At 70.9% G+C, this 54,547-nt stretch carries 55 protein-coding genes and 4 tRNA genes (1 of these 59 cut by a window edge); 24 read left to right on the top strand and 35 right to left on the bottom strand.

All coding sequences use genetic code 11. The annotated features are described in order from the left end of the window. From tig to DEJ02_RS13900, 3 genes are all read right to left on the bottom strand, one after another. Nucleotides 1–1,111: the 5' portion of a trigger factor gene (gene tig, locus DEJ02_RS13910; RefSeq protein ID WP_027464695.1), read on the bottom strand. The gene continues 197 nt to the left of window position 1, outside the view; 1,111 of the gene's 1,308 nt are visible here — the first part of the coding sequence; it begins with the start codon at nucleotides 1,109–1,111; its stop codon lies off the left edge, out of view. Nucleotides 1,112–1,164: 53 nt separating this feature from the next. Continuing rightward, a tRNA-Pro gene (locus DEJ02_RS13905) sits at nucleotides 1,165–1,241 on the bottom strand. 94 nt (nucleotides 1,242–1,335) lie between these two features. Continuing rightward, nucleotides 1,336–1,611: a hypothetical protein gene (locus DEJ02_RS13900; protein WP_111033467.1), complete on the bottom strand. Its 276-nt coding sequence runs from the start codon at nucleotides 1,609–1,611 to the stop codon at nucleotides 1,336–1,338. A gap of 54 nt (nucleotides 1,612–1,665) precedes the next feature. Between DEJ02_RS13900 and DEJ02_RS13895 the strand changes: the two genes are divergently transcribed. Beyond that, nucleotides 1,666–1,736: transfer RNA gene (locus DEJ02_RS13895), tRNA-Gly, on the top strand. Between the two features lie 127 nt (nucleotides 1,737–1,863). On the opposite strand, the gene DEJ02_RS13890 is transcribed toward DEJ02_RS13895, so the two are convergent. The 8 genes from DEJ02_RS13890 to DEJ02_RS13855 all read right to left on the bottom strand — a co-directional run bounded on the left by DEJ02_RS13890 (nucleotide 1,864) and on the right by DEJ02_RS13855 (nucleotide 11,678). Then, a complete protein-coding gene (locus tag DEJ02_RS13890) occupies nucleotides 1,864–2,196 on the bottom strand; it encodes a hypothetical protein (protein ID WP_111033466.1) in 333 nt (110 codons plus the stop codon). Nucleotides 2,197–2,545: 349 nt separating this feature from the next. Beyond that, on the bottom strand, nucleotides 2,546–2,836 hold the full coding sequence (locus DEJ02_RS13885) for a DUF1905 domain-containing protein (protein WP_111033465.1): 291 nt from the start codon (nucleotides 2,834–2,836) through the stop codon (nucleotides 2,546–2,548). 225 nt (nucleotides 2,837–3,061) lie between these two features. Then, nucleotides 3,062–4,039, bottom strand: a complete 978-nt coding sequence (locus DEJ02_RS13880; RefSeq protein ID WP_111033464.1) for an endo-beta-N-acetylglucosaminidase H — start codon at nucleotides 4,037–4,039, stop codon at nucleotides 3,062–3,064. A 52-nt stretch (nucleotides 4,040–4,091) separates the two neighbouring features. Continuing rightward, nucleotides 4,092–7,124, bottom strand: a complete 3,033-nt coding sequence (locus DEJ02_RS13875; RefSeq protein ID WP_111033463.1) for a glycoside hydrolase family 38 C-terminal domain-containing protein — start codon at nucleotides 7,122–7,124, stop codon at nucleotides 4,092–4,094. 14 nt (nucleotides 7,125–7,138) lie between these two features. Then, entirely contained in the window at nucleotides 7,139–8,509 is a 1,371-nt protein-coding gene (locus DEJ02_RS13870) for a cellulase family glycosylhydrolase (protein ID WP_111033462.1), read from the bottom strand. After that, entirely contained in the window at nucleotides 8,509–9,495 is a 987-nt protein-coding gene (locus DEJ02_RS13865; protein WP_204166197.1) for a carbohydrate ABC transporter permease, read from the bottom strand. Before DEJ02_RS13865 ends, DEJ02_RS13870 begins: the two co-directional genes overlap by 1 nt. Then, nucleotides 9,492–10,370, bottom strand: coding sequence for a carbohydrate ABC transporter permease (locus DEJ02_RS13860; protein ID WP_017886011.1), 879 nt, complete (start codon nucleotides 10,368–10,370; stop codon nucleotides 9,492–9,494). Before DEJ02_RS13860 ends, DEJ02_RS13865 begins: the two co-directional genes overlap by 4 nt. Nucleotides 10,371–10,403: 33 nt before the next feature. Further along, nucleotides 10,404–11,678 (bottom strand): sugar ABC transporter substrate-binding protein, encoded by a 1,275-nt coding sequence (locus DEJ02_RS13855; RefSeq protein WP_111033461.1) that lies wholly within the window; start codon nucleotides 11,676–11,678, stop codon nucleotides 10,404–10,406. A 118-nt stretch (nucleotides 11,679–11,796) separates the two neighbouring features. Here DEJ02_RS13855 and DEJ02_RS13850 point away from each other — a divergent pair, with 118 nt between their 5' ends. Further along, nucleotides 11,797–12,828, top strand: coding sequence for a LacI family DNA-binding transcriptional regulator (locus DEJ02_RS13850; protein ID WP_111033460.1), 1,032 nt, complete (start codon nucleotides 11,797–11,799; stop codon nucleotides 12,826–12,828). 227 nt (nucleotides 12,829–13,055) lie between these two features. Here the strand turns inward: DEJ02_RS13850 and DEJ02_RS13845 are convergent, their stop codons facing one another. Then, the gene (locus DEJ02_RS13845) at nucleotides 13,056–13,886 is read right to left on the bottom strand and encodes an AraC family transcriptional regulator (protein WP_111033459.1); all 831 of its coding nucleotides are present in this window, start codon (nucleotides 13,884–13,886) and stop codon (nucleotides 13,056–13,058) included. A 132-nt stretch (nucleotides 13,887–14,018) separates the two neighbouring features. On the opposite strand from DEJ02_RS13845, the gene DEJ02_RS13840 reads away from it, so the two are divergent. From DEJ02_RS13840 to DEJ02_RS13830, 3 genes are read left to right on the top strand one after another with little or no spacing between them, the layout of a single operon-like run. Then, entirely contained in the window at nucleotides 14,019–15,587 is a 1,569-nt protein-coding gene (locus tag DEJ02_RS13840; RefSeq protein ID WP_111033458.1) for a sensor histidine kinase, read from the top strand. 39 nt (nucleotides 15,588–15,626) lie between these two features. Next, complete coding sequence (locus DEJ02_RS13835; RefSeq protein WP_027464682.1) at nucleotides 15,627–16,289, top strand: response regulator transcription factor; 663 nt, start codon at nucleotides 15,627–15,629, stop codon at nucleotides 16,287–16,289. Between the two features lie 13 nt (nucleotides 16,290–16,302). After that, entirely contained in the window at nucleotides 16,303–17,160 is an 858-nt protein-coding gene (locus tag DEJ02_RS13830) for a DMT family transporter (RefSeq protein ID WP_111033457.1), read from the top strand. A 67-nt stretch (nucleotides 17,161–17,227) separates the two neighbouring features. Here DEJ02_RS13830 and DEJ02_RS18520 read toward each other — a convergent pair whose 3' ends face one another. Together DEJ02_RS18520 and DEJ02_RS13825 are read right to left on the bottom strand one after the other, a co-directional pair. Further along, entirely contained in the window at nucleotides 17,228–17,380 is a 153-nt protein-coding gene (locus DEJ02_RS18520) for a hypothetical protein (protein ID WP_017886018.1), read from the bottom strand. Between the two features lie 101 nt (nucleotides 17,381–17,481). After that, entirely contained in the window at nucleotides 17,482–17,811 is a 330-nt protein-coding gene (locus DEJ02_RS13825; RefSeq protein WP_035807629.1) for a hypothetical protein, read from the bottom strand. A 146-nt stretch (nucleotides 17,812–17,957) separates the two neighbouring features. On the opposite strand from DEJ02_RS13825, the gene DEJ02_RS13820 reads away from it, so the two are divergent. Further along, nucleotides 17,958–18,539, top strand: a complete 582-nt coding sequence (locus DEJ02_RS13820; RefSeq protein ID WP_146249292.1) for a hypothetical protein — start codon at nucleotides 17,958–17,960, stop codon at nucleotides 18,537–18,539. 18 nt (nucleotides 18,540–18,557) lie between these two features. Here the strand turns inward: DEJ02_RS13820 and DEJ02_RS13815 are convergent, their stop codons facing one another. From DEJ02_RS13815 to DEJ02_RS13785, 7 genes are all read right to left on the bottom strand, one after another. After that, nucleotides 18,558–20,219 carry an ABC transporter ATP-binding protein gene (locus DEJ02_RS13815; RefSeq protein WP_111033455.1) on the bottom strand — a complete coding sequence of 554 codons (1,662 nt, stop codon included), beginning with the start codon at nucleotides 20,217–20,219 and terminating at the stop codon, nucleotides 18,558–18,560. Further along, nucleotides 20,216–20,797, bottom strand: coding sequence for a GbsR/MarR family transcriptional regulator (locus DEJ02_RS13810; protein WP_111033454.1), 582 nt, complete (start codon nucleotides 20,795–20,797; stop codon nucleotides 20,216–20,218). Before DEJ02_RS13810 ends, DEJ02_RS13815 begins: the two co-directional genes overlap by 4 nt. Next, entirely contained in the window at nucleotides 20,794–22,203 is a 1,410-nt protein-coding gene (locus DEJ02_RS13805; protein WP_258378739.1) for a serine hydrolase, read from the bottom strand. Before DEJ02_RS13805 ends, DEJ02_RS13810 begins: the two co-directional genes overlap by 4 nt. Before the next feature lie 84 nt (nucleotides 22,204–22,287). Beyond that, on the bottom strand, nucleotides 22,288–23,178 hold the full coding sequence (locus DEJ02_RS13800; RefSeq protein WP_110864890.1) for an ABC transporter permease: 891 nt from the start codon (nucleotides 23,176–23,178) through the stop codon (nucleotides 22,288–22,290). Next, nucleotides 23,175–24,116: an ABC transporter permease gene (locus DEJ02_RS13795; protein ID WP_027464675.1), complete on the bottom strand. Its 942-nt coding sequence runs from the start codon at nucleotides 24,114–24,116 to the stop codon at nucleotides 23,175–23,177. The genes DEJ02_RS13800 and DEJ02_RS13795 overlap by 4 nt, the downstream gene beginning before the upstream one ends. Beyond that, nucleotides 24,116–25,516, bottom strand: coding sequence for a M14 family zinc carboxypeptidase (locus tag DEJ02_RS13790; protein WP_111033453.1), 1,401 nt, complete (start codon nucleotides 25,514–25,516; stop codon nucleotides 24,116–24,118). The genes DEJ02_RS13795 and DEJ02_RS13790 overlap by 1 nt, the downstream gene beginning before the upstream one ends. Nucleotides 25,517–25,524: 8 nt before the next feature. Further along, on the bottom strand, nucleotides 25,525–27,111 hold the full coding sequence (locus DEJ02_RS13785) for an ABC transporter substrate-binding protein (protein ID WP_258378738.1): 1,587 nt from the start codon (nucleotides 27,109–27,111) through the stop codon (nucleotides 25,525–25,527). Nucleotides 27,112–27,290: 179 nt separating this feature from the next. Between DEJ02_RS13785 and DEJ02_RS13780 the strand changes: the two genes are divergently transcribed. Together DEJ02_RS13780 and DEJ02_RS13775 are read left to right on the top strand one after the other, a co-directional pair. Further along, nucleotides 27,291–27,950 carry an FMN-binding negative transcriptional regulator gene (locus tag DEJ02_RS13780; protein WP_111033451.1) on the top strand — a complete coding sequence of 220 codons (660 nt, stop codon included), beginning with the start codon at nucleotides 27,291–27,293 and terminating at the stop codon, nucleotides 27,948–27,950. After that, on the top strand, nucleotides 27,947–29,416 hold the full coding sequence (locus DEJ02_RS13775; RefSeq protein ID WP_111033450.1) for an amidohydrolase: 1,470 nt from the start codon (nucleotides 27,947–27,949) through the stop codon (nucleotides 29,414–29,416). Before DEJ02_RS13780 ends, DEJ02_RS13775 begins: the two co-directional genes overlap by 4 nt. Before the next feature lie 28 nt (nucleotides 29,417–29,444). Here the strand turns inward: DEJ02_RS13775 and DEJ02_RS13770 are convergent, their stop codons facing one another. Genes DEJ02_RS13770 through DEJ02_RS13760 form a run of 3 tightly spaced genes read right to left on the bottom strand, consistent with a single transcriptional unit; the run spans nucleotide 29,445 to nucleotide 31,587 of the window. Further along, on the bottom strand, nucleotides 29,445–30,374 hold the full coding sequence (locus tag DEJ02_RS13770) for an Fpg/Nei family DNA glycosylase (protein WP_071246661.1): 930 nt from the start codon (nucleotides 30,372–30,374) through the stop codon (nucleotides 29,445–29,447). Between the two features lie 36 nt (nucleotides 30,375–30,410). Further along, on the bottom strand, nucleotides 30,411–30,899 hold the full coding sequence (locus DEJ02_RS13765) for a ribose-5-phosphate isomerase (RefSeq protein WP_027464669.1): 489 nt from the start codon (nucleotides 30,897–30,899) through the stop codon (nucleotides 30,411–30,413). Nucleotides 30,900–30,945: 46 nt separating this feature from the next. Further along, on the bottom strand, nucleotides 30,946–31,587 hold the full coding sequence (locus tag DEJ02_RS13760) for a helix-turn-helix transcriptional regulator (protein WP_111033449.1): 642 nt from the start codon (nucleotides 31,585–31,587) through the stop codon (nucleotides 30,946–30,948). On the opposite strand from DEJ02_RS13760, the gene DEJ02_RS13755 reads away from it, so the two are divergent. Next, nucleotides 31,586–32,104 (top strand): GNAT family N-acetyltransferase, encoded by a 519-nt coding sequence (locus tag DEJ02_RS13755; RefSeq protein WP_111033448.1) that lies wholly within the window; start codon nucleotides 31,586–31,588, stop codon nucleotides 32,102–32,104. The genes DEJ02_RS13760 and DEJ02_RS13755 overlap by 2 nt on opposite strands. 121 nt (nucleotides 32,105–32,225) lie before the next feature. On the opposite strand, the gene DEJ02_RS13750 is transcribed toward DEJ02_RS13755, so the two are convergent. Beyond that, complete coding sequence (locus tag DEJ02_RS13750) at nucleotides 32,226–32,879, bottom strand: DsbA family protein (protein WP_375342367.1); 654 nt, start codon at nucleotides 32,877–32,879, stop codon at nucleotides 32,226–32,228. A 120-nt stretch (nucleotides 32,880–32,999) separates the two neighbouring features. Between DEJ02_RS13750 and pepN the strand changes: the two genes are divergently transcribed. From pepN to DEJ02_RS13735, 3 genes are all read left to right on the top strand, one after another. Then, nucleotides 33,000–35,579, top strand: coding sequence for an aminopeptidase N (gene pepN / locus DEJ02_RS13745; protein WP_111033447.1), 2,580 nt, complete (start codon nucleotides 33,000–33,002; stop codon nucleotides 35,577–35,579). A 73-nt stretch (nucleotides 35,580–35,652) separates the two neighbouring features. Further along, nucleotides 35,653–36,720, top strand: a complete 1,068-nt coding sequence (locus DEJ02_RS13740) for a mechanosensitive ion channel family protein (RefSeq protein WP_111033446.1) — start codon at nucleotides 35,653–35,655, stop codon at nucleotides 36,718–36,720. Between the two features lie 56 nt (nucleotides 36,721–36,776). Further along, entirely contained in the window at nucleotides 36,777–37,238 is a 462-nt protein-coding gene (locus DEJ02_RS13735; protein ID WP_241660472.1) for a globin, read from the top strand. Nucleotides 37,239–37,449: 211 nt separating this feature from the next. Here the strand turns inward: DEJ02_RS13735 and DEJ02_RS13730 are convergent, their stop codons facing one another. Both DEJ02_RS13730 and DEJ02_RS13725 read right to left on the bottom strand, forming a co-directional pair. Continuing rightward, the gene (locus tag DEJ02_RS13730) at nucleotides 37,450–38,292 is read right to left on the bottom strand and encodes an NAD-dependent epimerase/dehydratase family protein (protein WP_111024198.1); all 843 of its coding nucleotides are present in this window, start codon (nucleotides 38,290–38,292) and stop codon (nucleotides 37,450–37,452) included. A gap of 52 nt (nucleotides 38,293–38,344) precedes the next feature. Further along, nucleotides 38,345–39,046, bottom strand: a complete 702-nt coding sequence (locus DEJ02_RS13725; RefSeq protein ID WP_111033445.1) for a hypothetical protein — start codon at nucleotides 39,044–39,046, stop codon at nucleotides 38,345–38,347. A 91-nt stretch (nucleotides 39,047–39,137) separates the two neighbouring features. On the opposite strand from DEJ02_RS13725, the gene DEJ02_RS13720 reads away from it, so the two are divergent. After that, complete coding sequence (locus tag DEJ02_RS13720) at nucleotides 39,138–40,001, top strand: acyl-CoA thioesterase II (RefSeq protein ID WP_111030580.1); 864 nt, start codon at nucleotides 39,138–39,140, stop codon at nucleotides 39,999–40,001. Here DEJ02_RS13720 and DEJ02_RS13715 read toward each other — a convergent pair. Both DEJ02_RS13715 and ettA read right to left on the bottom strand, forming a co-directional pair. Then, nucleotides 39,988–40,440 (bottom strand): thioesterase family protein, encoded by a 453-nt coding sequence (locus DEJ02_RS13715; protein ID WP_071405517.1) that lies wholly within the window; start codon nucleotides 40,438–40,440, stop codon nucleotides 39,988–39,990. The two genes, DEJ02_RS13720 and DEJ02_RS13715, sit on opposite strands and share 14 nt — an antisense overlap. A gap of 32 nt (nucleotides 40,441–40,472) precedes the next feature. Then, the gene (ettA, locus tag DEJ02_RS13710; protein WP_111030561.1) at nucleotides 40,473–42,158 is read right to left on the bottom strand and encodes an energy-dependent translational throttle protein EttA; all 1,686 of its coding nucleotides are present in this window, start codon (nucleotides 42,156–42,158) and stop codon (nucleotides 40,473–40,475) included. 189 nt (nucleotides 42,159–42,347) lie between these two features. On the opposite strand from ettA, the gene DEJ02_RS13705 reads away from it, so the two are divergent. After that, a complete protein-coding gene (locus DEJ02_RS13705) occupies nucleotides 42,348–43,085 on the top strand; it encodes a hypothetical protein (RefSeq protein ID WP_111033444.1) in 738 nt (245 codons plus the stop codon). Nucleotides 43,086–43,157: 72 nt separating this feature from the next. Here the strand turns inward: DEJ02_RS13705 and DEJ02_RS13700 are convergent, their stop codons facing one another. The 3 genes from DEJ02_RS13700 to msrA form a co-directional block, all read right to left on the bottom strand. Next, complete coding sequence (locus DEJ02_RS13700) at nucleotides 43,158–43,859, bottom strand: single-stranded DNA-binding protein (protein ID WP_111033443.1); 702 nt, start codon at nucleotides 43,857–43,859, stop codon at nucleotides 43,158–43,160. Nucleotides 43,860–43,978: 119 nt separating this feature from the next. Beyond that, a complete protein-coding gene (locus DEJ02_RS13695) occupies nucleotides 43,979–44,182 on the bottom strand; it encodes a hypothetical protein (RefSeq protein WP_027464651.1) in 204 nt (67 codons plus the stop codon). A 37-nt stretch (nucleotides 44,183–44,219) separates the two neighbouring features. After that, complete coding sequence (gene msrA, locus DEJ02_RS13690; RefSeq protein ID WP_111033495.1) at nucleotides 44,220–44,747, bottom strand: peptide-methionine (S)-S-oxide reductase MsrA; 528 nt, start codon at nucleotides 44,745–44,747, stop codon at nucleotides 44,220–44,222. Between the two features lie 150 nt (nucleotides 44,748–44,897). Between msrA and DEJ02_RS13685 the strand changes: the two genes are divergently transcribed. Continuing rightward, nucleotides 44,898–45,164: a hypothetical protein gene (locus DEJ02_RS13685; RefSeq protein WP_017886047.1), complete on the top strand. Its 267-nt coding sequence runs from the start codon at nucleotides 44,898–44,900 to the stop codon at nucleotides 45,162–45,164. 89 nt (nucleotides 45,165–45,253) lie between these two features. After that, complete coding sequence (locus DEJ02_RS13680) at nucleotides 45,254–46,573, top strand: hypothetical protein (RefSeq protein ID WP_111033442.1); 1,320 nt, start codon at nucleotides 45,254–45,256, stop codon at nucleotides 46,571–46,573. Between the two features lie 62 nt (nucleotides 46,574–46,635). On the opposite strand, the gene DEJ02_RS13675 is transcribed toward DEJ02_RS13680, so the two are convergent. After that, a tRNA-Arg gene (locus tag DEJ02_RS13675) sits at nucleotides 46,636–46,708 on the bottom strand. A gap of 152 nt (nucleotides 46,709–46,860) precedes the next feature. On the opposite strand from DEJ02_RS13675, the gene DEJ02_RS13670 reads away from it, so the two are divergent. The 3 genes from DEJ02_RS13670 to DEJ02_RS13660 all read left to right on the top strand — a co-directional run bounded on the left by DEJ02_RS13670 (nucleotide 46,861) and on the right by DEJ02_RS13660 (nucleotide 49,995). Next, nucleotides 46,861–47,604 carry a cytidylyltransferase domain-containing protein gene (locus tag DEJ02_RS13670; RefSeq protein WP_111033441.1) on the top strand — a complete coding sequence of 248 codons (744 nt, stop codon included), beginning with the start codon at nucleotides 46,861–46,863 and terminating at the stop codon, nucleotides 47,602–47,604. Beyond that, nucleotides 47,601–48,473: an N-acetylneuraminate synthase family protein gene (locus tag DEJ02_RS13665; RefSeq protein WP_071405510.1), complete on the top strand. Its 873-nt coding sequence runs from the start codon at nucleotides 47,601–47,603 to the stop codon at nucleotides 48,471–48,473. The genes DEJ02_RS13670 and DEJ02_RS13665 overlap by 4 nt, the downstream gene beginning before the upstream one ends. A 67-nt stretch (nucleotides 48,474–48,540) precedes the next feature. Further along, nucleotides 48,541–49,995 carry a DUF6716 putative glycosyltransferase gene (locus tag DEJ02_RS13660; RefSeq protein ID WP_146249291.1) on the top strand — a complete coding sequence of 485 codons (1,455 nt, stop codon included), beginning with the start codon at nucleotides 48,541–48,543 and terminating at the stop codon, nucleotides 49,993–49,995. On the opposite strand, the gene DEJ02_RS13655 is transcribed toward DEJ02_RS13660, so the two are convergent. Both DEJ02_RS13655 and DEJ02_RS13650 read right to left on the bottom strand, forming a co-directional pair. Then, the gene (locus DEJ02_RS13655; RefSeq protein ID WP_027464648.1) at nucleotides 49,939–50,199 is read right to left on the bottom strand and encodes a thioredoxin family protein; all 261 of its coding nucleotides are present in this window, start codon (nucleotides 50,197–50,199) and stop codon (nucleotides 49,939–49,941) included. The two genes, DEJ02_RS13660 and DEJ02_RS13655, sit on opposite strands and share 57 nt — an antisense overlap. Before the next feature lie 29 nt (nucleotides 50,200–50,228). Then, nucleotides 50,229–50,519: a hypothetical protein gene (locus DEJ02_RS13650; protein WP_017886051.1), complete on the bottom strand. Its 291-nt coding sequence runs from the start codon at nucleotides 50,517–50,519 to the stop codon at nucleotides 50,229–50,231. 83 nt (nucleotides 50,520–50,602) lie between these two features. On the opposite strand from DEJ02_RS13650, the gene DEJ02_RS13645 reads away from it, so the two are divergent. From DEJ02_RS13645 to DEJ02_RS13625, 5 genes are all read left to right on the top strand, one after another. Continuing rightward, nucleotides 50,603–51,052, top strand: coding sequence for a MarR family winged helix-turn-helix transcriptional regulator (locus tag DEJ02_RS13645; protein WP_111024208.1), 450 nt, complete (start codon nucleotides 50,603–50,605; stop codon nucleotides 51,050–51,052). Further along, nucleotides 51,049–52,290: an MFS transporter gene (locus DEJ02_RS13640; protein ID WP_111033439.1), complete on the top strand. Its 1,242-nt coding sequence runs from the start codon at nucleotides 51,049–51,051 to the stop codon at nucleotides 52,288–52,290. The genes DEJ02_RS13645 and DEJ02_RS13640 overlap by 4 nt, the downstream gene beginning before the upstream one ends. A gap of 788 nt (nucleotides 52,291–53,078) precedes the next feature. Next, nucleotides 53,079–53,717, top strand: a complete 639-nt coding sequence (orn, locus tag DEJ02_RS13635) for an oligoribonuclease (protein WP_111033438.1) — start codon at nucleotides 53,079–53,081, stop codon at nucleotides 53,715–53,717. 75 nt (nucleotides 53,718–53,792) lie between these two features. Further along, nucleotides 53,793–53,868 (top strand) — tRNA-His (locus tag DEJ02_RS13630). A 152-nt stretch (nucleotides 53,869–54,020) separates the two neighbouring features. Further along, on the top strand, nucleotides 54,021–54,365 hold the full coding sequence (locus tag DEJ02_RS13625; protein ID WP_111033437.1) for a metallopeptidase family protein: 345 nt from the start codon (nucleotides 54,021–54,023) through the stop codon (nucleotides 54,363–54,365). Nucleotides 54,366–54,547 lie beyond the last annotated feature (182 nt).

Genomic DNA, 54,547 nt, shown 5'->3' with positions numbered 1-54,547 from the left:
CGTACTGCGCGGCGGCCTGGATGAGGTACTGGGTCAGTTCCTCCTGCGAGACCTGGATCTCTTCCTTCTCGGCGATCGCGTCGAGGAGGATCTGCGAGCGGAAGGCGGTCTCGCTGGACTCGGAGACCTCCTTGCGGTGCTCCTCGTCCTCGAGGCGGTTCTCCTGCTCGAGGTGACGGTGCACCTCGTCGGCGATGAGCTGCTCCGAGATCGGGATGTTGACGTCCTCGGTGAGCTTCTCGACGAGCTTGTCGCGAGCCGCGGCGCCCTGACCGAAGGTCTTGGACTTCGCGATCTGCTCCTTCAGGTCGGCCTTGAGCTCGTCGATGGTGTCGAACTGGCTGGCGATCTGGGCGAACTCGTCGTCGGCCTCGGGGAGCTCGCGCTCCTTGACGGCGGTGACGGTGACGGCGATCTGAGCGGTCTCGCCCTCGCGGTCGCCACCGACGAGCTTCGACTCGAAGGTCGTCGACTCACCGGCGGTCAGGGACTCGAGCGCCTCGTCGATGCCCTCGAGCAGGTCGCCGGAGCCGATCTCGTAGGAGACGCCGGTGGCCGAGTCGACCTCGTCGTCGCCGATGCTGGCGGTCAGGTCGATCTGCGCGAAGTCGCCGGTCTTCGCCGGACGGTCGACCGTCACGAGCGTGCCGAAGCGGGTCCGGAGGTTCTGCAGCTCCTCTTCGATCTCGTCGTCCGACACCTCGACGGCGTCGACGGTGAGCTCGTACGAGGAGTAGTCCGGCAGGTCGAACTCGGGGCGGACGTCGACCTCGAAGGTGAGGACGAGGTCGCCGGTGAAGTCCGCGACGTTCGGCAGCTCGGCGACGTCGGCCTCGGCACGGCCGAGGATGCGCAGCTCCTGCTCTTCGACCGCCTGGCGGTAGAAGTTGTCGATGGCGTCACCGACGGCGTGGTTCAGGACCTCGCCGCGGCCGACGCGCTGGTCGACGATCGCCGGCGGGACCTTGCCCTTGCGGAAGCCGGGGATGTTGATCTGCTCGGCGATGTGCTTGTAGGCGTGGTCGATGCTCGGCTTGAGATCGTCCGGCGTCACGTTCACGGTGAGCTTGACGCGGGTGTCGCTCACCTTGTCGACGGTGCTGGTGGCCAAGGGATGTTCTCCTGTTGGTTGACGTTCGTGTGGTCGGTGGTGCTCGGAGGACCTGGTCGGGGCGACAGGATTTGAACCTGCGACCTCCCGCTCCCAAAGCGGGCGCTCTACCAAGCTGAGCTACGCCCCGTTGCTTCGTGCCAGGGATCAGCCGCGCACGCCGAGGGGCGCATGCGACCCCGGTGAGTCTAGCGGTCCGACGGCGCGCTGTTCCCGGGGGTTGCTCAGTCGTCCTCCGCGGCGCGTCGCAGACCCTGCCGCCACCGGATCCCGACGGCCACCTGGACCCCGAGGGCAGCCACCGCGAGCAACAGTCCGATGACGATCCGCCAGACGTGCAGCAGTGCGTGCGCGGGTTGCGACTGCGGGTCACCGAACAGGTCGGGACGCAGGGACAGCACCGCGGCGGCGAGGACCACCAGCACGTACGAGACCACCCGCGACCAGCGGATGGTGCGCTCGGCACCGGCGTCCGGCTTCGGGATGACGCGCGTCGGCATGTCGGTGCTCGTTCGTCCGCTACGATGGTCGGGCTGCGCCTGGTGCGCAGGCGCGGGGATGTAGCTCAATGGTAGAGCCCCAGTCTTCCAAACTGGCTACGCGGGTTCGATTCCCGTCATCCCCTCTCTTCTTCCTTCTGCCCCGCGCTTCGTCGGCTGGTGCACGGTTGCACGCTCGGTGCGAGGTTGTTCCGGCGCACCGAGTGATCAACCTCGCACCACGAGCGAACGGTCACACGCTCCCGAGTCCCCCTAGAGCGCTCCGAGCGGCGCTTCTCCGACTTCCTGCCGCAGCATCCGGTAGTGCTGCTCCCAACCGGGAGTGCCGCGACCAGCAACGTGCAGCGCGGTCCGGACAGCACCGAGCGCACGGTCGAGCGCCCCGGACTCGTCGTCTGCGTCGACACCGATCGAGAAGGTGAGCGTGCCGGTCGACAGGTCAGCGGTCAGGTCTTGGTCGTGGACGTCGTCGAGGTCGAAGAGTGCTTCCGCGATGGCGTCGAAGTCCGCCGCGAGGGCTGCGCGCGGATCGTCCGCTGCCCCGAGTTGCGCCACGCACTCGAGCCGCACGAGGTAGTTCGTCATCACGTTCTCCTGTCCTCACAGCCCGTCCGCGCGAGCCGATACTTCAGATGCACAACGTACCAGGGGTTCGACGGCGTCAAGTGGACCGTGTGCAGGTGTTCCCCGCACGGGCAGTACGCCTTGTAGTACTTCCTCCCCTTCGCGAAGCGCCATCCCCGCGCCTCTGCCCCGCGCATGACCAGTTCGATGTCCTTCTTGGGATGTCGTGGTCGTTCGACCATCGCCACCTCCCCTCCACACCTTCGACGGTAGGGAGCAGGACCGCGACACCGGGGCCCACCGTCGATGACTGTGGGGAGGTATCGCGATCGACGGACCTGTGGAGGAGTGACGGTCGATGGCACGCGTGTCAGGGGTCGGCGAACTCCAGGGTGATCTCCGGGGAGTCGCCGAGTTCCACCCGGGCACGCTTCCGCTCCGCCGCACGCAACGGCACGAGGTACCCGCCGTCCTTCGGGAACAGCGACGTCGTCCACGTCACCGCGCCGATCGTCACGCGTGCCGGGATCACACCCCACCCGTAGGTGAGCACCGGCGCGAGGTCGGCGATGACCTCGGCGACGTCCGGCGGCACGACGACGAAGAAGAACGGTGACGGGCCGCGCCACTCGATCACCTCGCCGCGGAACTCGAGCTCCATGCGGCGATCGTACGGCCGCGGCATCGAGCGCGCCGGGCGGGTATTCGTTTTCGGTGGATGACGGTTCCGGTTCACGATCGCCGGGGTCTGCGAACCGGAACCGTCATTCGCGAGGAGGAACTGGTGCCTCCCCCGAACCAGCGGGACCCGGACGACGGACGCGCCCCGTGCCTCCAGGCCGGAGCCGGGGAGCACGGGGCGCGAGTCGCCGTCAGGACGCGAGCGTCAGCGGTACGATGCGGCCTGTCCGTACAGCACCTTCGTGAAGGAGGAGACGTAGGAGGACTCGTCGCCTCCCGGCAGGTTGTACGTCATGAAGACGCCGTAGCCGTCGGCCTTCGTGCGCTGTGCGAGCGACACCGCCGTCGCCTGCGGGGTGTTCTGGATGTCGACCGCGGCGGCGGAGACCTTCGACTTCGGCAGGCCCGGGATCGTCGGCGCCGTGTAGGTGCCGTAGTACGGGTTCCAGGCGTAGTCGAGCTTCCCGCCGATCGACGGGCTCGCGGTCTTCAGGGCATCGGAGGACGGGCCGATGTCGTAGAACGAGATGATCTTGCCCGGCATGTCCGCACGCAGGGCGCTGATGAGCCAGCCGATCGACTGCTGGTTCGGCTGCGGGGTGCCGTTCACGCCGTAGTCCGAGTATTCGTCGTCCAGGTCGACGCCGTCGAGTCCGTACTTCTTCACCGTCGCCGAGACCTGCGCCGCGAAGTCCCGTGCCGCGGCCTTCGTCGGGAAGTTCGCCAGGCCGGCGCCCTGGTGGTTGCCCAGCACCGAGAGCGTCACCTTGATGCCCTTGGCCTGCAGCGGGCGGATCTGCGTGGCGGCCTGGTCAAGGGTCCGCTGCACGTTCTCGTTGTTGTACAGGACCGCCTTGCCGTCCTCGTAGTTGATGTTCGCGGCGAAGATGATCGCCACGTCGAACGCGTTCGCGCCGTTCTCCAGCGTGTACCGCCCGACGTTGGCGAGCTCGTCGTTGTTCACCTCGACGTAGGCGATGCTCGTCGGCCCCGACTTGGTGGGCGCAGCGTGGTGCCCGTGACCATGACCGTGGCCGTGCCCACCGCCGTGGGACGAACCGTGTCCGTGCCCGTGGCTGGACCCGGACGAGGAGGGCGCCGCGGACGCTGCGGCGGGCACCAGTGGTGCCGCGAGCATGGCGACCAGTGCGGTCGCGATGCTGAACCTCGTGGACTGCTTCATGTGGTTCCTCCTTGGGTGGGACGGGCGGTCGGTCAGTCGGTCAGTCGGTCGGTCAGTTGCGCGGGAACCGGAAGGTGCGGACCTCGTAGGCGTCGACGGCGAACGAGGACGCGGCCGCGGCCGCGTCGGACGACGCCCCGGCGTCACCGAGCGGTTCCTCGAGCAGGGTCACCTCGGCGCCAGCACCGAAGGTCGCCGCATCGGCCGACACCGCGATGCCCCCGGTCCCCCGCTGCCCGGACGGCTCGTAGACGCGCACGACCAGGTCGCCCGACCGGTCGTCGGCGAGCTTGACGCTCGACAGCACGACGTCGCCGGAGACCTGCACCAGCGGGTCGAAGCCGTGCGCCCCGGTGATCGTCCGCGCGCCCGCGTTCATCCGCACGCCGGCCGACGTGGCTCCGAGCTGGTCGGTGCCGATGACGATGCCGTACCGGTGCGTCTGCACGCCCTGGTCGGTCTCGGGGTCCGGGAACCGCGGTGCGCGCAGCAGCGACAGTCGCACCGTGGTGGTGACGTGCCCGTCGACGGCGTCGCGCGTGGTGTCGAAGCCGTGGATCGAGTCGTTCACGAGCGCGACACCGAAGCCCGGCTCGGACACCAGCACGTAGCGGTGCATCGAGGTCTCGAACTTCGCGGCCTCCCACGAGGTGTTCGTGTGCGTCACCCGCTTCTGCGCGCCGAACTGCGTCTCGGCGACGGTGTGCTCGGCGCGGACGTCGAGCGGGAACGCCACCTTGAGGAACTTCTCGGTCTCGTGCCAGTCGGTCACCTGATCGAACTCCAGGGTGCGGGACCCCGGCGCCAGCACGATCTCCTGCGTCACCGTCGAGTCACCGAACGCCCGGGACACGACGACCCGTGCGACCCCGGACTCGTCGACCGAAGCAGTCAGCCCGGTGGTCGACACGAGGTCCTCGACGCGGTTGCGGTAGTACCGGTCGACGTCCCACGCGTCCCACATGTTCGGGAAGTCCTGGTGCAGCTGCAGCAGGTTCGCCGCCTGGCCGGCCACGATCGCCTCGCGCCCGCTCGCCAGGTCGACGGCGCTCGTCACGAGCCCCTGCGCGTCGACGACGACCCGCACCAGGTCGTTCGCCAGCACGTACCCGCCGTCCTGCTCGGTCAGGGACACGGCGGTCGCCGCCGCCACGTCGGTCGCCACGACGGCGCCCTGCGCGGGTGCACCGGCTTGGAGGAACGGGGCCGGGTTCACGACGACGGCAGAGTCCCCGGTACCGGCGAGCGCAGAGAGCGCCCGGTCGATGATCGCGGTCAGCGCCGCGGCCGTCTCGGCGTACCGCTCGACCGCTTCGCGGTGCACCCACGCGATCGAGGTGCCCGGCAGGATGTCGTGGAACTGCTGGAGCAGGACCTGCTGCCACAGGGCGTCGAGCTCGTCGTAGGGGTAGGCGAAGTCGGTGCGGGCGGCGGCGGTCGCGGCCCAGAGCTCGGCCTCGATGAGCAGCTGCTCGCACCGGCGGTTGCCCTGCTTCGTGCCGTGCTGCGACGTGAGCGTGGCCCGGTGCAGCTCGAGGTACAGCTCCCCCACCCACACGGGCGGATCGGTCAGTTCGGACTTCGCCCGGTCGAAGAACGTGTCCGGGTGCTCCCAGCGGACCTTCGCGCTCCCCTCGAGGTCCGCCAACCGTGCGGCGGTGCCGGTCATCTCGCGGGTGGTGCCACCGCCGCCGTCGCCCCAGCCGACCGGGGCGATCGAGCCGGTGGCGAGTCGGTTCTCGCGGAACTGGCGGGAGGCCTTCGCGACCTCGCTGCCGGACAGCCGCGAGTTGTAGGTGTCCATCGACGGGAAGTGCGAGAACACCCGCGACCCGTCGATGCCCTCCCACAGGAACGTGTGGTGCGGGAACTTGTTCACCTGGTTCCACGAGATCTTCTGCGTGAAGAACCACTCGAAGCCCGCACGACGCATGAGCTGCGGCAGCGCCGGCGAGTACCCGAAGCTGTCCGGCAGCCAGACGCCCTTGGGCCGGATGCCGAACTCGCGCTCGAAGAACCGCTGGCCTTGCGAGAACTGCCGGACGATGCTCTCGCCGGTCGGCATCACGGTGTCGGACTCGACCCACATGCCACCGATCGGCAGGAACCGGCCGGCCTGGACCGCGGCCTTGACGCGGGCGTAGACCTCGGGGCGGTGCTCCTTGATCCACGCGTACTGCTGCGCGCTCGACATGCCGTACAGGAAGTCGTCGGTCTGGTCGATGAGCTCGGTCATGGTCGACATGGTGCGGGCGACCTTGCGGATGGTCTCGCGCACGGGCCAGAGCCAGGCGGAGTCGATGTGGGCGTGCCCGACGGCCGAGATCGTGTGCGCGGAGGCCTCGGCGGGAGCGGCCAGCACCTCGGCGAGCGCCGCACGGGCGTCCCCGGAGGTCTCCGGGATGTGCTGCAGGTCGAGCGCGTCGAGGGCGTCGTCGAGGGCCTGCAGGATCCGCATGCGTCGGGGTCCGGCGGGCAGCTCGGCCTGCAGTTCGAGCAGGACGTCGATGTCGAGGGCGAGTTCGTGCACCTCGGACTCGAAGACGGCGAGCTCCATCCGGCGGGTGGCGTAGAGGCGCTTCGAGGACGAGGTCTGCACGTCGCCCTCCTGTGTCGGCAGGAAGGGGTGGTAGTCGAGCAGGACGGGGTTCGACGCGGCCTCGACGAACAGTTCCACGGTCTCGCCGCCCTCGGCCCGTTCGGTGACCAGGACCCACTGGTTGCGCGGGTTGATCGACTTCACGGGGGTGCCGTCGGCCAGGTAGACGAGCCCCTCGCACTGGAACCCGGGCATGTTCTTGTCGAAGCCGAGGTCGATCACGGCCTCCACCCGGCGTCCGGCCCACTCGGTCGGCACGGTCCCGGTCAGCCGGAACCACGTCGTGCCCCAGGCCGCGCCCCACGGGGTGCCGACCTCGTAGGGCTCGAACGTGAGCGCGAGTCCCTCGGTCGGCGGCACCGGCTCCCCCGGCAGCTCGTGCCAGTCGGCCTCCAGAGCCGTCGTGGTCGCGTGCACCGCGGGGGTGATCCGCTCGTCGAGCACCCGTCGGGCGCGTCCGGTGGTGAGTGGGATGTCGTCGTGCATGGGGCCTTCCGGGGTCAGGGCGTGGTCGCCGGGTGGGCGACGCGGACGGTGGTGGTGTCGAGGTCGGAGGGCACGTCGACGCAGCGGTCGATGCCTCGGGCGGCCAGCAGCGCGGTGTCCGACAGGCGGGAGCGCAGGACGACCTGGGGGCCGCGGCCGTCCGGTGCGGCCTCGGCCAGGGCGAGCCAGGCGGCGGCGAACCGACCGCCGGGGGCGCAGTCGGCGCGGGTGCCGTGCCGGTCGGTGCCGTCGGACAGCACGTCGTCGAGGACGAGCGCGGTGGTCGGCGGTGCGGCACGGGTGTCGCGGGTGTGCTCGGCGCGGGCGAGGGCGACGAACGCCTCGCCGGCGGGCTTCAGGCGTCCGTCGTTCGTGAACAGCCCGAGGTCGTACTCGAGCTCGGGGAAGTCGGCGAGCGACCGGGCGACGTCGTGGGAGCACCACCACGTCACCCCGAGCACCTGCTGCGCGTCGAGGACGTGCCGGATGGTCTGCTCGGTGAACGCGGCGGCGTCGGCGGGGTCGACGACGTTGGTGGGGGCGCCGACCTCCTGCAGCCAGTTCGGCCGGGCGGCGTCGCGGTTCCAGGCCGCGGCGAGCTGGAGCAGGTACTCCCCGTGCCGCACCGACCCGGCCCCGAGAGCGCCGTGCAGGGCCGCCGAACCGTTGAACACCCACGAGTGCGTGACCGTGGCGTCACCGTGGTCCGCCGCGTGCTCGGGGCCGAAGGGCTGGGCGTCGTCGTACCAGGCCGCGTCGTACTGCGCGACCGTGACCAAGGGCCCCGGACGCGACCCGGTGCCGGACGGGACCGACGAGGCGGGGTCGAGCCGCGCCTCCAGGCCGGACGAAGCGGACGCGAGCCCGGAACGCGCCGCCGCGACCATCGCCGCCGCCCACGCGTGCCCCTGCTCCGCCGTGATCGCGTGCGGGGCGGGGTGCGGCGCGTGCGCGAACTGGTTGACCTCGTTGCCGATGGTGATCCCGAGCAGGTTGGGCTTGTCGGCGACGGCTCCGGCGAGCGCCCGGACGTACGCGGCAGTCGAGGCGACCACGTCCGGGTCGGTGAACATGTTGCGGCGGTGCCAGCTGTCCAGCCAGGACGGCACGAAGTCGAAGCTCGACAGGTGCCCCTGCAGGGCGTCCACGTTGACGTCGAGTCCGAACGAGCCGGCGAGGTCGACGACCGTCGCGACGTCGTCGAGGGCCTGCTGCCGGATGAGCGTCCGGTTCGGCTGGACGACCGGCCAGAGCGGGAAGATCCGCACGTGGTCGGCGCCGATCGACGCGATCGCCTCCAGGTCCCTGGCGGTGTCCGACCGCGAGAAGTCGAGCCACGAGTGGAACCAGCCGACCGAGGGCGTGTAGTTGACCCCGAAGCGCATCAGCCCTTCACACCGCCCTCTTCGACGCCCTTGAAGAAGAAGCGCTGCAGGACGGCGAAGATCACGGCGATCGGGATGAAGGCGATCATGGTGCCGGCCGCGATCATCCGCTGGTCGGTGGCGAACGTGCCCTGCAGGTACTGCAACCCGACGGTCAGGGTGAGATTCTCGGGCGACTGCAGCACGATGAGCGGCCAGAGGAAGTCGTCCCACGCACCGATGAACGAGAAGATCGCGATGACCGCGATGGTCCCCTGCACGGCGGGCAGCGAGATGTAGCGGAGGCGCTGCATCGCGTTCGCACCGTCCATCACCGCTGCCTGGTCGATCTCCTCGGGGATCTGCCGGAACGCGTTGAACATCAGCAGGACGTTGAGCGCCGCGATCATGCCGGGAAGGGCGACACCGACCAGGTTGTCGGCGAGGCCGAGGTCCTTCACGGTGACGAACTGCGAGATGATCGTCGCCTCGCCGGGTAGCACGAGGGTGCCGAGGAACAGGCCGAGCACGAGCTTCCGGTGTCGCCACTGCAGACGGGCGAGGGCGAAGCCGGCCAGGGTCGCGAACACGATGTTGCCGAGCACGTCGATCGCGGCGACGAGCAGGGAGTTGCCGATGTACCGCCACACCGGGATCGCGGCGGCGACCTTCAGGTAGTTCTCGATGGTCGGTTCGGACGGGATGAACGACGGGTTCGCCGTGTAGATGTCCTCACCGGCGCCCTTGAGCGACGTGGACAGCTGCCACAGGAACGGGCCGATCGTGATGAAGAGCACCACGATGAGCAGGACGTAGCGGACGACCTTCTCGCGGGTGGACATGACGCCCCAGACCGCGCGGCGCCGCTTGCGTCCGTCGCGTCCGCCCCGTCCGTTTTGCCTGGAGGCCCGTCCAGCGCCCGTCGCGCCGGTCACGTCCGGCGTCGGGCTGGCTGCGCCCTGCGCGCCGCCGATGACGGGTTCGGTCGTGCTGGTCGTGTTCGTCACTTGTCCGCCTTGCTGTTCATCCGGGCGAGGGCGAGCATCGGCACGAGCGTCACGACGAAGAGCAGGAGGCTCAGGGCTGACGCGTAGCCGAGGTTGCCGGTGAAGCCGCGGGCGTACTGCTGGATGAGCATGACGAGCGAGTTGTCCTGCCCGCCGGGTCCGCCGGTGCCGTTGGTGAGGATGTAGAGCTCGCTGAACACCCGGAGCGCGGAGACGCACACCAGGATCCCGACGAGTGTCATGGTGCCGCGGACCCCGGGCATCGTGACCGACCAGAAGCGCCGGACGGCTCCGGCGCCATCGAGGGCGGCGGCCTCGTGCAGGTCCTTGCCGACGTTCCCGAGGGCGGCCAGGAAGATGATCATGTAGTAGCCGAGCCCCTTCCACACCGTCAGGCTGATGGCGCTGAGGAGCAGCAGCCACCGGTCGGTCAGGAACGGGACGCTGCCCTGCACGACGCCGAGGGCCTGCGCCATCTCGTTGATGACGCCGCGGTCGTCGAGGATCCACGTCCAGATGAGCCCGACGACCACCGCGGACGCGATGACCGGCGTGTAGAACGCGGTGCGGAAGAACGCGATCCCGGGCAGCTTCTGCTGCACGAGCACCGCGATGAGGAGCGGGAGGACCGTCAGCAGCGGCAGGCACACCGCCATGTAGATGACGCTGTTGAGCAGCGCCTCCCACACCTGCGGATCAGCGAGCAGGGTCTCGAAGTTCTTGACGCCGACCCACTGGCTGACGCCGCCGAGCGGGCTGGCGTTCGTGAACGACAACCGGACCGTGTTGATCGAGGGCCACAGGCTGAACGCGACGAGCCAGATCAGTGCCGGCAGGACGAGCAACCAGGGCGTGTACCAGCGGTTCGCACGCATGACGATCCTCCCTCTTCCTTCTCCGGGGCCGGATCAGCCGTTGGCCAGCAGGCTGTTCATCTTGGTCTGGGCGGTCTGCAGCGCCTTCTCGGGCGCCACCTGGCCCTTCATCGCGAGGGCGATCTGCTGGTCGAGGAAGTCCGTCATCGCGGAGTTCGCCTCGACCGGGTTGATGACCTTCGCCGTCTTCAGGGCCTCGTTCGCGAGGACCCGGGCCTCGCCGTTCACGGTGCCGTCGTCCTTCGAGAAGTACGGGTCGGACTGCGACGACGTGGTGGACGGGAAGATGTTGACCTTGTGGGCGAAGGCCTCCTGGTTCTCCGCGTTCGTCATGAACTTCGCGAAGGCCTCGGCGGTGGCGAGGTGCTTCGACTTGCTCGAGACCGACAGGCCCTGCACGTAGAGCGGCGGGGTGTCGAGTGCGGGGCTGACGGTGACCTTGCCCTTGAGCGACGGGTTGTTCTTCTCGAAGTCGGCGAGCGAGGTGGCGCCACCGGTGGTCCAGGCGACCTTGGCCTGCGTGAACAGGGTGGAGTTGCCGAGGTAGTCGCTGTTCAGCACGTTGGAGGGCATGTAGCCGTCCTGGTACGCGTCCTTGTAGCGGTCGATCAGGTCGGCGGCCTTCGACGAGTCGGCGAAGGTGAACTTCGTGCCGTCGGCGTTGAGCACCTTGACGTCGGCGAGCGTGAAGTCGCCGAGGCCGGGCTTCCGGCTCATCAGGTAGTCGGTCGGGCAGTTGTCGTGCATGGTCTTCGCCTGCGTGAACAGCTCGTCGGTGGTCTTCGGCGGGTTCTTCGCGTCGAGGCCGCACTTGGCGAACATCGTCGAGTTCCAGTAGTTCACGTCGGTGTTGAGGTACCAGGGATACCCGAACGTGCCGTTGACGCCCTTGTACTTGTAGGAGTCCAACGCGCCGGCGACGTACGTGCTGGCGAGCTTCGAGTCGTCCTTCGCGACGTCCTGCAGGAACCCGCGCTTCGCGAGCGGCAGGGCGATGTCCGGCGGCAGGTTGATCACGTCGGGCAGGCTGTTCGACGATGCCTGGCTGAGCACCTTGTCGGCGTACCCGTCACCGGGCTGGTCCTGCAGCTTGACCTTCGCGTCCGGGTGGGCCTGCTCGAAGTCCTTGATGACCCCGTTGAGGTACCCCGTGTAGGTCGGCGTGAGCGCCCAGGTCTGCAGGGTGATGGTGCCGCTGATCTCGCCGCCGCCGTTGTCGGCCGCGTTCCCGCCGCTCGAGCAGCCGGTCAGGACGAGCGCCGTGGCGGCGGCCGTCGCGAGCAGCGCGGTGGCGCGGCCCCTCGTCATGCGTGTGGTGGTCCTCATGGCGTCTGACTCCCTCGTCATAGCTGAACCGGTTCAGCAGCAGTCACCGAACCCGTGTGTGGCAGCCACTGTGAATGACTAAAGCGCTATAGTCAACCCCGTGGCCACCAAGCGTCGAACGACGATCGCCGACATCGCCGCGCGGGCCGGTGTGTCCATCAGCGCGGTGTCGTTCGCGTTGAACGACCGGCCCGGTGTCTCCGACGAGACCCGTCGCCGCGTGCGCGAGATCGCCCGCGAGCTCGACTGGCAGCCGCACACCGCGGCCCGGGCACTCGGCGGCGCGAAGGCCGGTTCCATCGGCTTCGTGCTGAACCGCCCGGCACGGACCCTGGGCACGGAGTCGTTCTTCGGCGACCTGATCTCCGGCATCCAGCTCGGCCTCGCCGGCACGCACGTCGGCATGAACCTGCTCGTCGCGCGTGATGCCGAGGAAGAACTCGAGACCTACCGGGACTGGTGGCGCGGACACCGTGTCGACGGCGTGATCGTGATCGACCCTCGTCGCGACGACGCCCGGCTCGCCCTGCTCGCCGACCTCGGCATGCCGACCGTCGTCGTCGGCTCGCACCCCTCCCCCGACGGCGCCGCACCCACGGTCTGGATCGACGACTCGGACGCCACCGACACCGTTCTGCGGTACCTGCACGCCCTCGGGCACCGACGCATCGCTCACGTCGCCGGGCGGCCCGAGTTCGAGCACACCGCCATGCGCATGGACCGGCTCCGGGCGTTCGCTGCCGACGAGGGGCTCGACGACACGGTCTCGGTGCCGACGGACTACTCGGCCGAGGCCGGCGCGAGCGCCACCCGCACCCTGCTGTCCCGGAGCGTCCGACCGACCGCGATCATCTACGACAACGACGTGCTCGCGGTCGCCGGGTTGGGCGTGGCGAGCGAGATGGGCGTCGCGGTGCCCGGGGACGTCTCGATCGTGTCCTTCGACGACTCGGCGATGATCCGGCTCGTCCGGCCGGCGATCACCTCGCTCACCCGCGACACCGTCGAGCTCGGGCAGCGTGCGGCGACCCTGCTGCGCGCGCAGATCGACGCCAGCGCCCCGCTCCCGTCACGCCCGGGCCCCTCGCTCACCCTGAGCGTCCGCGAGTCCACCGGCCGCTCCCCCGCCTGACCCGCGCCGGACGTCGGCGCCGACAACTCGCTCCCGCTCCCGCCGCTCCCCCTCCCGAAGCGCGGCGCGGCTGCCTGCATCTGGCGTACGCCCCGCACTGCACTGCGCCGACGCGGGACGCCGTGGTCTTCTCCGTGCCGTGACGGTTCTGGTTCACGAAACCCGAGGATCGTGAACCAGAACCGTCATCGAAGCGGATCGGAACCTCCTTCCCCCGCGGGCGACGGTCACCGGCGGTTCGTCGGGGGTCGGACCCGCTCGAGGGCTCGACGCATGGACGACGTCGTGCTGAAGCCGAAGCGGGTCGCGACGTCGGACGGGCGGTCGCCTCGGGTGAGTGCGCTGCGGACGGCGAGACTGCGGTACCAGCGGCCGAGCTGCGCGGGCGAGCATCCCGTCGCTGCGACGCACCGGCGCTGGAGGGTGCGCTCCGACATCCGGACACCGACGAGGATGGCCTGCAGAGACGACGGACCAGCCGGATCGAACAGACGGTCGAGGATACGCGCGAGACCGTTGTCGCCGAGCATCGGGGGCGGGTTGTCGCGGAGCACCGTCGTGACGACGAGCCGGGCGAGGGCCTGCTGCTGCGCGCCGTGCCACCTCCCGCCGTCGAGGTGCCCGACGTGGCGCAGCGCGAGGCCGACGTCGGGCGAGGGCGCACCGGGTGGGCCGGTGCTCGCGATGGGCGGGAGTGCGAGGACCTCGTCGGCGAGCGGGCCGAGCGTTGCGGCTCCGACGAGGACACCGGTCAGCGCGAAGAGTGCCTCGTGCGGGAACGCGTACGTCTCCGCGACGCGGGGCGGGCCGGAGCGCTCGGGGCCCGTGCTGATCGTGATCGTCGCGTGCCCTTCGACGAGGGCGGCGGTGCCGGCGTCGACGATCGCGATGTCCTCTCCGTGCCGGACCCACACGGAGCGGGACCGCGTCGCCACCCAGACGTGGGTGCCCGTCGGTTCGACGTCGAGCGTCCACGCCTCGTCGTCGGACCGGACCTCGGTGCCCGGCCCGACCTGGAGCCCGACGGCGTCGATCAGTGCTCGGAGCGCATCAGCCATCCGACGAGCGTGATCCACGGGCAGGACGCGCGGGCGTGGACCGGGCGACCTGTGGAAGAGGGGGGATAACCCCACCCGGGGTGGGGAGAGGGCAGGATGGGGGAACGGCTCCGCGATCGCGAGGCTGGATGCATGACCGACACCGACCGCCTCGACCAGGCGCGAACCGTCCCGCTGGACGACGTCACGCCTTCGCCCGACCAGGCTCAGACCGTCCCGCTGGGCGGCTCCGTGCCCCCTGGAGCCACCAAGCCGATGCCCCAGTACCCGCGCCAGCACCAGCAGGACCCCCAGGACGCCCCGCAGTCCCCGCCGGCGTCGTGGAGTGCCACCCCGCGGGTCGGGTCCGGTCCGGTCGGTGGTTCCGGTCGCGGGTCCGGCATGACCGCCGGGCAGTTCTACCGTGACGCGTGGAAGCGCCTGCCGCGGGACTTCGGCTACATGGCGCTCACCGCCGTGCTGCTCTGCACGCTGTACTTCGCGTTCCCGGCGGCGGTCTTCGGTGGCGGGTTCCGCGACCTCTTCAACCCCTTCGTCCTGCTCATGTTCTTCATCGCGCTGTTCGTGGCGCGGTGGCTCGGACAGTTCGAGAAGCTCCGCATGAGCTGGGCCGACCGACGCCCGATCCGCCCGGTGGACTGGACGCCCCGGTGGCAGCAGAACTGGTGGACCCGTACCGGCTCGGCCGTCGCCAACCCGCACTACTGGCTCTACCTGCTGCACGCCGCGGTCGTCTACCCGCTCGTCGCGGTCGTGACCGTCGGGACCGGTGCACTGCTGCTCGTCGGCTTCGCCTGGCCGATCGTCGTGGGCGGACTGTACTTCGCGAACAACGTCCGGGTCGGCTACTTCACGGACAGCGTCGGGTTCGTGACCGGCGTCGGCGCCCTCGGCCTGCTGTCGATGGCGGCCTCGGTCGTGCTCTTCCCGCTCTGGGCCCGCGGGTCCGTCCTCGCGCACTACTGGGTCGACTTCGGCCTGCTGGGTGGCTTCCGTGCCGAGCAGCTCGAGCAGCGCGTCGCCGGCCTGCAGGCCTCCCGCGCCGGTGCCGTCACCGCCGAGGGGCAGGCACTCCGCCAGATCGAGCGGGACCTGCACGACGGCCCGCAGCAGCGGCTGGTGCGGCTCCGCATGGACCTGTCCGCCGCCGAGCGCGCCTTCGAGAAGGACCCCGAGAAGGCCAAGCAGCTCATCGGTGAGGCATCCGAGCACGCCCAGGACGCCCTCGACGAACTGCGCGCCCTGTCCCGCGGCTTCGCCCCGCCGATCCTGCTCGACCGCGGACTCGTCGCGGCGCTCGAGGCACTGGTCGCCCGCACCCCGATCCCGGTGGGCCTGGACGTCCGGCTGCCCGAGGGCCTGGAACTCGCCACGGAGATCCAGCGCAACGTGTACTTCACGGTGAGCGAGCTCCTGACGAACACCATGAAGCACGCCGGCGCCACCACCGCCGGGGTGTACCTCGGCCTGGTCGTCGACGCCTCGGGCCTCTGGTACCTGACGGTCAGCGTCACCGACGACGGCCGGGGCGGTGCCCGACCGCAGCAGGGCCACGGGATCGAGGGCCTGATCGGCCGCATGCGGGCCCTCGACGGCGACCTGGTCGTCTCGAGCCCCGAGGGCGGCCCGACCGAGGCCACCGCCCGGATCCCCCTCGGTGCCCTGAACGGCGTGCCGACGGCGGCGAACCAGCGGTCGTGACCCCACGGGGGCGCCCGCGCTCCCACTAGGCTGGTCGGCATGACAGACGGCCCGGATGCAGCACGCATCCGGGCCGTCGTCGTCGACGACGCCGTCCTGCTGCGCGAGGGCCTGGCCCGCGTGCTCGACGAGGCCGGCATCGACGTCATCGGGCAGTACTCCGACGCCCGGGCCTTCCTGGCGACGCTGCCCGAGGGTGCGCCCGACGTCGTGGTGATGGACGTGCGGATGCCGCCGACCTTCACCGACGAGGGTGTCCGCGCCGCCGTCGAGACCCGCCGGATCGCTCCACGGACGGGCGTGCTCCTGCTCTCCCAGTACGTCGAGGCCACCTACGCCGAGGACGTCCTCGCCGCCGGTGCGACCGGTATCGGGTACCTGCTCAAGGACCGCGTCACCCGGCTCGAGGAGATCGACGACGCCGTCCGCCGCATCGCCGCCGGGGGCACCGTGCTCGACCCCGAGGTCGTCACGCAGCTGATGAGCCGCCGCCGTGACCCGCTCGCAGCCCTGACCCCGCGCGAGCGTGACGTGCTCGGGCTGATGGCCGAGGGCCGCACGAACGCCGCGATCGCCCGCGCCCTGGTGATCGGCACCGGAGCCGTCGAGAAGCACGTGTCGAGCATCTTCGGCAAGCTCGCACTCGAGGACACCGGAGAGGACCATCGCCGCGTCCTCGCCGTCCTCGCCTACCTCGGATGAGCCGAGCCCGAGGATGAACCGGGTCCCCGCGCCCCTGCTGGCCCTCACCGCGATGGTGTCCGTCCAGCTCGGCGCCGCGATCGCGAAGACCCACTTCGACGACGTCGGCGCGGTCGGGGCCGCCACGCTCCGCCTCGTCATCGGTGCCGTCGTGCTCGCCCTGGTGGTCCGTCCCCGCGTCCGGCACTGGACGCGGGCGCAGTGGCTCGGTGCGGTCGGCCTCGGCCTGGCGCTCGGCGGCATGAACGTCTTCATCTACCTGTCGTTCGCGAGCATCCCGATCGGTGTCGCCGTGACGATCGAGTTCCTCGGGCCGCTCGCCCTGTCACTCGTGCACACCCGGCGCTGGCGTGATGCCCTGTGGGCCGTGCTGGCGCTCGCCGGGGTCGTGCTGCTCGGCGTCGGCCCGACCGCGGTGACCGAGGTGGGCGGGGTCGTCTGGGCGGTCCTCGCTGCCGCGTGCTGGGCGGGCTACATCGTGATGAACCGGCACGTCGGCGCCGCGATCCCCGGCGTCGACGGGCTCGTCGTGTCGATGGTGGTCGCGATGCTCGTGTCGTTGCCGTTCGGGCTCCGGTCCGCAGTGGACGGCGTCGTGCGCGAGCCGACGCTCCTGCTCGTCTTCGGAGCCGTCGCCGTGCTGTCCAGCGTGCTGCCGTACGCCCTCGAGATGCTCGCGCTCCGCCGGATGCCGACACGGGTGTTCGGGGTGCTGCAGAGCCTCGGCCCGGCGATCGCGGCCCTGGCCGGCCTCGTCGTGCTGGCCGAGGGGCTCTCGGTGCTCGAGACGGTCGCCCTGGCGTGCGTCACCGCCGCGAGCGTCGGCGTGACGCTGTCGGCCCGTCGCCGACGCGGCGGACCGGTGGGGTGAACGAAGAGGAGGCCCGGATCACGTCCGCCGACGGCGGTGCGTGATCCGGGCCTCCTGAGAAGACCGTCTACTCGTCGCGCAGGAAGTCTGCGTACGTGGGTTCCGACTGCTCACCCGACAGGAGGGCCGGATCGTTGATCCGACGCTCGACGTAGGCGCTGATGACCTCGGGCGGGGTGAGCACGTGGGCGACCCAGGACGGCACCGCTGCGTTCTTCATGGTGCCTCCTTCGTGAGCACGGGTCCGGATCGAATGCCTCGATCAGTGAGTTACTTGCTGAACCCGCGTTCGCTAAACCATCCTCGGAGTGCGGGTGGAAGTCAACGCAGTGCGTTCTGCGGACTCCGGTTCGCGCTGTCCCGGTCGGCACGGAGCGTGCGGTGCTTCACCGCGGAACGCCACACCCACGCCTCGGCCTGCTGCCCGAACTGCGCCCACTCCACCAGTACGGCGTCGCGGGTCCAGCTCTTCGCGAAGGCCTTCACCCGGACGTGGAAGGTCGGGAACTGGATCCACGCCCAGACCGGCTTCGGGGTGACGGCGTGGCAGACGTCGCCGCCGCGGGCGTCCTCGGACAGGGAGTACGCGCGCGGACGCTCGACCTCCGGGTGTTCCGGGGGCTGCCACCGGTTCTCGCGACGCCGTCCCACGACGGTATTCGAACGTGTGTTCGAACGACAGTCAAGTCGACCGCGCCGTCTGGACGACGACCTGGCGTCGGACGGGCGTGTCGTCGGCGGGCGGCGGGGCGGGGAGGGTGTTCCGCTGGCGGGGTCCCCGGGCATAGGGTGCGGGCATGCAGAGCAGCACGGGGGTACGGGTGGTGTCGGCGGCCGCGGTGGTGGCGGCGCTGGTGTTCGGAGCGGCCGGCCTGGTCGGGACGGTCTGGTTGGCACCCTGGGACCTACCCCGCGGGCTGCTCCTCGGAGCCACGGCCCTCGGGGGCATCGCTGCTGTCGTCGTGCTCGTCGCCGCCGTGCGTGCTCGAGACCGCCGGGCGCTCACGTTCGCGGTGTCCGTGCTCGCGTTCGCGCTCGTGTCGCTGGTTCCGGGACTGTTGATCGACGTGTTCCTCGTCGTCGCGCAGGCGGCGCTCGTGGCCTTCGGCGTCGTCACCGTCCGGAGTGGACCGGGTGTGCCGCGGGCCTTCGGCTGGATCGTCACGGTGGCGGCTGCGGCGTGGTTCGTCACCGCACTGCTGTCGGGGACCGTGCTCCTCACGGCGCTCCCGCAGGAGTCGCTCGGTGTCGCCTTCGCGGTCCCGGGCCTGCTGCAGACCGTCGCCTACCTGGCCGCGGCCGTGCTCGTCGCTGTGCCGCTGCTGCGCCCGGTGGGCCGCGGGGCCGGCGTGCTGTGGGCCTCGGCCGAGGTGCGCTGACCCGGACTCCCGCCCACTTCAGCCCGCGCGAGCGGCCAGGCGCTCGGAGCGTCGGCGTGCCTGCTCCGCGGGGTCCGGCACCGGGGCAGCCTGGATGAGCCGTCGTGTGTACGGGTCCTGTGGCGAGCGCAGGATGGCGTCGCGGGTGCCGTGTTCGGCGACCCGGCCGCCGTGCAGCACGACGACCCGGTCGCACAGGGTGTCGACGACGGCGAGGTCGTGCGTGACGAACAGGCACGCGAACCCGAGGCGCTCCTGCAGCTCGCGGAACACGTCGAGCACGCGGGCCTGCACCGACACGTCCAGTGCGCTCGTCGGCTCGTCGGCGATCAGGAGGGCGGGGTCGAGGGCCACCGCGCGGGCGATCGCGACGCGTTGCCGTTGGCCACCGGAGAGTTCGTGCGGGTAGCGCTCGGCGTACCCGCCGTCGAGACCGACGTCGGCGAGGAGCCGTTCGACACGCTCCTCGACCTGCGCCGTCGGCAGCCGGAGGATCTGGCGGAGCGGCTCGGCGACGGTCTGCCCGACGGTGTACCGGGGGTTGAGCGACCGGAGCGGGTTCTGGAACACCACGCCGACGTGCTGGCGCATCTGCCGTCGGGCGGCTCGTCGTGCGCCGGCGACGTCGGTGCCCTCGACGACCACCGAGCCCGAGGTGATCGGCGCGAGGCCGACCGCGGCCCGGCCGATGGTGGTCTTGCCGCTGCCGGACTCCCCCACCAGGCCGACGATCTCGCCACGGCCGACGGTGAACGACACGTCGTCGACGGCACGGAAGCGCCCGCGCAGGGCGCCGCCGTACTCGACCACGAGGTGCCGGACGTCCAGGACGGCGGCCGGGGGCGTCGTGGCGGAGCCGAGCCGGGCCTCCAGACCGGACCCGGTGCCCATGCGCGGGACCGCAGCGAGGAGTTCGCGCGTGTAGTCGGCGGACGGTGCGGCGAAGACCGCCTCGGCGGCGCCGGTCTCGACGACGCGGCCTTGGCGCATCACGACCACGCGGTCGGCGAGGTCCGCGACGACGCCCATGTCGTGGGTGATGAGCAGGATCGCGGTGCCGGTGCGCTCGCGGAGCGCGCGGAGGACGTCGAGCACCTCGGCCTGCACGGTGACGTCGAGGGCGGTCGTCGGCTCGTCCGCGATGAGCAGGTCCGGGTCGGCGGCGAGCGCCATCGCGATCATCACGCGCTGGGCCTGCCCACCGGAGAGTTCGTGCGGGTACTGGCCCAGGCGGCGTTCGGGTTCGGGGACCTCCACGGCGCGGAGCAGCTCGAGCGAGCGTTCCCGGACGGCGGCGCGGTCGTGCTGGCCGTCGGTGCGTCGGACGGCCTCGGCGAGCTGGAACCCGATGGTGAACACCGGGTTCAGCGCCGCGGACGGGTCCTGGAAGATCATCGACACGCTGCGGCCCCGGACCGACCGGAGGGTGCGCTCGTCGGTGCCGATGACCTCGAGGTCGCCGAGCCGGATGCTCCCCGAGGCGCGCGCACCGTCGGGGGCGATGCCCATCGCGGTCATCGCGGTCATGCTCTTGCCGGAGCCGGACTCCCCCACGACCGCGACGACCTCGCCCCGGGCGACGGTGAACGAGGCGTCGTCGACGGCGCGGACGACCTCGCCGTCGATGTCGAACGTGACGGTGAGGCGCTCGACGGTCAGGACGTCGGTGGTGCCGCTCATGGGGTCTCCGGGGGGTCGGTGTCGTCGCGGGCGGCCTTGAAGGCCTCCCACTCCTCGAGCATCTTGCGGTGGTAGCCCTGCAGCCACTGCATGTAGTCGCGGCCGTTGAGCAGACGCTCGCGGACCTCGGCGTCCACGTCGCCCGTGCCGGTGCGGCCGGCACCCTCGACGACGGCGAGTCCGCGGCCGATGATGTCGCGCTGCCGGTCGAGGTACTTCCGTTCGCTGGCGAGCCAGGAGCCCCAGACGTCGGCCTCGGCGCGGAAGTAGTGACTGCGCTCGCCGGGGACGATGTGGCGCTTCACGAACCCGGAGTCGACGAGCCGCCGGGTGGCCATCGACACCGACCCCGAGCTGGCGCCGAGCGCTGCCTGCAGGTCGGACGACGACGAGTGCGGTGCGCGGGTCATCATCAGGTAGCCGAGCACCCGGGCGTCGGTGAGGGGCATGCCCGCGCCGTCGTTGAGCATCAGGGCGAACTCCTCGACGAAGGCCTGGCGCTCCGGTCCGAGCAGCCGGTCGTCGTCGGCGTCGGTGCCGGCGCCGTCGGTACCGTCGGTGCCCCGGTCGTCGGTCACGAGGCCAGCCCGGCGGCCACCTCGGGTCGCTCGTCCGGGATCGACCACGGCTCCTGCGACATGCCGCCCCCGCCACGGATCGCCCGCACGGTGCCGTCCTCGGCGCGGGTGTAGGTGATGTCCTCGTCGACCGAGCCGAAGCGGTTGCCGTGGGTCATCCGCAGGGTGTCGGCGTCGACGACCTCGAGCCGGGTGGGGGTGCCCATCGGCTCGGGGCCGGACGGGTCGACCTCGACGAGCCGGTCACCGATCCGGGCGACGTCGGTGACGCCCCACGGGTTGGCGAAGCGCCCGGTGAAGGCGGCGGTGTCGACGTCCTCGGGCACCGGGGTCCCCGGGGCGTCGGCGTCGGCCGCGGCGTCGAGCATGGCGATGACCGCGGTGGCGATGAGCGTGGCGGGTCCGGCGGCGGCGCTGGTCAGCACGGACACGACGAGCCCGGATGCCGGGTCGAACATCGACTGGGTGATGTGGCCGGGGAACCCGCCCGAGTGGCCGCGGATCTCGCGCCCGCCGATCCGGTCGACGATGAACCCGGCGCCGTAGCCGCGGGCCGCGGGGTCGTCGGTGGCGCTCCAGGCCTTCCGCTGCGCGAGGCGCTTGGAGTGGTCGTCGAGCAGGGTGCCCTGCCCGATCACGTGCTGCGAGAAGTAGCGGACCAGGTCGGACGCGGTGCCGTGGAAGCCGGTGGCGGCGGCCATCGCGCGGGTGTCGACGTGGTCGATGCGCTGCCGGTGCCGGGCGGTGTGGAAGCCGGTGTACCCGACCACGAAGTCGTCGGCGCGTGCGGGGTCCCAGTCGGGGCCGGTGTTCCGCAAGCCCAGGGGTTCGGTGATCGACTCGCGCACGAAGTCGTTGTACGACTGCCCGGAGACCGCGGCGATGACCAGGCCGAGCAGGGAGTAGCCGAGGTTCGAGTAGTTGAACGACGAGCCGGTCGGCACCTTCTGGCCGCGGTCGAGCACGAGCGCCAGGAGTTCCTGCTCGTCGGGGAACGGGCGGAGCAGGGACCAGTAGTCGCCGTCGTGTCCGTCGCGGATGACGCCGGCACCCATCTCCATGAGCTCGCGCAGGGTGGCGTCGGCGAGCGGGGAACCGCCGTCGACCAGTGCCGGGACGTACGTGCCGACGGTGTCGTCGAGCCGGAGCGACCCGCGCTCGGCGAGCTGCAGCAGGGCCGTCGCGGTGAAGGTCTTCGAGTGCGAGGCGATGCGGAACAGGTCGGTGGTGGTCAGGCGGCGCCCGGCCTCGACGTCGGCGTAGCCCCAGGCCTCGTCGAACAGGACCTCGCCGCCGAAGCCGACGGCGACCTGCACGCCGGGCACCCGCAGCTGCCACACCTTGTACGACACCCACTCACGGATGTAGGGCAGGGTCTTCCGGTACGCGGAGAGGGTGTCGGTCACGGTGGTCCTTTCGAAGGGCGGTGGTTCGAGTCTGGCGCGTCGGTCGCGACGGTGCCCGCCGCGACGCGGCGTGTGCCGTGCCGGTCAGCGCCGACGCGGGTCGAGTGCGGCGCGCAGCGTGTCGCCGAGCGCGATGACGGCGAGCACGGTCACGGCGAGGAACGCCGCCGGCGCGATGAGCATGTGCGGGGCACGGAGGAACTGCGACGTCGCCGCGGACAGCTGCAGCCCCCACGAGATCGCCGGACGCTCCAGCCCGATGCCGAGGTAGGTCAGCGACGACTCGGACACGATGACCCCGCCGACGGTGATGGTGGCGAGCACGAGCAGCGGCGAGATCGACGACGGCAACACGTACCGGGTGGTGATCCGCCACGTCGACAGCCCCATGGTCCGGGCGGCGAGCACGAACTCGGCGCCCCGGACACTGCGGACGCTCGACCGCACGAGCCGGGCCATCGTCGGCCACCCGAACAGGGCGAGCACGAGCGACACGGTGAGCACCGACCGCTCCCCCACGCTGTTCAGCACGACGACGGCGCCGAGCAGGAACGGGAACCCGAGGAACACGTCGGTGAGCCGGGCGAGGACGGCGTCCACCCACCCGCCGACCATGCCCGCGACGGTCCCGACGACGACCGCGACCATGCCGGCGAGCAGGGTCGTGAGCACCGCGACGGCGATCGACGACCGGGTGCCCCAGATGACGTTCGCGTACACGTCGCAGCCCTGCAGGTCGAAGCCGAACGGGTGCCCGGCGGTCGCTGACGCCCCGCTCCGGCCAAGGTCGCACACCCGGGGGTCGCCGTGGCCGAACAGTCCGGCGAAGAGCTGCGGGAACGCCGCGATGAGCAGGACCACCACGAGCACCGACGCGGGCACCCAGAACCCCGGCGTCCGTGCGGCGGCGAGCAACGGGCGGCGCCGGACCCCGACGACGGGGTCGACGGTGGCCCCGAGGGCTTCGGTGGTCATCGGGAGGCTCCTGTCCGGACGCGCGGGTCGAGGGCGGCGTGCAGCAGGTCGACGAGCACGCTCGTGACGAGGAACACCAGGATGAGGGCGGTCGAGATGCCGACGACGACGGCACCCTCGTGCGAGCGGATGCCCTGGAACAGCAGGTTCCCGACGCCCGGTAGGTTGAAGATGCCCTCGATGATGACGGTGCCGCCCATCAGGTACCCGAGGTCGGTCGCCAGGTAGGTGGCGGTTGGTATGAGCGAGTTCCGCAACACGTGCACACCGACGATCCGGCCCGGCGCGAGCCCCTTGGCGCGGGCCGTCCGCACGTAGTCGGCGTCGAGTGTCTCGATCATCGACGTCCGGGTGAGCCTGGACACCGCGGCCAGGCCGAACAGGGCGATCACGAACGCCGGCAGGACGTACGCGGTCGGCCACCCGGCGGTGACCCCCGCGACCGGGAACCAGTGCAGCCGCACCGAGAACACCAGCTGCAGGGCCACGCCGAGCACGAACACGGGGACCGCGCCGACGACGATGGTGCCGACGAGCACCGTCTTGTCGAGCACGGTGCCGCGCCTGAGCGCCGAGACCACGCCGAGCCCGATGCCGAGGACGATCTCGAGCGCCCACGCGCTGAGCGCCAGCGTGATCGTCACCGGCCACCGCGAGGCCATCTGCTCGCCCACGGACTGCCCGTTGAAGTCGGTGCCGAAGTCACCCCGGAACAGTCCGCCCAGGTACTGCACGTACTGCAGCCAAAGCGGCTGGTCCAGGTGGTACTCCGCCCGCAGCGCCCGCACGACCGAGTCGGTGAGGGGGCGCTCGCCGCCGAGCGCCTTGATCGGGTCACCGGGCAGCGCGAACGTCATCGCGTAGATGAGGAAGGTCACCCCGAGGAACACGATGACCAGGCCGCCGAGTCGGCGACCGACGGCGAGCGTCGGACGCATCACGCGCCTCCCGTCTGTCCCGTGGTGACCAGGGGCGGACGGGAGGCGCGGGTCGGGTCCGCCACGTGCGCCGCGCAGGCGAGGATCGCCCCGTACTGCACGCCCACGAGCTTCCCCACCGGGATCGGCTGCGCACCCGTCGACGCGTCCGCCTGCCAGCGCGCGTAGCGCTCGGCCAGGCGGTCGCGGAGCCGCCGGAGCGGCGCGGACGCCGTACCGGCGGTCGTCTCCGCCTCGACGGCGCGCAGGAGCATGCCGCCGTAGCGCAGGCGGAAGCAGCGGACGAGGTCCTCGCAGCCGAAGCGCTCCGCGACGGTGGCCGTCCGGTCGGCCGGTTCCCGTTCGGCACGGCGGCGGTCGGTGTCCGCCATCCCGACGAGCATCGGCACGAACGCCCGGGAGGCCTCGACGAACGGGGACGGGATCGTGAGCATCGGCGATGCCTCGTCGAGGAACGCCTGCAGCTCCGCACCCGAGGCACCGAGCTCGTCCGCGCACCGACGGAGCAGGTCGGCGTACGACTCGTCGGTCGGGGTCTGGTCGTCGGCGTCGGGGTGGCTCCAGTACGGCAGCTCGGCCACCATGCAGAGGGCGCCGTGCCGCATCGCCCACGCCGCGCTCGATCCGCCGTGGATGTGCTCGCCGGGGTCGACGCCGAGCTCCTCGAGGTAGGCGTACGCCGTCTCGATGCCGTCCATCGCGAACACCGCCGGGGCGAGCTCCCGCAGGTACGGGGACTCCGGCTCCCCGGTGTCGAGCGGCAGTCCGAGTGCGGCCGGCACCGCGTGCAGGGTGTCGACGACGGCGGGCAGGTCCTCGGACAGGTAGTAGTAGACCCCGCCCATCTCGCCGTTGTGCAGGCTCACGAGCAGGTCCGGCTCGGTGTCGTCGATGAGCCGCATGAACGCGAGCGTCTCGGGCAGCACCCGGTCGAAGTACACCGACTTGTAGCTGTTCGGGAACGTCCACTCGACCTGGCTGTCCGGGGCGGGCCGGTAGAAGTGCCGCGAGTAGAACACGCGGTCGTGCGGGTCGTGGAACCACGCCTCGTTGAGCCGCATGCCGTCGGGGTCGATCGTCGGGACGATGTGCCAGGTGACGTCGAGCCCGGCCACCCGCTCGTCACCGAGGGCCGTCTCGGCGAGGTGCAGCGCCGTCCACGAACCGATCGGCTCGTTCGGGTGCACCCCGCCGACCACGACGGCCGCGTGCGACCCGGTGCCGATGCGGTAGCTGTGCAGCGGTTCGCCGAGGCGGCTCGTGCCGATCCGGGTGACCGTGACCCGGTCGGGGTGCGCCGCGGCGAGCGCGGCGAACCGGGCGTGCAGGTCGTCGACGAGCGGGAAGCCGTCGCGGTCGGGGACGTCGCGGACCAGGTCGAGGACGGTGTGCTGCTCCATGCCCCGCCCTACTTCACGGCGATCTGCGCGATCACGGGGCTGCCCGCCACCGCCGGCAGCTTCGCGATCTTGTCGCTCGTGACGTACGAGTACTTGTCGAAGAAGGTCGGGACGATCGGGAAGTCCTGCAGGACCGCCTCCTGCGTCTTCGTGTAGTACCCGTTCGCCTCGTCCTGGGACCCGGCGGAGTCGGCCTTCGCGAGCAGCGAGTCGACGTCGTCGGACTGGTAGTAGCCGGTGCACGGGGAGCAGCCGCCGGCCGTGGTGAACAGCGCACGGAGCGTGTTCTGCTGGCTGATGTACAGCGCGCCCCAGTGGCCGAAGTGCGGGCCGGCGACGGTCTTGTCGGTGAGCTCCGAGTAGTAGGACGCCCAGTCGGTGGTGGCCTTCGCCTCGGCGTCGACGCCCAGGTTCTGCCGGATCTGGTTGGCGTACGCCTCGTACAGGGAGTCGAGGCCGGTGCCGCCCGGGTAGACGAGCGTCATGGTGCCGTCGAACCCGCCGGCACTGGCGAGGAGCTTCTTCGCCGCTGCCGGGTCGAACTCGCAGGCGTCGCCGCAGATGCCCTCCTCGGTGCCGGACATCGACGGTGGGGTCAGCGCGGTGGCCGGGTCGTACAGGCCGCCGTAGATCGCGTCGTTGACCTCGTCACGGTCGATCGACATCGAGATCGCGCGGCGCACGTCGGGGTCGGAGTACCGGTCGTCCCACAGCGGGAACCCGAGGTAGTCGATGCCGGGGGCGTCGAAGGAGTGCAGGCGGTCGCCGAAGTCGGCCTTCGCGCTCGTCATCTTGTCGGTCGGCAGGAACAGCACGTCGGCGTTGCCTGCCAGGACGTCGGTGTACGCGGTGTTCATGTCGGAGTAGCTGCGGAAGGTCACCTCGTCGGTGGCGGGCTTCGTGCCCTCGTAGTCCTTCCAGGCCGTGACGGTGAACTCCTGGTCCGCCTTCCACGCCTTCGTCATCTCGTACGGGCCGTTGCCGATCGGCTTCTCGTCGTACGCCTTCAGGTCGTCGTAGGCGGCCTCGGGCATCGGGTAGAACGCCGTCTGGGCCTGGCTGAGCTGCAGGGGGAACTGGCTGTCCGCGTGGGTGAGCGTGACCGTGAAGGTGTCCTTGCCGGTGACCTTGAGTCCCGACATCTCCTTGGTCTTCGGGGTGCCCTTCGCCGGGTTGAGGTCGGTGTACCCGACGATCCCGGCGAGCTGACCGCTGTTCTCCCACGCGTTCGGGCCGTAGGCGACGTGGTTCCAGGCCTTCACGTAGCTCTCCGGCGTGACGGCCTCGCCGTTCTGGAACGTCCAGCCGTCCCGCAGCGTGATCGTCCACGTGGTGGCGTCGTCGCTCTCGACGCTCTTCGCCGCCACGTACCGCAGGTCACCGTCGGCATCGGTCTGGGTGAGCGGCGCGAAGACGCTCATCACCTGGTCGAAGGCCACGGTCTGCCGGCCCGGGGTCAGGTGGTCGGGCTCGCCGGTCGCGTAGACCAGGCTCGAGGGAGCATCGTCGTCGGCCGCGCCGCCCGCCGAACAGCCGGTCGCCACCAGTGCCAAGGTTGCCGCCGCGGCCAGCGCGGCGATCGTCCTGCGTCGCATGATCTCTCCTCGATCGGGTGCGGCCGGATCCCTGCCCGGTCGTCGTGGTGGGAAAGCTAGGACGGTTCGAATCCCGACCACAAGACTTCTTTCAATGCGCTCTGAGAGTTTTACCGCGCAGAAACACTGACGAAACGACACCCGTCGCGCGACCGAGCCCGTTGTGCCACGCTCGGAACATGCGCCACACACCGCACTTCCTGATGACCGACGTCGACGAGGTCCGACGCCTCATCACCGGGAACCCGTGGGCGACGATCGTGTCCCACACCGCGGCCGGACTGGTCGCCTCGCACTACCCGGTGCTGCTCGAGACCCCCGGCCCCGACGACGACCCGGACGCCCTCGTGCTGGTGTCCCACGTCGGCCGTCCCGACGAGGTCGCCCACGAACTCGGACGGCACGAGGTCCTCGTCGTGTTCCAGGGTCCGCACGGCTACGTCTCCCCCGCCTGGTACCCGCCAGAGCAGTTCGTGCCCACCTGGAACCACGTCACCGCCCACGTCTGGGGCACCCCCGAGATCCTCTCCGACGACGAGAACTTCCGGGTCCTCGGCGAACTCGTCGACCACTTCGAGCACGTCATGCCGTCGCCCGTGTCGTTGCAGATCGACGAGGAGACCGCCCGCCGGATCGCCAAGGGCACCGTGGGCATCCGGATCCGCGTCACCCGGTTCGACGCCCGCGCCAAGCTCTCGCAGAACAAGGCCCCCGAGGTGATCGACCGCATCGTCGCCGGGCTGCGGGGTGACGGCCCCTACGCGTCGCCGGCGCTCGCCGACGAGGTCGAGCGGGTCCGGCCCGTCCCGTCCCCGGCGAACGGCCTGGAGGCGTCGTGACGGACATCCTGCTCCGCACCGTCCGGCGTGTGGGCACCTCCGGAGCCCCTGCCGACGTCCGCATCGTCGACGGGCGCGTCACCGAGATCGCACCGACCGGCACCCTCGACCCCACGAGCGTCGACACCGACGTCGTCGAGGCCGCCGGCGCCTGGCTCGGCCCGGGGCTCCGCGACCACCACACGCACTTCGACCAGTGGGCACTCGTCCGCCGCCGTGTCGACGTCACCGGCTGCGACTCCCCCGAGGCGACCGCCGACCTGCTCGCCGCCGTCGCGCGGGCGGGCATGACGGACCGCGTCCTGGTCGGACACGGCTACCGCGACGGGATGTGGCCGCGCCCTGCGCGACGCGAGCTGCTCGACCAGGCCGCACCGGGCCTCCCGGTCGTCGTCATCAGCGCGGACCTGCACGCGGTGTGGTGCAACGCGCTCGCGCTCGCGCACTTCTCGGCTGCTGTCGGTCGCCCGCTCGAGGCGGGCGAGGACGGGGTCCTGCGCGAGCAGGACGCGTTCGACGTGACCGGAGCGCTGTCGCAGGTGCCGGACGACCTGCTCGACGCCTACGTGGCGGACGCTGCCGAGGCTGCGGCCGCCCGCGGGGTGACGGGCGTGGTCGACCTCGAGATGCGCTTCGGGCTCGACCGCTGGCGCCGCCGGATCCACGCCGGCACCGACGCGATCCGGGTCGCGTTCGGGGTGTACCCGGCCGAGCTCGACGAGGCCATCGGCCGGGGGCTGCGCACCGGCGACGTGGTCGACGGCACGCGGGGCTTGCTCACGATGGGACCGTTCAAGGTGGTCACGGACGGGTCCCTCGGCACCCGGACCGCCGCCATGACCGACGGCTCCGGTGTGCTCGCCTGGCCGTTCGAGGACCTCGTCGCGATCACCCGCCGTGCCGTCGACGCCGGACTCGTCCCCGCGATCCACGCGATCGGCGACCGGGCGAACACGCTGGCGCTCGACGTCTTCGAGACCGTCGGGGCCCGCGGCACGATCGAGCACGCGCAGTTGCTCGTCGACACCGACGTCGACCGGTTCGCCCGGCTCGGGGTCGCCGCGTCCGTACAGCCCGAACACGCCATGGACGACCGGGACATCGCCGACCGGCACTGGGCCGGGCACACCGACCGGGCATTCGCCTTCGCGTCGCTCGCACGGGCCGGAGCGCGCCTGCTGCTCGGCTCGGACGCTCCGGTGGCGCCGCTCGACCCGTGGGTGTCGATGGCGGCGGCCGTCGGGCGGGACCGCGACGGGCGGGACCCGTGGCACCCGGCCGAACGGCTCTCGGCACTCGTCGCCTGGCAGGGGTCGACCGACGGGCGCGTCGGGGTGTCCGTCGGCGACGTCGCGGACCTGGTGCTCGTCGAGTCCGACCCGCTGGCGTCCTCGTCCGCCGCACTGCGCGGCATGCGGGTGCTCGGGACGGCCGTCGCCGGACGGTTCACCTACCGGGAGCTGTGACCGGGCGGGTGCGCCCGTGCCCCGTGGGCTACTTCTGGTCCTTCGGGCACCAGTAGAGCTTCCGGCCGGCCATGTCCGCCATCCGGATCTCGGTGCCGCAGACCCGGCACGGCTCGCCCTGGCGGTGGTAGACCCAGTGGCGGTCCTTGCGGGAGCGCAGGGCCTTCTTGTGGTCGGCCTCGGACAGGTCGTCCATCGTCATCATCAGGCCGTCGCGGACGCCGTCGTGCAGCAGCTTCGACCAGTCGGCCCAGAGCGCCTTGGCCTGCTTGACGGTGATCTTCTTGCCCGGCTTGTACGGGTCGATGCGCTGCCGGAACAGCAGCTCGGCGCGGTAGATGTTGCCGATGCCCGCCACGACGGACTGGTCCATGAGCAGCTGCCCGATGGCGACGTTCCGACGGCGGACGTTGTCGACGAAGGTCTTCTCGGCCTCGGGCCCGTCGTCGTTCATCGGGTCGGGGCCGAGCTTGTCGAGCGCACGCTGCACCTCGGCCGGGGTCTCCACGACACACGCGGTCGGGCCACGGAGGTCGGCGACGGTGTCCTCGGTGAGGATCCGCACCCGGACCTGGCCGACGGGGTCCGGCGGGAAGGACTCGATCGGGTCCTCCGCCTTCTCCTGCTCGGCCATCCGGTAGCGGGCGAGCCGCGGTGCACCGATCGAGCTGAGCGACTCTTCGCGGTCGTCGTCGTCGGACAGCGCCTCGGCGGTGGAGATCACGCCCGCGAAGTCCCACGCCCCGTACAGCCCGAGGTGGACGCGGAGGAACAGGTCGCCCTCGAACTCCAGGAACATCTGCTTCGCCACCGCACGCGCGGCGATCATGCGCTTGCCGTCGAGCTGCGCGGCCCCGGCGGCGAAGCGACCCTGGGGGCTCGACACCTCGCAGCGCTTGCCGACGAAGTGCCGGGTGAACTGGTTGGCGATGCGGTGGACGGAGTGACCCTCGGGCATGACTACCGTTCTACCCGGTACCCCTGACGAGCCGGACTACGCGTCGATCTGGCGGCCGGCGATCAGCCCGGTGGTCTCGTACTCGGCGAGCTGGGCGATGCGGCGGGCGTGGCGCTCCTCGCCGGAGAACGGCTCGGCGATGAACAGGTCCACGAACCGGATCGCTTCGTCCTCGGTGTGCTGGCGCGCGCCGATGGAGATGACGTTGGCGTCGTTGTGCTGACGGGCGAGCAGGGCGGTCGACTCGTTCCAGACGAGCGCGGCGCGGATGCCCTCGACCTTGTTGGCGGCGATCTGCTCACCGTTGCCGGAACCGCCGAAGACGACACCGAGCGCCTGGACACCGGCACGCTGGTCCTGCACCACGGCGTGCGCGGCGTTGATGCAGAACGAGGGGTAGTCGTCGAGCGCGTCGTACTCGGTCGGACCGTGGTCCACCACCTCGTGCCCGGCTTCGGTCAGGTGGGTTGCGAGGGTCTTGTTGAACTCGAGGCCGGCGTGGTCCGTTCCGAGGTGGATGCGCATGGAACCGATCCTATTCCTGCGGCTCCGGGGCCCGGACCACCACGGACTACGGCGCGCGGACCACCACGACGAGGTACCGGGTGGGGTCCTCGCCCGGGTTGCGGTAGACGACGTCGGCCGGATCGCCGAACTCGATCCGGTCCCCCGCCGCCAGGCGCGTCGGCTCGCCGCCGACGACGACCTCGAGCACGCCGTCGACGACCCAGATGCAGTGCCGCAGGAACGCGTAGGCGGACGCCGGGTAGGCCACCTCGCGGCCGGCCGGGAGGCGCACCTCGGTGACGTCAGCGGGGAACGCCGCGCTCGAGACCGGACGGCGGCGGTACCCGGTGTCGGGATCGGTCCAGGAATCGGCGGTCGCGCCGCGCTGGACCCCGCGCGCCTCGTCGGGGTCCGTCACCCTGGGCACCTCGTGCTCCAGGGCATCGTCGAGGAGCTGCGAGATCGTCAGACCGAAGGCACCGGACAGGCGACCGAGGATCGTCGCGGTGGGGCTGGAGACCCCGCGTTCGACCCGGTTGATCATCGCGCGGGAGACGCCGGACTCCTCGGCGAGCTCGGTGAGGCTCCACTTCCGCTCGGTGCGGAGCCGCTGGAGGCGTTCACCGAGCGCCCGCTGCTCGGCGACCGAGGTGTCGTCGGCGCCGGTTGCGGGATCGGCGTATGCGTCGTCTACGATGTGAGACATGACGACAGCATATGCGACGAACGGGGTCGTGATCCGCGACTGCACCCCGAGCGACCTCGACGTCGTGCACGCCCTGCACGTCGATGCCGTCCTGCACTCCACGGCCATCTGGCAGGACACCCCGCACCCGCGTGCGTACTTCGACGGGTGGCTCGCCGAGCGGCAGGGAGGCGGGTACCCGGTGGTCGTGGCCGAGGTCGACGGCACCGTGGCCGGCTACGCCACGTACTCGCAGTGGCGGCAGCCGGACGGGTACCGGCACACCGTCGAGCACAGCGTCTACGTGGTCGAGGCGTTCCGCGGCCGGGGCATCGCGACGACCCTGATGGCCGAGTTGGTCGCGCGGGCCACCGCCGAGGGGCGGCACGTCATGATGGCGGGGATCTGCAGCACCAACACGGGGTCGATCGCCCTGCACCAACGCCTGGGGTTCACCACGGTCGCGGTCGTGCCCGAGGTCGGACGCAAGTTCGACCGCTGGCTCGACCTGACGCTCATGCGCCTGCCGCTCGTCTGACGCGACGGGCGGGGCGGGCGCACCACGGGCCTCCCGGCCGCCCGTCGCCGAACGGAACCTGGTTCCGGACACGGAACCGCGCGATCCCGCGGTGCTGTGTCCGGAACCTGGTTCCGGAGCGTCAGTCGGTGGTGTCGAAGATCGGGCCGACCGTGCGCGAGCGCTTGAGCTCGAAGAAGCCGGGGTACTTCGCGACGGCGACGACGCCGTCCCACAGGTCGAGCGCTTCTTGGCCCTTGGGCGCCGGGGAGATGACCGGTCCGAAGAACGCGGTGCCCTCGACGGCGATGACCGGCGTGCCGACGTCCTGTCCGACGCGGTCGATGCCGTCCTGGTGGCTGACGCGCACGGCGGCGTCGACCTCGTCCGTCCAGGCGTACTCGAGCAGGTCGGCGTCGAGGCCGAGCTCCGCGAGCACGGCGGGGACGACCTGTTCCGGGTCGGACTCCTGGCGGTGGTGGATGTGCTCGCCGAGGGCGTCGTACAGCGGCTTGACGACGTCCTGCCCGAGCCGGAGCCTCGCCGCCGTGACGATGCGCGGGTAGACCTGGCCGGCGTGCAGGCGCTCCTTGTAGCGCTCCGGCACGTCCTGGTCCTCGTTGAGGACGAACAGGCTCATCACGTTCCAGGTGACGTCGAGGTCGCGGTGCTCGGCGACCTCACCCACCCAGCGGCTCGTCATCCAGGCCCAGGGGCAGTTCGGGTCGAACCAGAACTCCACGGCGGTGCGCTCGGTGGTGGGGTCGGTCGGGTTGTCCACAGTCGTCTCGGTCACGATCCGAGCGTACGCGGCGTCGCTAGGCTGGAACCCATCGTCCCGCCGGCGCACGACGCCGTCCGGGGCCCCGTACGCGGACACCGATCGTCCGCGTCCCCAGCGAAGATGGAGCGTTGCGTGCCCGGAGAGAACCTCACCCGAATCGAAGCCCAGGAGCGCGCGGCCGTCGTCGCCGTGCAGACGTACGACGTCGAGCTCGACCTGACCCGCGGCGCCGACAGCTTCGGCAGCACCACGCGGGTGCGCTTCACCGCCACCGCCGGCGCATCGACCTTCATCGACGCCATCACGAAGACCGTGCACTCGATCACGCTGAACGGCTCGGCGCTCGACGTCGCCGCGGTGAACGACGGCGTGCGCATCCAGCTCGACGACCTGCAGGAGCAGAACGAGCTCGTGGTCGTCAGCGACGCGCTGTACACGAACACCGGTGAAGGCCTGCACCGCTTCGTCGACCCGGTGGACGACGAGGTGTACCTGTACTCCCAGTTCGAGGTCCCCGACTCCCGCCGCATGTTCGCGGTGTTCGAGCAGCCCGACCTGAAGGCCGAGTTCTCCTTCACCGTGACGGCGCCGTCGCGGTGGCAGGTCGTCTCGAACTCCCCCACGCCGGAGCCGCACGTCGACGGTGACGTCGCGACCTGGGCCTTCCCGCCCACCGCGCGCATCTCGAGCTACATCACCGCGCTCGTCGCCGGCCCGTACGAGGTCGTGCGCGACGAGCTGACCAGCCGCGACGGCCGGACGATCCCGCTCGGCGTCTTCGCGCGCAAGTCGCTCGCCTCGTACCTCGACCCCGAGTACGTGTTCGACATCACGAAGAAGGGCTTCGCGTACTTCGAAGAGAAGTTCGACGTCGCCTACCCCTTCGACAAGTACGACCAGCTGTTCGTGCCGGAGTTCAACGCCGGTGCGATGGAGAACGCCGGCGCGGTCACCTTCACCGAGACCTACGTGTTCCGGTCGAAGGTCACCGACGCCATCAAGGAGCGCCGGGTCGTCACGATCCTGCACGAGCTCGCCCACATGTGGTTCGGCGACCTGGTCACCATGAAGTGGTGGAACGACCTGTGGCTCAACGAGTCCTTCGCCGAGTGGGCCTCCACGATCGCCACGGCTGAAGCCACCGAGTGGACCGAGGCCTGGACCACGTTCCAGGCGATGGAGAAGTCCTGGGCCTACCGCCAGGACCAGCTCCCCTCGACGCACCCGATCGTCGCGACGATCAACGACCTCGAGGACGTCCAGGTCAACTTCGACGGCATCACCTACGCGAAGGGCGGCTCGGTCCTCAAGCAGCTCGTCGCCTGGGTCGGCATCGACGCGTTCTTCGCCGGTGTCTCCGCCTACTTCAAGAAGCACCACCACTCGAACACCGAGCTCCGCGACCTGCTCGTCGAGCTCGAGGCGACGAGCGGCCGTGAGCTGACCGAGTGGTCGAAGCTCTGGCTCGAGACGGCGGGCGTCAACACCCTGCGCCCCGAGATCGAGACCGACGACTCCGGTGTCATCACCTCGTTCACAGTCCTGCAGGAAGCCCCCGCCGACTACCCGACGCTGCGCCCGCACCGTCTGGCGATCGGCGTGTACGCCTTCCGGAACGACGAGTCCGCGCCGTTCGGCGCCGACACGGCCTCCGCCGGCGGCAAGCTCGAGCGGGTCCACCGCGTCGAGATCGACGTCGACGGTGCCCGCACCGAGGTGCCCGAGCTCGTCGGCGTCCAGCGCGGCGACCTCGTGCTCCTGAACGACGACGACCTGGCCTACGCCAAGATCCGTCTCGACGAGCACTCCCGGCGCACCGCGATCGAGCACCTCGCGTCGATCGCGAACCCGCTCGCCCGCTCGATCGTCTGGGGTTCCGTGTGGGACGCCACGCGCGACGCCGAGTCCCCGGCCAGCGACTACGTCCGTCTCGTGCTGGGCAACATCGCGACCGAGACCGAGTCGACGACCATCCGCACGACGCTCTCGCAGCTGCTGCTCACCGCACGCAACTACGTGGCACCGGGCTCGGTCGAGGCCACGGTCCGCACCGTCGGCGACACGCTCTGGCAGCTCGCGTCCTCGGCCGAGGCCGGTTCGGACGCGCAGTTCCAGTTCGTGAAGTTCTTCGCGCAGGTCCCGTCCACGCCCGAGCACGTCGCGACCCTGCAGGGCCTCCGCGACGGATCGGTCACGCTGCAGGGCCTCGAGATCGACACCGACCTGCGCTGGGAGCTGCTCGAGGGCCTCGTGCTCGCGGGTGCTGCGGACAACGCAGAGATCGACGCCGAGCTCGCCGCGGACAAGACCGCGTCGGGCGAGCAGGCCGCGGCCCGCGCCCGGGCGACGATCCCCACGGCCGAGGGCAAGCTGGCGGCGTTCTCGTCGCTGGTCGACTCGTCCGAGCTGCCGAACGCCATCGTGCGCCAGACCACGGTCGGGTTCCAGCACGTGAACAGCCCGGTGCTGCTCGAGGGCCTCGTGCCGAAGTACTTCGAGGTGCTCACGCGCATCTGGGCCGAGCGCAGCTACCACATGGCGGACACCATCGTCTCGGGCCTCTACCCGGCGCCGCTCGCGTCGGCCGAGCTCCGTGACGCCGCCGCCGCGTGGCTCGAGGAGCACCCGGAGACGCCGGCGCTGCGCCGCATCGTGTCCGAGAGCCTCGCGGGCACCGAGCGCGCACTCCGGGTCCAGGCCGCCGACGCCTGACCCTTGCTCTGATCCGGCGGGGTCTTGGTGTTCCTCCAGGGATGCCGAGGCCCCGCCCTTTACGATCGTCCGGATGATCTTCCTCGCTGCTTCGACCGACGACGCGTCCAAGTGGATGTCGAGCTCCTTCACCGAGTTCGTCACCGTCTGGCGTGTGCCGATCGTCATCGTGGTGACCGTGCTCGTCGCCATCGTCGTCCGGCTGATCCTGCGGCGCACGATCAAACAGGTCGTCGACCGCATCGTGAACGGCGTCAAGAAGCGTCAGGGCGCCGCCGATACCCAGGCCCTCATCGCCTCACCCGTGCAGACCGCGCGGGTGGTGCAGCGAACCCGGACGCTCGGCAGCGTGCTCGAGAACCTGGCGACCGTCGCAGTCGTCATCATCGCCCTGGCCGTGATCATCCCGCAGGTCCTCCCGAACGCCGCGGTCGGGATCGTCGGTGGTGCGTCCCTCGTCGCAGCCGGCCTCGCCGTCGGCGCCCAGTCCATCGTGAAGGACCTGCTGTCCGGCATCTTCATGATCCTCGAGGACCAGGCCGGCGTCGGTGACGTCGTCGACACCGGGCAGGCCACCGGTGTCGTCGAGAACGTCGGGCTGCGCGTCATGCAGATCCGCGACGTGAACGGGATCCTGTGGTTCGTGCCGAACGGCCAGATCCTGCGCGTCGGCAACCTGTCGCAGGGCTGGTCGCGCGTGCTCGTCGACATCACCGTGCCCTACGACACCGACATCGACGCCGTGCAGGACGCCCTGCTCAAGGCCGCCGTCACGATGTCCCAGGAGTCCCGCTGGCGGCAGCGGATCGTCGAGAAGCCCGAGATCTGGGGCCTGCAGTCGATCACCGACGCCGGCATGGTCTTCCGCCTCGTCGTGAAGACCCGCGCGTCCGAGCTGGACGTCGTCGGCCGGGAGCTCCGCACCCGCCTGAAGCACGCGGTCGACGAAATCGGCATCACCCTGCCGGCGATGGCGATGATCATGCCCGAGGGTTGGGAGAACGCCACCTCGATCAACGGCCTGCGCACCGTCCGGACCCAGCCGACGCCGGCCCCCACGAAGCCCCGGCGTCCCAAGCGCAACATCCTCGGGCAGCCGATCCGCACCGACGACCCCGACAGCGGGAAGGACCCCCGATGACCGACCCCACACTCCCGAGCGGCACGGGCGGGCCCGGAGCACGCGGCTCGCTCGGCATGCCCGGTGCTCCAGGGATGCCCGGCTCGGTCGGCGTCCCGGCGCAGCCGATCACCCTGCGCGTCGGGGAGCACGGCGCCTCGGCCACCGGGTCGCTGTACGAGCGGATAGGCGGCGCCCCGACCTTCGACCGGCTCGTCCGGCGCTTCTACGAGGGCGTGCAGCAGGACGAGGTCATCTGGCCGATGTACCCGGCCGACGACCTCGAGGGTGCGATCTGGCGCCTGTCCGCCTTCCTGCAGCAGTACTGGGGCGGCCCGGGCACCTACAGCGAGCAGCGCGGCCATCCCCGCCTGCGGATGCGGCACAACCCGTTCCGCATCACGTCCGAGGCCCGGGAACGCTGGCTCCACCACATGCACGAGGCGGTCGAGTCACTCGAGCTCGCGCCCCTCGACGAAGCCGAGCTCTGGGGTTACCTCGACCGCGCTGCCCACGCGATGACGAACACCTTCGACTGACACACGCCCGGCACACGCCGTCGTGTCGTCGAGACGCCGCCGAATCCGGCGGCGTCTCGACGCTCCCGCGGCGTCTTCCGCTGACGCCGGCGTGCAGTGATCGTCGCGAGCGGCTGACGGGAGGCCCGTGGCGGCGCCGCCACGGGCCTCCCGTCCGCCGGTTCCCGCGTTCTCGTTCCCGCGGGACGCCGGCGTCTTCGGGCAGCGCGTCTCAGCGCACGGACGAGCCGGAGGCGAGGTCCTCGACCAGGGACGGCCGCGACGGCCGCCAGCCGAACGCCGACCGGGCGTGCGCGCCGGACGCCTCCTGGTGCAGCAGCAGGGCGTCGGCGAAGTCCCGCCCGAGCCGTTCGCGGCTCGCGTCGATGCTCTCGGCGACGACCGGTGCTCCGTGGGCCCCGGCCTCGGCGATCTGCCGGACGGTCGGGTTGTCGCCGGTCGCGGCGACGATGTACCCGTCGGGCTCGCCGCGGTGCAGCGCGAGGACGTAGAGCTCGCCGAGGTCGTCGACGTGCACCGTCGTCCACCGCTGCGAGCCGTCGCCCACCAGCTGCACCGGCTGCTCGCCGTCGCTGACGAACATCGCCGGGATGCCGGCGCCGCGCCCGTACACGATGCCAGGGGCGACGATGGTGCTCCGCACGTCGCTCCCCCGCAGCAGGGCCTCGTTCGGTCCGCGCCAGGCGGTCAACGCCGGCGGGTCGATCGGCGACTGCTCCGAGATGTCCGTCGAGTCACCGAAGGTGAAGATCCCGCCGGTGTGCACGAACGGCTTCGGTGTGCCGGCCAGGGCACCGATCGCGGTGCGGATGAAGTCCGGGTCGACGCCGGGCGCCGATGCCGTGTGGACCACGCCGTCGCTCTCGTGCAGCAGGCGTTCGACGACGTCGGTGTCGGTGACGTCGCCGACCAGGGCCCGGCCACCGGCGTCACGGACGTGCTGGGCCTTCTCGTCGGAGCGGACGAGCGCGGTGACCTCGTCGCCGTGGGCCACGAGGGAGCGGAGGACGGAGGAGCCGATGTAGCCGGACGCACCGGTGAGGAAGACGTGCATGCGGCCAGCCAACCACGGCGGCCGGGCGGCGTGGTCGTCGTTGTCGGCGTCGCTAGGAGCTCAGGGTCCAGGCGCGGCGCTTCACGAGCACGTGGCCGCGCGACGTCGTGAGTCGACTCCACGGACCCGTCTCGAACAGCCGGACCGGGTCGTGCCCGAGGAACCCGAGGCTCTCCCCCGCGAAGCCCGCACCGGCGGGCAGGTGCTCGACGCCGGGGACCGGTCGGCCCCAGACCTCGGCACGGATCCGTCGGACGATGGCCTCGCCGGCGTTGGACGGCACGGCGTCGGCGACCTCGGCGATGCCGTCGCGGGTGGCGCGGCGGAGGAGTTCCGGTGAGACGTCCGGCAGCGGGACCCAGCCACCGCGGGGCGGCGAGATGGCCGCCCACGTCACGGTGTGCACCTCGTGCGGCAGCTCGACCTCGATCGGGGTGGCCCGCGTCGGGTCGGCACCCTCGGCGTGTTCGGCGTCCTGCGCCTCGGCCAGCAGGCGGAGACGCTCGAGGAGCGACTGCAGCGGGACCACGGTGTCGATCGACGCCGGCTCGGTGAGCGAGAACGTGCGGAGGCCGAGCACCGTCGGCAGTTCGTCGAGCAGCCCGAGCGGGTAGAGGATCGCCGTGTAGACGGCCAGGACGCCGGAGTCGGCGATGAGCCGGACCGAGCCGTCCTCGATCCGGGCGGCACGTCCGAGGTACGTGCGGAGGTCACCGAGTGAGGCGGCGTCGGGAAGCGTGAACAAGTTGCCCATGTCGTCCCCGATCCTACCGGCCGTCGATGCCGCAGCACCTGGGCGTGGCGACCTGCGACGGGGTCGGGCGGCCGTTCGTAGACTGCACAGCGTGAACGGCGAACCCGACTTCCTGCGGACCCTGCGACTCGAGGACACCGGCGCGAGCACGGGCGAGACGATCCTGACCGGTGCCAGCCACTGGTCCCCCGGTGGACGGGTGTTCGGCGGGCAGGTGCTGGCGCAGTGCATCGTCGCCGCACAGCGCACGATCGAGGGACGCGACGTCCACTCGATGCACGGCTACTTCCTGCGGCCCGGCGACATCGACGTGCCGATCACCTTCGGCGTCGAGCGCATCCACGACGGTCGTTCGTTCGCGGCCCGACGTGTGCAGGCGTACCAGCGGGGTGTTCCGATCTTCTCGATGATCGCGTCGTTCCAGGTGCCGGACACCGGCATCGAGCACCAGGACCCGTACCCGGTGGACACCCCGGACCCGGAGTCCCTGCCGTCGGCCGCGTCGATCCTGTCCGCGATCGACCACCCGGTCGCACGTGCCTGGGCCGCGCGGTCCATCGACCTGCGACACGTCGAGGGGCCGGTGTTCGTCGACGTGCAGGGCGAGCACGTGCCGCACCAGGCGGTCTGGTTCCGGGTGCAGGGCGACCTGCCGGACGACCCGGCGCTCCACCGTGCGGTGCTCGGGTACGCGAGCGACCTGTCGATCCTCGAACCGATCATGCGGCGGCACGGCGTCGCTTGGGGCACGCCGGGGGTCAAGAGCGCGAGCCTCGACCACGCCATGTGGTGGCACCGCGACGGTCGCGCCGACGAGTGGATCCTGTACACGCAGGAGTCCCCGAGCGCACAGGGCGGACGGGGACTCGCGTTCGGTCGGATGTTCTCCCGCGACGGGCAGCTGCTGGCCACCGTCGCCCAGGAGGGCATGATGCGGGTGCCTACGGCCGGCTGAACTGCACCGGCTCCTCGAGGTAGCGCTCGCACGCGGCACGCTCGGTGTCGGTCAGTCGACGCGGACGGTTCGTCGCCGCGTCGACCATCACGAGTGCCGTCGTCGCCCGGGTGTACAGGACGGCGGGGTGCTGCCCCACCGGCGACCAGACCTCGTACGAAACGTCGATGCTCGCGCCTCCGAGCCGCCCGATCCACATCTGGATGTCGAGCGGTTGGCGGAGGTACGGGATCGACGCCAGGTACTCGAGGCGCTGGCCGGCGATCACCGTCATGGTGCCGGAACCCGGCCGACCGTCGATGATCGGCTCGGGCAGGTCGCCGTCGGGGTCCTCACCGGGATCGGCACCCCAGAACCCCACGATGCGCGCCTCTTCGAGGAGGCGCAGCATCGCGGAGTTGTTGACGTGACCGTAGGCGTCGATGTCGCTCCACCGCATGCGGATGGGAGCGTGCAGTCTCGCCACGAGGGTCAGTCGCGGGTGAGCTTGCGGTACGTCGCGCGACCGGGCTTCGCGGCATCGGCGCCGAGGCGCTCGATCTTGTTCTCCTCGTAGGCCTCGAAGTTGCCCTCGAACCAGTACCAGTTCGGCGTGCCGTCCTCGTTGAGGCCCTCCCACGCCAGGATGTGCGTGGCGATGCGGTCGAGGAACCACCGGTCGTGGGTGATGACCACGGCGCAACCGGGGTACTCGAGCAGGGCGTTCTCGAGGCTGCCGAGCGTCTCGACGTCCAGGTCGTTGGTCGGCTCGTCGAGGAGCAGCAGGTTGCCGCCCTGCTTGAGCGTCAGCGCCAGGTTCAGACGGTTGCGCTCACCACCGGACAGGATGCCGGCGCGCTTCTGCTGGTCCGGGCCCTTGAAGCCGAACTGCGACACGTAGGCGCGGGACGGGATCTCGGTCTTGCCGACCTGGATGTAGTCGAGTCCGTCGGACACGACCTCCCACAGGTTCTTGTTCGGGTCGATGCCACCACGGCTCTGGTCGACGTACGAGATGTCGACCGTGTCGCCGATCTTCAGCGTGCCGCCGTCGAGGGGCTCGAGGCCGACGATCGTCTTGAAGAGCGTGGTCTTGCCGACACCGTTCGGGCCGATGACGCCGACGATGCCGTTGCGGGGCAGCGTGAACGACAGGTCGCCGATGATGACGCGCTCACCGAACTGCTTGCGCAGGTGCTCGGCGTCGATGACCTGCGAACCCAGACGCGGGCCGACCGGGATCACGATCTCCTCGAAGTCGAGCTTGCGGGTGCGCTCGGCCTCGGTGACCATCTCCTCGTAGCGGGCGAGACGGGCCTTCGACTTCGCCTGACGGCCCTTGGTGTTGCTCCGGACCCAGTCGAGCTCGGACGACAGGCGCTTCGCGAGCTTGGCGTCCTTCTTGCCCTGGACCTCGAGACGAGCACGCTTCTTCTCGAGGTAGGTCGAGTAGTTGCCCTCGTACGGGTACAGGCGGCCACGGTCGACCTCGGCGATCCACTGGGCGACGTGGTCCAGGAAGTACCGGTCGTGGGTCACGGCGAGGACGGCACCGTGGTACTGCTGCAGGTGCTGCTCGAGCCAGAGCACGCTCTCGGCGTCGAGGTGGTTGGTGGGCTCGTCGAGGAGGAGCAGATCGGGCTTCTGGAGCAGCAGCTTGCAGAGCGCGACGCGGCGCTTCTCACCACCGGACAGGTGGGTGACGAGTTCGTCCCCCGGGGGGCACTGCAGCGCGGCCATGGCCTGCTCGAGCTGGGAGTCGAGGTCCCACGCGTCGGCGGCGTCGATGTCCTCCTGCAGGGTGCCCATCTCGGCCAGGAGCGCGTCGAAGTCGGCGTCCGGCTCGGCCATGAGCGCCGAGATCTCGTTGAAGCGCGCGAGCTTGCCGTGGATCTCGCCCACGCCCTCCTGCACGTTCTCGAGCACGGTCTTGCTCTCGTCGAGCTCCGGCTCCTGCATGAGGATGCCGACGCTGAAGCCCGGCGTGAGCTTCGCCTCGCCGTTGGACGGCTGGTCGAGACCCGCCATGATCTTCAGGATCGTCGACTTGCCCGCACCGTTCGGTCCGACGACGCCGATCTTGGCACCGGGGAGGAACGACATCGTGACGTCGTCGAGGATCAGCTTGTCGCCGACCGCCTTGCGGGCGCGGACCATCTGGTAGATGTACTCAGCCATATCGGCCCCAAGTGTAGTGACACCGCCGGAGCACCGCTCGCCCGACGCCGGATCGCCGCTTCCCGCACCTGTACGAACAAGCCTGTTGTTCGCGACACGGACGACGTAGCTTGGCCTCACCCCGCTACCTCGGGCCCGTCGCCCACCACGACGAGGACCAGGATCAGGACCACGGACAGGACGAGGACCATGACCACGCACACGACCACGACCCCGTCGCGGCTCCGCCGCCTCGCGCTCCCCTTCGTCGGAGCGATCGCACTCACCGTCGCGCTCATCGCCCCGGTGTCGCCGGCATCGGCCGCCGGTGCCGTGCCGAAGGGCAGCCCCTACCTGCTGTACACGGCGAGCATCAGCGCCAACGGCACGGGCACCGGCTACTCGTCGTACATCAACGTGCACGACGCCCACAACAACGCCTACTCGTTCGGGATCCAGTCGGACAAGGGCTCCCCGCAGAGCAAGGGCAAGCCGCGCTACATCTGGGAGCGCGTGCAGAACGGCAAGTTCACCTACGGCTACCTGGGCCTGGCCACCAACAAGCTCACGCCCATCGGCATGCGCTGGTACAAGAACGACGTCGCGACGATGATCGTGAACCACAAGACGATCGGCACCCTCAAGCTCAACCTCGACGGTCGCCTGTTCTTCAACGCCGAGGCCAACGCCCGCCTGAACGGTGACGTCGTGCACTCGACGGTGCAGAACACCCGCATCACGGTCGGTGACCGCAAGTCGAACACCGGCCTGAACGGCAAGTGGGACACGAGCTTCTCGTTCCACGGGCTGAAGGCGAAGCAGACGAACAGCCCGCGGGTGCAGGGCGCCAGCTTCAAGATCGACGGCCGCGTGACCGGGCTGCCCCGAGGCGGCAACTGGGACACCGCCCAGGTCTCCGGCATCGGGATGATCGCCCAGAAGTGGTGACCGACGCGACGCGGTGAACCGCACGCGCACCCGGCGGCCTGATCCGCACCCTGACTCCGGTCGGCGTGCGGGTCAGGCCGCTTCGGCGTCGTGGGCGTGGTCGTCGAGGGGCGGCGCGGGGTCCCAGGGGGCGGCGTCCTGTTCGAGGACGTGCTCGGACGGCCCCGCGGGCTCCTCGCCGTCGCCGAGCGGCGGTGCCCCGTGGACTCCGTCGACGTCGCCGTCACCGTCACCGTCACCGTCGCTGTCACCGTCCGGACCGTGCTCGGTCGCCGGTGCGTGGTCGTGCGAGCCGTCCGGCTCCGCCCCGTGGTCGGACCCGTGACCAGCGCCGTGCCCCGCCGGGTCGCGGACCTCGCCGGTGCGGGGGTCCACCCCGCGCAGGCCACCCTGCCCCGAGGTGCCGTCGCCGACCTGCCGCGGCACCCGCAGCCAGTTGCTGATCCCCCACGCCAGGTCGTGGCCGATGCCGTCGGCGTCGATCTCGACCGAGGTCCCGCCGCGACCGTCGCGTTCCCACGTGCGGATGCGGACCCGGCCGGCGACGACGATCCGGTCGCCCTTCTTCAGGGACTTGTACACGTTCGACGCGAGCGACCGGAACGCCGTGACGGTGTACCAGTTGGTGGCGCCGTTGACCCAGGCGGCGGTGGCCCGGTCCCAGCGACGAGAGGGTGAGGCGAGTCGGAGACTCGTGATGGCGATGCCGGTCTCGGTGACGAGGTGCCGGGGCTCGGTGGCGACGATTCCGCAGACGGTGATGATGTCGTTCATGGGTCGATCGTCACGGAGCCCGGGGCCGCGTCAGCGACCCCGGGCTCGATCTGTGGCGTGCGGACCCGATCAGGTGACCTGTGGAGGACGAGTCCCCCGGGCCTCCTGTCCGGACCCGGTCAGTGCGCTCGGAACTCGGGCCGGGCGGCCAACGGTCCGAGCGCGGCGTGGACCGCGCCCTTCGCGGACTCGAGGGACGGGTACGGCCCGCCCGCCCGTCGTCGTCCGTAGAGCTCGACCTGGAACCCGTCCGCCGCGCGGTGGATGCTGCCCACTGCTCCGGCCGGACCGATCGCGACCCAGGTTCCCGTGTTGTCCGTCATGTTCGAACCACCTCCTCGTGGCCCTGCCGCCCCGGGGTCAGGACGCCAGGATGTACTGACTGTAGGCCTTCCGCACCTTGTTCACCTTGGGCAGCGCGACTGCGAGGCAGTAGCCCTGTCCGGGGTTCTTCGCGAAGAAGTCCTGGTGGTACTCCTCTGCCGTGTAGAACGTCGAGAGCGGCTCGATGGTGGTGACGATGCCGCCGTCCCAGATGTCCGACGCCCGCTCGATCGCGCGCTCGAACAGCTCGCGCTGCGCGTCGTCGGCCGGGAACATCGCCGAGCGGTACTGCGTGCCGACGTCGGCCCCCTGGCGGTTCAGCTGCCGGGGGTCGTGCAGCGTGAAGAAGACGTCGAGGATCACGTCGGCCGGGATCACCGACTCGTCGAACGTCACCGCGACCGCCTCGGCGTGCCCCGTCGTCCCGGTGCACACCAGTTCGTACGAGGGCTCCTCGACCCGTCCGCCGACGTAGCCGGACACCACGTCCTGCACACCCTGGAGCGTGCGGTACACGGCGTCGAGACACCAGAAACATCCACCTGCGAGCACGAACGTGGTCATGGCCACAACCTCTCTCCGGGCTGCCCGTGCAGCCCCGTCGTTCCTCCACAACAGTGTGCGCGGGGACCCTGTTCCCCAGATCGGACGTTGCCCCTCGGCGTGTCGGTGGTCCCCCGTAGCGTCGGCACCACACCGACCAGGAGGCCAGCGATGCAGACCATCACCGAACCCGCACTGCGGATCCGCACCGTCCCGCTGGCCCGCGCCCGGGGCGACTACCGCATCCTCGACGTCCGCGACGACCTGAGCCGGGTCACCCGGGCCAACGGTGAGATCGTCGGCTACGTCGACCGCATCGACGTCGCCGGCGACACCGCCTACCGTGCCCGCCGGTACGTCGCGACCGAGCGCCGGTTCGTCGAGCTGCCGAGCGTGTGGTCCGCCGACGACGCCGTGGACACCCTGCGCTGGTCATGATGTTCCACATTGGAATCATCTGCACCGGGATGCACGGAACGCCGTCCGGCCTCCCCGACGCCTGACCGTTCCGTGGGTATGGTGCGCGCATGGACTGGTGGAACGACCTGACCGACTGGACTTCGTCCGACACGGGTTGGCGGGTGCTCTCGGGCGCTGTGATCCCCTTCGTCGCCATCGTCGTGGCGGGCGTCATCGCAGCGCTCATCGGGCGCAGCGCGACCAAGCGGGTCATGGCGCTCCAGGAGCGGGAATCGAAGAACGCGGCCGTCGCCGCGATCCTGACGGCTGCGCGCAAGGCAGCGGCATGGGGATCGCTCGGACACGACGAGCGCGCCTACGCCGACCACCTCGCCGAGGACGCCGACATCCGGCTGCGCCTGCTCCCCGTGCAGGGTGCGCCGCTGGCCGCGAACTGGGCCCAGCACGAGATCGCCGACATCAAGAAGAACTCGTCGACGTTCAGCTTCCAGGCGGACCAGTCCCTCGCCGAGTTCCGTGACCGCCTGCTCGACTGGCAGGCGCGACCGAGCCGTGCGCGCAAGCTCTTCAAGGCCGACCTCGAGCGCTGGAAGTTCGAGTCCCCGGACCCCGACGCCGACCTGATCAAGCGCCAGCAGGACTGGAACGCCGACCAGGCCGAGGCCCCGCGCACGCAGGCACCCGCACAGGCCCCGGCGCCGGCCCCGGCGGCGGCTCCGGCTGCGGCTGCTCCCGCCGAGCGTCCCACCCCGACGACGACCTCGCTGCGTCCGGCGCAGCGCCCCGCGTCCGCACCCTCGACTCCTCCGGCGCCGACCGCTGCCGCAGCCGGTGCTGCCGCGCCCGCTGCGTCTGCCGGTGCCGCCGGCGGGACGACCCCGTCGTTCTCCGTGAACCGTGGTGCGAGCACGAACCCGAACCGCGGCAGCGCCGACCAGAACGCCACGCGCTCCTTCGGTGACAACACCACTCGCGTCTACGGCAACGACGAGGCTGCACCCCCGGTCCGTCCGGCGCTCGGCACCCCGACCTCGCCCGCCCGCTCCGTCCAGGGCCGCGGCACGGACGACACCGAGGTCGTGGACGACGACAGCGCCACGCGGGCCTTCGGCGACGCGAGCGCCACCCGCACCTTCGGCGACACCGACCGCGCAGCGCGGAACGACCGTCCGTCCTCGTCCGACCGCCCGGTCGCGACGCCCACCGCGGCCGACGCCCACGTCAACCGGGCGCCCGCGAACGACGTCCCGCCCGCATCGGCACCCCGGGTCGACACCCCCGGCGCGACGAACACCACGTCCGTCCCGACGCGTCTGAACCAGGCCCCTGCCGAGCCGGCCGACGCGAACGAGACCTCGGAGGCGCCGTACACGCAGCCGATCAGCGCCGCCGAACTCCGACGCCGCGCCGCGGACGACGACGAGTAACCACCCGCACGACGAGAACAGGGCCGCCATCCGGAGAGGATGGCGGCCCTGTTCGTCTTCGGCGCCCCCGGCAGGAATCGAACCCGCGGCACGGTGGGTAGAAACCACCTGCTCTATCCACTGAGCTACGGAGGCGAGCAGCGTCGATTGTAGCGGCGAGCAGCCACCGGACGCTCGATGCGCGCCCCGCCGCGTCGCCGTGACAGGACCCGGCGGTCGCCCAACGGTCGGCCGCCGTCTGCTCCCCGTTCCCCTCCGCGACACCCGCGCTTCGTAGCGTCCGGAGCATGCGCACCACCGGTTCCGTCCTCGCCGTCGTGCCCGCACGTGCCGGGTCGAAGGGGATCCCCGGCAAGAACCTGCGCACGGTCGCGGGTCGTTCGCTGGTCCGTCGCGCGGTCGACTCGGCACGACGTGCCGCCCGCATCGACGAGGTCGTCGTCACGACCGACGGTGACGCCATCGCTGCCGAGGCCGTCGCCGCCGGTGCCACCGTGGTCCGCCGCCCGGCCGAGCTCGCCGGTGACGAGGCGTCCTCGGAGTCCGCCCTGCTGCACGTCCTCGACGCCATCAGCACGCCGCTGCCCGAGGTCCTCGTCTTCGTGCAGGCGACCTCGCCCTTCATCGACCCGGCCGACCTCGACGCCGCCGTCGCGCGCGTGGTCGACGGGCACGCCGACGCGGTGTTCGCCGCCACGCCGTCGCACGCGTTCCTGTGGCGGACCGCCCCGGACGGCACCGCGGTGGCGGTGAACCACGACGCTGCGACCAGGCCCCGCCGCCAGGACCGGGAGCCCGAGTACCGCGAGACCGGCGCCTTCTACGTGATGCGGACGGCGGGGTTCCTCGAGAACCGGCACCGGTTCCACGGCCGCGTCGAGCTGGCCGTCGTCGACGGCGCCGGCGCGATCGACATCGACGACGAGGCCGACCTGGCCCTCGCCGAAGCCCTCGCCGAAGCGCCCGCCCCCACCACGACCCGAGACCCATCCCCGACGCGGGCCACCCCCGCACCGAACGGAGCACCATGACCGTCACCATCGGTACGTCCACGATCGGCGCGGGCCACCCCGCGTACCTCATCGGCGAGATCGGCCTCAACCACAACGGCGACGTCGACATCGCGAAGCAGCTCATCGACGTCGCTGCCGACGCGGGCTTGCAGGCCGTGAAGTTCCAGAAGCGCACCCCCGCGATCTCCACGCCGGAGCACATGAAGAACACCCCGCGCAGCACCCCGTGGGGCGACATGACCTACCTGGAGTACCGCTACCGCGTCGAGTTCGACCGCGACCAGTACATCGAGATCGGCGACCACGCGACCCTCCGCGGGCTCGACTGGTTCGCGTCGCCGTGGGACGAGCCGTCGGTCGACTTCCTCGAGGACCTCAACGTCGTCGCGTACAAGATCGCCTCGGCGTCCGTCACCGACCTCGGCATGCTCGCCGCCGTCGCCGCGACCGGCAAGCCCGTCATCCTGTCGACCGGCATGTCCACGCTCGAGCAGATCGACGCCGCCGTCGAGGCCCTCGGCACCGACCGCCTCGTCCTCATGCACGCGACGTCGACCTACCCACTGCCGGCTGAGGAGGCGAACCTCCGCATGATCGACACCCTCGCCCACCGCTACGCGGGCGTCCCCGTCGGGTACTCCGGCCACGAGCCCGGCCTGCAGATCTCCATCGCCGCGGTCGCCCTCGGTGCCACGGCCGTCGAGCGCCACATCACGCTCGACCGCACGATGTGGGGATCCGACCACGCCGCGTCGCTCGAGCCGCACGGCCTGAAGACGCTCGCCCGCGACATCCGCATCATCGAGACCGCCCTCGGCGACGGCGTGAAGCGCATCTTCCCCGGCGAGCAGGCACCGCTCGCGAAGCTGCGTCGCGTCGGCGCGTGAGCGCATGCAGTCCCCATCCGACCGTCGTCGAGCAGGCACCGCTCGCGAAGCTGCGTCGCGTCGGCGCGTGACCGGCCCGGTCGACGGGACCCGCGCCTTGGAAGCGCCGGCTGACGGCAGTGGGTCGACGGTCGGACGGGAGGCGCGCCTCCCGTCCGACGCGTCACCACGCGTCCGACGCGTGGTCGGCCTGGTCGACACCGACTCGTTCGCGAAGTGGGGCGCCCACCTGCTGGCGAGCGCCCCGGCGGACTGGGACCTGGAGCTGCGCACCGTGGCGACCCCGAGGTCGGCGAGTCCGAAGCAGCTGCGGTCGGCGTTCCGCGGGCTGGACCGGCGCCTCGCCCACCTGCACCGCGAACCGCCCGCCCCGAAGGACGTCGACGCCGTCGTCGAGGAGCTCCGACAGGACCCGCCGGACGCCGTCCTGGTGTCGTTGATCGGACCGGTGGCCGAGCTCTTGATCGACGAGGTGCACCGGCGGATCCCGGACCGGCCGGTGCTGGTGTCGGGGCTGCCGGGGATCTCGTTCCCGTCCAAGTGGAAGGGCATCTTCTTCCGTGCCCGGGCCGACCTGTTCGTGCTGCACAGCCACCGCGAGGTCCGCGCGTACGAGGAGATGGCGCGCGAGGGCGGGGTCGAGCCGCACTTCGCGCTCGCCACGCTGCCGTTCGCGCGGGGTGCCGGCGCGACCGGCGGCGACTCCGTCGTCTTCGCGGCACAGCCGAGTGTGCCGTTCGAGCGGGCCGACCGTGCCCTCGTCGTGCGGTGGCTCGTCGAGACGGCGCGGGCGCACCCGGAGTGGCGCGTCGTCATCAAGACGCGCGCTGCGGCCGGCGAGCACCAGACGCACCGCGAGGAGCACCCGTACCCGGACCTGGTGCCCGCGGACGCGCCGACCAACCTCGTGGTGGAGAGCGGGCCGATGGCCGAGCACCTCGACCGTGCGGTGGCGCTCGTGACGATCAGCTCGACCGCGGTGCTCGAGGCGGCGGCACGGGGCGTGCCCGCGCTCACGCTGACCGACTTCGGGATCGGGCGGCACCTGATCAACGAGGTGTTCGTGGGGAGCGGCCTCGAGGGTGACGCCGTCGACCTGGTCGACGGACGGTTCGGCGTCGTCCGGCCGGAGTGGATGCGGGACAACTACTTCCACCCGGCCTCGGAGGACGACTGGCAGCACCGGCTCGTGGAGCTCATGGCCCGACGGGACGCCGGGACGCTGGTGGACCGGGCGCCGGCACGGCGGAGTCGCGGTGGGGTGCTGCGCCGCGCGTGGGAGCGGAAGAACGCCCTCGGTGGGGCCGATCGCAGCCCGCTCGGGCTGGTGGCACTGGGCATCGGGGCGCCGATCCGGGGCGCGAAGCGCCTGGCGCGACGCGTGCGGGCGCTGGTCGATCCGCCGGAGCCCGTGGTGGTGGCGGCGCCGACGTCGCAGCGTGCGGGGGCGCGGGCCGCGGCGCGTTCAGAGCGCCTTGGCCACCGCGAGCAGGAGTTGGTCGCGGGTCGGGACGCCGGGTGAACGGAAGACCTCGGTGCCGTCGTCCTGCCGCACGATGATCGTGGGCGTCGACCGGATACCGAGGTCTTCCGCGTCGTCGGGGTGCGCCGCCACGTCGCGTTCGGTCACGGTGAGACCGGGGACGAGCGCCGACGCCTCGGCCGACACCCGGCGGGCGGCGGCGCACGGCGCACAGAAGGCGGACGTCCAGAGGTCGAGCTGCATGTGGTCCTGCAACGCGGCGGGTGGGGGTTCTACTCCCGGTCGAACTCGCCGCTGCGGTCGCCGCGGTCCTGCAGGTCGTCGACCGGGTCGGACTCGCTGGGCTCGTAGGTGAACTCGACCGAGATCTGGTCGAGGACCTGGCGGGACTTGGTGGCGCGGTAGGTGAAGGCCGTCTGCAGGCCCTCGACGTCGGCGAACACCGTGACCTCGTCGTCCAGCGCGTCGCTCGTGGCGGTGCGGGTGTCGGTCGTGCCGTCGAAGGGGCCGCCGTGGAAGATCGCGGTGTACTCGTCGCCTTCGTGGATGGTGATGTCGCTCATGCCTCCCTTCTACCAGGCGGCGGCTGGTGCAGTCTGTCGAGCCCGTCGTTGCGCTATGCATAGCACGGCTATATAGTTCAGCTATGGAAACACCGCGTGAGCAGACGATCGAGACCCTCCTCGTCTCCGTCAACCGCCTGATCCGCAGCGCCGTCCAGTCGACGGGCAACACCACGTCCACCGCGGTCTGGCGCACGCTGGGCATCCTCGAGACCGACGAACCCCTGCGACTCGGTGAACTGGCCACCGCCTCCCGTGTGGCGCAGCCCACGATGACCCGACTCGTCGCCGGCATGCTCGCCGACGGCCTGGTCAGCCGCAGCGTCGACCCGGACGACTCCCGCGGGCAGCTCATCGAACTCACCGAGGCCGGACGCGAACGGCTCGCTTCCTGGCGCTCCACCCTCACCAGCACGGTCGGTCCGTTGTTCGCCGACCTGACCGACGACGACTGGGACGTCCTGCACCACGCGGCGAACCTGATCGCCCAGCGCACCCGGACAACCCCCAACGGAACGGAGATCCCCGCGTGAACGCCCACGCACCCGCCGGCCAGTCCGGCTCCATCCTCAAGCAGTCGTCCGCGGTCTGGGCGATCGCCTTCGCCTGTGTCGTCGCGTTCATGGGCATCGGCCTCGTCGACCCGATCCTCCCGGCGATCGCGGCGTCCCTCAAGGCGACCCCCGCGCAGACCGAGCTGCTCTTCACGAGCTACCTCGCCGTCACCGGTGTCGCGATGTTCTTCACCAGCTGGGTCTCCAGCCGCATCGGCGCGAAGCGCACCCTGCTCATCGGACTCGCCCTGATCGTGCTCTTCTCGGTGCTCGCGGCAACGTCGAACAGCGTGTGGAGCATCATCGACTTCCGTGCCGGCTGGGGCCTCGGCAACGCGCTCTTCATCTCCACCGCGCTCGCGACCATCGTCGGGGCGGCGTCCGGCGGCACCGCCTCGGCGATCATCCTGTACGAGGCAGCGCTCGGCCTCGGCATCGCCGTCGGTCCCCTCGTCGGAGGTCTGCTCGGCTCGGTGAGCTGGCGCGGCCCGTTCTTCGGCGTCACGACCCTGATGGCCGTCGCGTTCATCGCCATCGTCGCCCTGCTGAAGACCGGCAGCCTCGAGAAGCCCACGCCGACGAAGCTCTCCGCACCCTTCCGCGCCCTGACCCGTCCGGCACTCGCCGCACTGGCCGCGACCGCGCTGTTCTACAACATCGGCTTCTTCGTCCTGCTGGCGTACACGCCGTTCCCGCTCGGCTTCGGCGCACTCGGCATCGGGTTCACGTTCTTCGGCTGGGGTGTCGGTCTCGCGATCACGTCGGTGTGGGTCGCCCCGATGCTCACCGCCCGTCTCCGGAGGACGACGGTGCTGAAGATCGCGCTGCCCCTGCTCGCGCTCGACCTGTTCGCCGCGGCCCTCGTCGTGCGGTCCCAGGTCGGCCTGATCATCTGCGTCGTCATCGGCGGCCTCGTGCTCGGTGTCCTGAACACCGTGCTCACCGAGTGCGTCATGGAGGCCACCGACCTCCCCCGCTCGGTCGCCTCGAGCGCCTACTCCGCCGTCCGCTTCATCGGCGGCGCCATCGCCCCGCCCGTCGCGACCCTGCTCGCCGACGCGTACTCCCCCTCGGCCGCGTACGTGTTCGCGGGTGCATCCGTCGCGGTCGCCTTCGTCGTGATCCTCTGCACCACCAGGGTCCTGCGCCGCGTCGACGACGGTCCCGAGCCGGAGCGCGTCGAGGCCGAGGCCATCACCGCCGGCGACATGGCCTAGCCGCCGGGGCTGCGGGCGCCTTCCCCCTTCCCCCACTTCTCCACGAACGGGCGAAATGCCGGAGTGTCCCCCGTGGGCACCCCGGCATTTCGCCCGTTCGTGCGTCCGCGCGTGCGCTCGCTCGCCCCTCGCCCCTCGTTCCACGCTCCACCCGCGAGCGGGCGAAATGCCCGGCCTCGACCGCAGAGCGACGCCGGCATTTCGCCCGCTCGCGCGGGGCTGGCGAGAACCGTGCGGCAGGCGGGGTAGACGGCGACCGCCTGGAGGCGCGGAGCGGCCTGCCGGGGTCGCCCGGGCCTCCAGGCGGTCGCCTATACCGTGTGCGGCTCGCGTCCCGGACGAGCGGGCGAAACATCCGGGTCCGTCCGCAGGGCGACCGCGGCATTTCGCCCGCTCGGCTGGACGCGGGCGGGCGGAGCCGCGACCGCAGCGCGGCCGCAGTCGGCGAGCGGGCAAAACATCCGGGTGCGTCCGCCGGGTGGCCGCGGCATTTCGCCCGCTCGTGGTGATGAGGCGGGATCGGCGCGGCAGGCGGGGTAAAGGGCGACCGCCTGGAGGCGCGGGGCGGCCTGCCGGGGTCGCCCCGGGCCTCCAGGCGGTCGCCTCCACCGCATGCGGCTCGCGTCCCGGACGAGCGGGCGGAACACCCGGGTGCGCCCGCAGGGCGACCGCGGCATTTCGCCCGCTCGCGCATCCGACGCACGGAACGGGCGCACAAGGGTGGGTCGGCTTGGGCGGGCGCAGCTGCACGTACGGGACGAACGCAGGGCGGGAATAGGATCGGGGACATGGCAACCGCGAATGACCGCCTCGTCTGGATCGACTGCGAGATGACCGGCCTCGACCTCGAGGTCGACGAACTCGTCGAGGTGGCCGTGGTCATCACCGACTTCGACCTCGAGCCCGTGCACCCCGGGTTCGACATCGTCATCAAGCCGGACCAGTCGGCGCTCGACAACATGAACGAGTTCGTGACGAACATGCACGTCACCTCGGGGCTCATCGACGAGATCCCGAACGGCGTGAGCCTGGCGGACGCCGAGTACCAGGTGCTCGAGTACATCCTCGAGCACGTCCCCGCCGAGGGCTCCGCCCCCCTCGCCGGCAACACCATCGGCACCGACCGTGCGTTCCTGTCGAAGTACATGCCGCGGGTCGACGGGCACCTGCACTACCGCAGCGTCGACGTGTCGAGCATCAAGGAGCTCTGCCGCCGCTGGTTCCCCTGCGTGTACTTCAACGCGCCGGAGAAGCACGGTGGGCACCGGGCCCTCGCGGACATCCTCGAGTCGATCCGCGAGCTCGAGTACTACCGCCGCGCCGGCTTCGTCGCCGAGCCCGGCCCGAGTACCGACGACGTGCGTGCCGTGCAGGCCGACGTCGTGGCGAAGTGGGAGTCACGGCTGGCGCAGCCCGCGGCCGAGTAGCGACACGGGTGGTCCGCACCCCGTCTCGCATGTACTACTATTGAGTGGTCGCGCCGGTCCGCCGGTTCGAACATGGTGGATATAGCTCAGTTGGTAGAGCGCCTGGTTGTGGTCTAGGAGGTCGCGGGTTCGAGACCCGTTATTCACCCCAGTCGAGGGAGAGTCCTGTTGCGTGTGACGCAACCGGGGCTCTCCCTCAGTGTTTTTCCGGGCACCTCCGGCGCCGTGCGGCTTCGCCGCGAGTGGTGAGCCACGAGTAGTGAGCCGCGAGTGATCAGCGCGGTGTGGGACGATCCACCCGTGATGGAGATGTCCGCCGACGCGTTCGAGCAACTCGTGACCGACGAACTCGACCTGCTGCCCGACGAGATGGTCGACGGGCTCGACAACGTGGTGTTCGTCGTCGAGGACGAACCGGAGAACGGCGAAGAGCTCTTCGGCGTGTACGACGGCATCGCGGCCACCGAGCGCGGGCAGTACGGCTTCGGCGAGCTGCCCGACCGCATCGTGGTGTTCCGCAAGCAGCACCTGGCCGAGTGCGACACCGTCGAGGAGCTCAAGGACGAGGTGCACACCACCCTCGTGCACGAGATCGGCCACTTCTACGGGATCGACGACGCGCGGCTGCACGAGCTCGGCTGGGCGTAGCGGCCAGCGACGCGCACCCGGCGGGCGGCGGGCGGCGGGCGGCGCCCGAGTTTCGGGCTCAGCGACATTCCTCGGGCCCACGAGCGCGAGAACTGTCGCTCACCGCGAAAACTCGCGCCGCCCCGCGCCCCGCCCCCGCGCCGCGCACCTCAGAACCGCGTCGGCCCCACCTCGTGGTACTT

The organism is Curtobacterium sp. MCLR17_042 (genome assembly GCF_003234695.1).
GTDB lineage: Bacteria > Actinomycetota > Actinomycetes > Actinomycetales > Microbacteriaceae > Curtobacterium > Curtobacterium flaccumfaciens.
This window is presented reverse-complemented; position numbering and strand designations above follow the sequence as displayed.

Coding starts and splice junctions, on each gene's coding strand:
- DEJ02_RS13645 (WP_111024208.1), top strand. CDS start 50,603: ATGGAAACACCGCGTGAGCAGACGATCGAGACCCTCCTCGTCTCCGTC.
- DEJ02_RS13625 (WP_111033437.1), top strand. CDS start 54,021: ATGGAGATGTCCGCCGACGCGTTCGAGCAACTCGTGACCGACGAACTC.
- DEJ02_RS13900 (WP_111033467.1), bottom strand. CDS start 1,611: ATGCCGACGCGCGTCATCCCGAAGCCGGACGCCGGTGCCGAGCGCACC.
- DEJ02_RS13760 (WP_111033449.1), bottom strand. CDS start 31,587: ATGTCTCACATCGTAGACGACGCATACGCCGATCCCGCAACCGGCGCC.
- DEJ02_RS13870 (WP_111033462.1), bottom strand. CDS start 8,509: ATGCGCTTCGGGGTCAACTACACGCCCTCGGTCGGCTGGTTCCACTCG.
- DEJ02_RS13845 (WP_111033459.1), bottom strand. CDS start 13,886: ATGGCTGATGCGCTCCGAGCACTGATCGACGCCGTCGGGCTCCAGGTC.
- DEJ02_RS13650 (WP_017886051.1), bottom strand. CDS start 50,519: ATGAGCGACATCACCATCCACGAAGGCGACGAGTACACCGCGATCTTC.
- DEJ02_RS13670 (WP_111033441.1), top strand. CDS start 46,861: ATGCGCACCACCGGTTCCGTCCTCGCCGTCGTGCCCGCACGTGCCGGG.
- DEJ02_RS13855 (WP_111033461.1), bottom strand. CDS start 11,678: ATGACGAGGGGCCGCGCCACCGCGCTGCTCGCGACGGCCGCCGCCACG.
- DEJ02_RS13875 (WP_111033463.1), bottom strand. CDS start 7,124: ATGCACGACGACATCCCACTCACCACCGGACGCGCCCGACGGGTGCTC.
- DEJ02_RS13890 (WP_111033466.1), bottom strand. CDS start 2,196: ATGACGAACTACCTCGTGCGGCTCGAGTGCGTGGCGCAACTCGGGGCA.
- DEJ02_RS13700 (WP_111033443.1), bottom strand. CDS start 43,859: ATGAACGACATCATCACCGTCTGCGGAATCGTCGCCACCGAGCCCCGG.
- DEJ02_RS13755 (WP_111033448.1), top strand. CDS start 31,586: ATGACGACAGCATATGCGACGAACGGGGTCGTGATCCGCGACTGCACC.
- DEJ02_RS13815 (WP_111033455.1), bottom strand. CDS start 20,219: ATGAGCGGCACCACCGACGTCCTGACCGTCGAGCGCCTCACCGTCACG.
- orn (WP_111033438.1), top strand. CDS start 53,079: ATGGCAACCGCGAATGACCGCCTCGTCTGGATCGACTGCGAGATGACC.
- DEJ02_RS13840 (WP_111033458.1), top strand. CDS start 14,019: ATGACCGACACCGACCGCCTCGACCAGGCGCGAACCGTCCCGCTGGAC.
- DEJ02_RS13735 (WP_241660472.1), top strand. CDS start 36,777: ATGCCCGGTGCTCCAGGGATGCCCGGCTCGGTCGGCGTCCCGGCGCAG.
- DEJ02_RS13835 (WP_027464682.1), top strand. CDS start 15,627: ATGACAGACGGCCCGGATGCAGCACGCATCCGGGCCGTCGTCGTCGAC.
- DEJ02_RS13725 (WP_111033445.1), bottom strand. CDS start 39,046: ATGGGCAACTTGTTCACGCTTCCCGACGCCGCCTCACTCGGTGACCTC.
- DEJ02_RS13885 (WP_111033465.1), bottom strand. CDS start 2,836: ATGGAGCTCGAGTTCCGCGGCGAGGTGATCGAGTGGCGCGGCCCGTCA.
- DEJ02_RS13780 (WP_111033451.1), top strand. CDS start 27,291: ATGCGCCACACACCGCACTTCCTGATGACCGACGTCGACGAGGTCCGA.
- DEJ02_RS13795 (WP_027464675.1), bottom strand. CDS start 24,116: ATGCGTCCGACGCTCGCCGTCGGTCGCCGACTCGGCGGCCTGGTCATC.
- DEJ02_RS13785 (WP_258378738.1), bottom strand. CDS start 27,111: ATGCGACGCAGGACGATCGCCGCGCTGGCCGCGGCGGCAACCTTGGCA.
- DEJ02_RS13860 (WP_017886011.1), bottom strand. CDS start 10,370: ATGCGTGCGAACCGCTGGTACACGCCCTGGTTGCTCGTCCTGCCGGCA.
- DEJ02_RS13655 (WP_027464648.1), bottom strand. CDS start 50,199: ATGCAGCTCGACCTCTGGACGTCCGCCTTCTGTGCGCCGTGCGCCGCC.
- DEJ02_RS13685 (WP_017886047.1), top strand. CDS start 44,898: ATGCAGACCATCACCGAACCCGCACTGCGGATCCGCACCGTCCCGCTG.
- DEJ02_RS13715 (WP_071405517.1), bottom strand. CDS start 40,440: ATGCGGTGGAGCGACATCGACGCCTACGGTCACGTCAACAACTCCGCG.
- DEJ02_RS13880 (WP_111033464.1), bottom strand. CDS start 4,039: ATGAAGCAGTCCACGAGGTTCAGCATCGCGACCGCACTGGTCGCCATG.
- DEJ02_RS13730 (WP_111024198.1), bottom strand. CDS start 38,292: ATGCACGTCTTCCTCACCGGTGCGTCCGGCTACATCGGCTCCTCCGTC.
- DEJ02_RS13790 (WP_111033453.1), bottom strand. CDS start 25,516: ATGGAGCAGCACACCGTCCTCGACCTGGTCCGCGACGTCCCCGACCGC.
- DEJ02_RS13830 (WP_111033457.1), top strand. CDS start 16,303: ATGAACCGGGTCCCCGCGCCCCTGCTGGCCCTCACCGCGATGGTGTCC.
- DEJ02_RS13800 (WP_110864890.1), bottom strand. CDS start 23,178: ATGACCACCGAAGCCCTCGGGGCCACCGTCGACCCCGTCGTCGGGGTC.
- DEJ02_RS13665 (WP_071405510.1), top strand. CDS start 47,601: ATGACCGTCACCATCGGTACGTCCACGATCGGCGCGGGCCACCCCGCG.
- ettA (WP_111030561.1), bottom strand. CDS start 42,158: ATGGCTGAGTACATCTACCAGATGGTCCGCGCCCGCAAGGCGGTCGGC.
- msrA (WP_111033495.1), bottom strand. CDS start 44,747: ATGACCACGTTCGTGCTCGCAGGTGGATGTTTCTGGTGTCTCGACGCC.
- DEJ02_RS13820 (WP_146249292.1), top strand. CDS start 17,958: ATGCAGAGCAGCACGGGGGTACGGGTGGTGTCGGCGGCCGCGGTGGTG.
- DEJ02_RS13695 (WP_027464651.1), bottom strand. CDS start 44,182: ATGACGGACAACACGGGAACCTGGGTCGCGATCGGTCCGGCCGGAGCA.
- DEJ02_RS13770 (WP_071246661.1), bottom strand. CDS start 30,374: ATGCCCGAGGGTCACTCCGTCCACCGCATCGCCAACCAGTTCACCCGG.
- DEJ02_RS18520 (WP_017886018.1), bottom strand. CDS start 17,380: ATGAAGAACGCAGCGGTGCCGTCCTGGGTCGCCCACGTGCTCACCCCG.
- DEJ02_RS13705 (WP_111033444.1), top strand. CDS start 42,348: ATGACCACGCACACGACCACGACCCCGTCGCGGCTCCGCCGCCTCGCG.
- DEJ02_RS13765 (WP_027464669.1), bottom strand. CDS start 30,899: ATGCGCATCCACCTCGGAACGGACCACGCCGGCCTCGAGTTCAACAAG.
- DEJ02_RS13740 (WP_111033446.1), top strand. CDS start 35,653: ATGATCTTCCTCGCTGCTTCGACCGACGACGCGTCCAAGTGGATGTCG.
- DEJ02_RS13680 (WP_111033442.1), top strand. CDS start 45,254: ATGGACTGGTGGAACGACCTGACCGACTGGACTTCGTCCGACACGGGT.